We start from the raw sequence: 55,254 nt of genomic DNA, 5'->3' as shown, positions 1-55,254 counted from the left end.
GCGCGTTCGGCCTGCAGCACGGACAGGCCGACCAGCGCCAGCGCGCTGCCCTGCTCGAGACGGGCCTGGCCAAGCGGCGCCTGCAGCTCGGCGGCGCTGGCCGGGCGGGTCGGGGTCAACTGCTTCTCTTCGACGGACATGATCGTCTCGCTCATCCTGCCAGCCGCGTCAGCGTGCAGGCGGCCATGGATCCCTCGATGCCCAGGCCCAGCTTGACCAGCTTGTCGCTGTTCAGCGCCAGGGGTTCGGCATCGGCATGCAGGTGCACTCCGGCGACATCCAGCGGCGCCAGGGCCTTGAACGCCAGCAGGCGGCGCTGCTGCAGGGCGTCGGCGGCGATGGCCAGGTCGGTCAGGCCGCTGGCCGCCACCTGATAGCCCAGCTGCGCCTTGTAGGAAACCGTGGGCACCGTGTTGTCGCCCCACAGCTTGCGCACCGCCAGCAGCTCTGCCTGGTCGCTGCCGCGAATGCCGTTGCCGTGCATGAACACGCAGCCGACATCGGCGGCGGCGATGCCGGCCTGTTCCAGCGACTCTTCCACGGTGCGTGCCAGGGTGCGGAAGTCCGGGGCGAAGGACTGCCCGCCGCGCCCCGAACCGCCGCCTTGGCAGGTGGCGAAGCCATCGATGCGCAGCAGGCCGCGGCCTTTCCGGGCGCGCAGGTGCGCCTCGCTCTCGAGGATCGCCAGGGCCGCGCCGCCACCCAGCATCACGCCCTCGGTCGCCGCCGAGAACGGCTGCGCCACCGAGCGGGCCAGGGCGTTGACCCCGCCCATGAACATCAGGTTGTACTGCGACACCTGCTGCCAGGACGCCACCACCACCAGGTCCGCGCGGCCACTCTCGATCACCCGACTGGCGAGGAACAGCGCCGACATGCTGGAGCAGCTGGCGGTGGACAGGGCCAGCGGCGGCAGCGCCAAGCCGACGCGCTGCATGAGCAGGCGGCCGAGGCGTTCCTCGGCGTAGCTGTCGCTGTGCATCTTGCGGATGCCGGGGTTGAAGAACAGGTCCTCGGCGTCATTGCGTTGCAGGTAGGCGGTGAACTTCATTATTTCCGGCTGCACGCCCTGACCACCGATATAGAACTGCACCCGCCGCCCGGCCAGATCGGCGCGGCGCAGCCCGGCCTGGGCCAGGGCCTCGTCCAGCACCTTCTCGATCAGCGCGCAGGCGGTCTCGGCGTCGCAGCCGGCCGGGTTGCGCTTGGTCTGCGGCAGTGCCGGCATGGCCACCTGCTGCGGGTTGAACGGTAGGCCGTTGCCCTGGGCCGCGCGCTCGCTGGCGAAGAAGCCGCTGCGCGGGCCCAGGCGTTGCTCGGCCAGGGCCGCGCAGAGCGCCGCCGTGTCGTGGCCGAGGGCGTTGAACACGCCCAGGCCGGAGATCAGCGCACGCCCGGCATCAGCCATCGATGGATTCCTTGCGGATCAGCAGGGCGTAGTTGTTGCCACCGTCCGAGGCGCCCAGCACCAGGGCGTGGCGCACCTCGCGGCGCAGCGGCTGGCGCACGAAGGCGATGTCGCTGGCGCAGAACTCGGCGGTGTGCGGGATCGGCGCGATCTCGCCGCTGCGCATGGCCTGCAGCACCTGCGACAGGTTGAGCAGGCCGGCCGCCGACTCGACGAAGCCGAAGTGGCCGTTGTAGTTGACCAGCGGCACCTCGGCCGCGAGCGCGCCGAACACCTGACGCACGGCATCCAGTTCCTTCTCGGCGCTTTCCGCGGTGCCCCAGCTGGTGCCGCAGATCAGGTCGACCTGCTCCAGGCCCAGGCCGGACTCGGCGAGCGCCTGGCGAATCGCCGCGACCATGGCGTTGCCGCTGGCCAGCGCCGGTTCGCCCGGGTAGCTGGCATCGCACGAGCGGCCATAGCCGATCACCTCGGCCAGCACCTCGGCACCGCGCGCACGGGCCGCGTCCAGGTCTTCGAGCATGGCCACCGCCGCGCCCTCGCCGATAGTGAAGCCGCTGGCGCTGGCGCCGTAGACCTGGAAGGCGTCCGCGGCATCGCTCCAGCTCAGGCGGTCGGCCGCCGCTGGCGACATCAGCACCGAGGAATAGGAGTTCTCTTCCGCGCCGCCGACCAGCGCCTGCACCTGCAGGCCCTGGCGGACGATCTCGTAGCCGTACAGCAGCGCGCCGAGGCCGGCGTTGTAGCCGGTGGACAGGGTGGTGTTGTAGCCCTTCATGCCCTTGCTGATGGCGCAGAAGGTGGCGATAGAGTTCATCAGCGCCGAGGGGAACTCGAAGGTGCGCGCACGCTTCGGGTCCGGATGCAGGCTCTGCGCGTAGCGGGCGATGGTGGCCTGGGGGCCCTTGGACATGCCCATGATCAGCGCCACGTCGGTGTCGCCGTGACGAATCTTGCGTCCGCCGCTCTGCAGCGCCTGCTCCAGGGCCAGCAGGCCGTGGGTGCCGATGCGGCTGGCCTTGCGCGGGTCGTAGTTCTTCAGGTGCTTGCGCGGCTCGATGCCGCGCACTTCGTGGGCGCGGAACTGCATGGCGCGCAGGTCGCCCTCGGTCATGCCGGCCAGGCGCTCGGCCAGGGCCGGGTTGGCCTCCAGCAGCTGGGCCAGGTCACGGCCCTCCTCGCCGAGGCCCAGCCAGTCGTTGGCGGAGACCAGCAGCGAACCGTCGACGCCGTTGCGGATGTTCTCGGCGATCTGCTCGGCGCCGTAGCCCAGCGAACTCAGCGCGCCGAAACCGGTGATCGCCACGCGCCGCGGACGGTATTCGGTCGGCGCCGCCGTCTCGGGCGCCACTGAGGCGACGATGCTGCAGTTGTTGCCGCCGAAGGCGTAGTTGTTCTTCATGAACAGCTCGACCTGGTGCTCCTGGAAATGATTGGGCACGTAGTTGAGGTCGCAGCCGGTGCGCGGCGTGGAGAAGTTCAGGGTCGGCAGCACCTTGCCGGACGGCAGGGTGGTCAGGCAGGCGATCATCTCGATGATGCCGGCCGAGCCGATGTTGTGGCCGAAGTAGGACTTGGTCGAACTCACCGGGATGCCGGCGATGTTGGGGAACACCTTCTTCATCGCCAGGGTTTCGGCGCGGTCGTTGGCCTCGGTGCCGGTGCCGTGGGCATTGATGTAGCCGATGGCCTCGGGGCCGACCCCGGCGTTGCTCAGCGCTGCGCGCATCACCAGGGTGGCGCCTTCGGCGCGCGGGTCCGGCGCGGTTTCATGGTGCGCGTCGGAGCTGGTGGCGTAGCCGACGATCTCGCCATAGATGGTGGCGCCACGCGCCTTGGCGTGTTCGTACTCTTCCAGCACCAGGGCGCCGGCACCCTCGCCGACGGACATGCCGGGCGTACCGGAGAATGGGCAGCAGGCCTCTTCGCGCATTGCCTTGAGCGCGTAGAAACCGGCGAAAGTGGGTAGGTAGACCGGGTCGGAACCGACGATCAGTGCTACCGGGTTCTTGTCGTTCTGGATCTGGTCGAAACCGATGCCGATGGCGTTGGTACTGGCCGTACAGGCCGTGGCCACCAGCTCGAAGCCACCCTTGAGGCCGAGCAGCGAAGTCACCACCGGGCAGATCGCCGAGAAGTTTCCGCAGATCGCCATCTTGCGCGGGCTGAACTCCTTGGGCCGGCCCTCGATCATCGGCATGATCGCCTCGGCGCTGGCCGAGGAAACACCGACCACCAGGCTGGTGCGCTCCAGCAGCGGATCGCCGAGCAGACCGGCGTGCTCCAAGGCATCGCGACCGACCTTGTAGCCCCACAGCGAGGTGCGGTCCAACTCGGGCAGGCGCTCGGCGGCGACACCGGGGTAGTCCACCTCCTGTAGCACTTCGGATGCCACGGCATCGTCGAAGTAATGGCGGAAATGCTGGCTCGGACCGATGGCCGCCTTCTCGGCGAACAGGCCCTCGCGGAACTCTTCCAGCGTATTGCCGAGCGCCGTCAGCACGCCCATCCCTGTGACCACTACCCGCTTGCGCTGAACCATTTGCATACTCCTTCGAGGCTGGCGACCTGATGAACGGACCGCCCGCCCCGGCGGCCCGCTCGGCTGTGGCTGATTACCGTGCTTACTGCGCCTGTTGCTCTAGCAGACTCTTCGGCCGCGACGGGTCGACGTAGCTGTGCTCGGCCGGATTGACCAGGAAGCTGAAGTTCTGCAGGAACGGAATCGCCGAGGTGGCGATGGCGATGCGCCCGGATGCGGCGTCGATGGCGTAGCCTTCCAGGCCGGCATAGGCGTACTCGCTGTCGAGCAGGGCCTGGCCGATATGGGCCTGCATGCCTTCCGACCAGCCGAGGGTGATCACCTTGCCGATCTGCGTGTCGCCGCTGAACACGGCGTCGCCGATGTTGGCTGCGGCACCGTCGCCCTTGACCTGGAAGCCCACCACGCGCTGCGCGGCGCCTTCCTCGAGCTTGGCCAGCAGGGCGTCCTTGCCGACGAACTCGTCCTTGTCGTAACGCACCGCCCACTGCAGCTGCAGCTCGATCGGGCAGCGGCTGAACTCGCCGGCCAGGGCCGGATCCCAGCACGGGTTTTCCAGGCGCGAGCGGTTCTGGAAGTCGATGCCGCCGGCCTTCAGGTCGAACTTGGCGCCGGCATCCAGGGCACGCTGCCACAGCTCGGCCAGGGCCTCCTTGGGCGCCAGCACCTTGTAGGAGAACTCGCCGTGCTTGCCGGCGCGCAGCAGGGTCACGCCGTCCACGTGCATGAACTCGAGGAACGGCAGGCCGAGCACATCGAAGCCGAACAGCTCGGACATCAGCTCCCAGCTGTAGGGACCTTCGAACAGCAGGGCGCCGAGCTCGTCCTTGGCGGCGATTTCGACTTCCTCCTCGCCGACCAGGGCCTGCAGGCTGGCGGCCAGCGCGTCGCCGCGCACCCACTCGGTGAGCAGCAGAAAGCGCTCGTCGTCGCACAGCACATAGAGGTCGGTGACGATCTGGCCCTGGTCGTCCAGCAGCACGGTGTACAGCGCCTGCTCGTCGCGGATCACCGAGAGGTCGCCGCCGACCACGCGGTTGAGGAAGTCGTAGGCCTCGTCGCCCTGGACTTCGACGATGCCGAAGTGCGAGTAGTCGGCCAGCAGGATGTTCTTGCGCGAGGCCTGGTGCTCGGCGGCAGGCGCGCCATAGTGCAGCGGGATGCGCACGCCATTGCGTTCGCCCAGGGTGGCGCCGGCGGCTTGGTGAACGGCTTCCATCGGATTCATCGTTGTGTCCCTCGAATAGTGTTCGGCAGAAGTCAGGCGGCTGCGGCCTGGCGTTGCAGGATGAAGCTGGCCAGCGAGTTGACGTTGCGCATGTAGGACGGATCGTCGCCCTCGGATACGCGCACGCCGAATTCCTCTTCGAGCATCACCACCAGTTCGGTGGCGTCCACCGAGTCCAGCTTCAGGCCGCTGCCGAACAGCGGGGTGTCGTCGTCGATCTGGTCCTGGCGCTGGTACAGGTTGAGGCGGTCGATCAGGCTGTCCTTGAGCTTGTCCAGTACGGCCCGGCGCTGGGCGATGGCTTCTTGCAGTTGCTTGTCCATGTGGTGGTCCTCGCGGATGGGGCTTAGCCCGGGTAGTTGAATGGCTTGCTCATGTCGAACCAGAAGTTGGCGAGCTTGCCGACGGTGGTGACCCGCCGACCGATGCGCGCCTCGACCTTGAAGTGGCTGAAGCCGGCCGGGTCTTTCATGATCAGTTCGCTGCGCATCTCCAGGGTGTCCCCCGGCAGTACCACGCTCTTGAACTTGAGGTCCTGGGAGGCCAGCACGCCGCCCCACTTCTTGCGGATGCCGGCGATGATCGCCATGCCTTCCTCGCTGTGCAGGGCCTTCTGCAGGTCGCGGCGGGCCGACAGGTCGCAGTCGAAACGCTGCTCGTACTCCTCGCAGAACGCGGTGAGCAGAGTCAGGTAGTCGCTGGTCTGGCCCATCGCCTCGGCGATCAGCACGCCAGGCATGATCGGGCTCTCCGGGAAGTGCCCGGTGAACTGCGGCTCGTTGAACGAGATGTTCTTCACTGCGGTGATGTAGCCACGCGAGCCGCGTTTGAACTCGCAGATCTTGTCGACCAGGAAGAACGGATAGCGCCAGGGGCCCATCTTCATGAGCATCGAGGGTGCGACGAGACTTTCTTCGGAATCGGCCATGGGGCCTCCTTAACGCATGATCAGGCCGCCATCGACCACCAGAGTCTGGCCGACGACGTAGCTCGAGGAGCTGGAGCAGAGGAAGGCGATGGCCTCAGCCACTTCGCGGGTTTCACCCATGCGCTGCAGGGGGATCACCGAGAGGGTCTGGCGGATCACGTTGCGCGGCACGCGCTTGGTCATCACCGACTCGATCAGGCCCGGGGCCACGGCGTTGACCCGCACGCCCTTGGAGCCCAGCTCGCCGGCCAGGGTGCGGGTGAAGCCGATCATCCCGGCCTTGGCCGCGCTGTAGTTGGTCTGGCCAAAGCTGTTGGTCAGGCCGGCGATCGACGAGACATTGACCACCGTCGCCTGCTTGGCCTTGCGCAGCATGCGCAGGGCCGCCTTGGTGGCCATGAAGGTGCCGTACAGGTTGGTCTTGACCACGTCGTCGAACTCGTCGAAGTCCATCATCGAGAACAGGTTGTCGCGGTACTTGCCGGCGTTGTTCACCAGCACGTCGAGCTTGCCCTCGGCCTCTTCGATCTGCGCCAGGGCCGCGTCCAGCTCGGCCTTGTTGGTGATGTCGCACTTGAGCGTCACCAGGCGCCCGGCGAACTCCTGGCGGTCGGCCAGCTCGCCGAGGCGTGCCGGGTTGTTGTTGTAGGTGGCGTACACCTTGCTGCCGTCTTCCAGCAGCTTCTCGCACACCGCCAGGCCGATATCGCCGCTGGCCCCGGTCACCAAGGCGACCTTCCCCTGTAAATCCGTAAATGTTGCCATTGCCCTAGCCCTGTCTTCTGGTGGTCACCCGAGCACAACCGCCGCCACTGCGTGGGTGCCGCAGTGGGATATGCTCAAACTCGCCGCGGTCAGCCCGGACCGCTGCATTTCTTCTCGGAAGCGCCCGGCGAATACCAGGTACGGCCTGCCCGCTGGCTCGTGCTCGATGCACAGATCGTGGAACTGGATGCCGTCGCGAAAACCACTGCCCAGTGCCTTGACCGCTGCCTCCTTGGCCGCCCAGATGCCTGCCGCGCGCTCCGCGTTGGCCTCGGCGTCGCCGATGTAGTCGCGCTCCTGCGCCGTGTAGACCCGCGTCATGAAATCCTCGCCGCTGCGCTGGCTGGCGGTGCGGATGCGCTCGATCTCCACGATGTCGATGCCGATGTGCATGCCCCCTCCCCTATGGCCGCTGCGGCATGCCGGCCGCCACCGGCTGCACGCCCAGCTCGCGGATGAACAGGCCGGCCTGCTCGGCATCGCGACGCAGGGTCAGCCCGCGCTCGCGCCAGAAGGCCCAGCCCGGGGCCGCCAGCAGCAGCGCGCAGAACAGCGGGAACGGCAGCGGCTGCGGCAGTTGCGCCAGCAGGCCGCACAGCACCAGGGCCCACAGGCCCACGGCGGCGTAGTACAGGGCCATGCGCGGCAGCAACCGGCTGGCGAGCGGTTCGGTATCGCCGGGCACGTTGCGCAGCAGGGCGGACAGACGCTCGCCCACCGCCGAATAGAGCCGCGAACGACGGGCGCCGAGGAGCATGAAAAACGTGACTATCCAGCCCAGCAGCAGCGCCGCCACGGCGAACTCCGGCTTGCCGTAGCCGCCTTGCAGGTCGAAGTCCGCGCGGCTCTGCAGCGGCCAGATCAGGCACAGGCTGATCAGCAGGCTGATGGCCAGGTCCTCCGCACGATAACGGCCGGTGTTGCGCAGGCGTTTCATGTGCGGCAGCAGGGTGTTCTCGCCCTGGTCGCTGGCCAGCACCATGAAGTACGGCGCGCTGCCGCTCAGCAATAGGGCCAGCAACAGCGGGAACAGCAGGCCCAGCACCGCCAGCGCCACCAGTGCCGGATAGGCCGGCGCCAGGGTCAGCCCGCCCCACAGCAGCAGGGTGGTCAGGCTGGCGAGCAGCAGCGGCAGGACAAACGGCTGCTGCAGCGGATTGAGCAGGCTGATCAGAGGGCTGACGCGCAACTGCTGCAGCTGCGTCAGCTCGGCCGGCAGGACCATGAACTTGAGTGAGCGCGCCGCGTAGATCCAGTAGCCCGGCGCATCGCGCGACGCCCCCAGGGTGACACCGAAGGCAATGGCGAAGCCGGCCGGCAGCAGCTCCAGCAGTCCGATAGCCTGGCTGTTGCGCACCAGGGCGAAGACCAGCAGCAGACACAGGAAGCTGACGCCCAGGCACAGGCCGAAGCCATAGCGGCCGGCGTGCTGGCGGAAAGTCGGCAACATGCTCAGCGCCTCAGTCGGCCAGCGCCGCTTGCGGCGCCAGGTAGTCGGAGACATGACCCACCGCCGGCAGCGGCTGCAGCTCGGTGAAATCGAGCAACAGGCGACCCAGCACCTTCTTCGGACCGACTTCGAGGAAGCCGCCAACACCGCTGGCCGCCAGGGCCAGCATGGTTTCGCGCCAGCGCACGGTGGAATACAGATTGACCACCAGATCACGGCGGATCTGCGCGATATCGACGACGGGGGCCGCCGCCTGGTTGGTGAACAGCGGCAGCTGCGGTGCGGCGAACTCGAGATCGTCGATCACCGCCTGGAAGTCCTCGCGGCCAGCCAGCATCAGCGAGCTGTGCCAGGCGCCGTTGACCGGCAGCTTGACCTGTTCGAAGCCGGCCCGCAGCAGTGCCGGCAGCAGCTCCTTGAGCGCCGATTTGCTACCGGAAATCACCTGCTGGCGGGGCGAATTGTCGTTGGCCACGGTGATGCCGTCGGCCAGTTCGTGGGCGGCGATCAGTTCGGCGATGGCATCACGGCCCACACCCTTGATGGCGTACATGGCGCCGTCGGTCTGTTCGGCCAGGGCCTGCATGATGCGGCCACGGGCAGCCACGGCGCGGAACACGTCCTCCATGCCCAGCACGCCGGCGGCGAACAGCGCGGAGAACTCGCCAACGCTGTGCCCTGCCACGGCAGCCACCTGCGGCTCGCCACGCTCGCGCAGCGCCACCAGGCTGGCGACGTTCACGCAGGTGACCGCCACCTGCTGGTACTGGGTCTTGTCCAGCTTGGGCATCGGCCCCTTTCTGCATAGACGGCGCAGGTCGAAGCCGGCGATGTCGCTGGCGCAGTCCCAGACTCGCGCGGTGGCGGCAGACTGGTCGCAGACCTCCTCGCCCATGCCGATATGCTGGGTACCCTGCCCCGGGAACAGCAGGGCCACACCCTTGTCACCAGATTGCTCGAACACCTGCATAACCCACCCCGCTGTTTCCCAATCGACCGAATTCACTGTTATCCGGACCGTCCAGATAACCGCCACCGACATACACTTCGAATGTTCTCGTCAACTGCGACGAGAAGTGCAGATTGAGGGCGAAGCTGCGATCTTCCAGGTTGTAGATCGTCGAACTTTCCCATGACAGCCTGCGCATCTCGGCTTCATTACTATCCAGATGCGCCATCAGGTAATTACGCCCCGGCAACAGGTCGCGCCGGGCCATGTTGTCCGCCTCCTGGACGAACAACAGCTGATAGTTTCTGAATAGATCCGCGGCAGTCGCCTGATAAGCTCCTTCGAGCAGATCGAGCGTTTCGAAATAGTTATCCCAGTCTTTCTGTTGCCATCCCTGATCCTGAAACAGGTACTCCAACGAGATGGCCGTATTGTTATCCGTGGTGTATCTCAGCCCGGCGCCGAACTGGTAGAAGTGATCTTTATCCTGCTCTTTGAAGAAATCGTCTTCTGCTGGCAAACGATACGACTGCAAAGTATCCAGCGCCGTCTTGTCGAACTCGTTTACCTGACTCTGTTCATTGACGGAAAGCTCGATATTGAGAATCCAGTCCTCGGTCAGAAAACCACTGGTACCGATACCAAACGCATAACTCTCACCACCGACCATGACCAGACGGGGATTGAAGTCCTCGAACATGGCCGTGGTGTACGACAGGTAATACCTCTCTGCCGAATTGGTCCGCTGCAATGTCGTCCATTCCGCCACCCGCTCCTTGTGCGACGGATTGGCCAGTTGCGGAAGTACCGCCAACTCCAGAGTGCCCGCCTGGCTGAACCAGGACATCTGCGCCACCATCGCGCCTTCGCGATAAGTGTCGCGCCAGGACACACCTAACGCATTTACCGCACCCCGCGACGAGTAGTTGCTCGGGCTCTGCAGGAAATCCAACGGACTGACAAAGAAGAACTGCCCGTTGCGTATATCTTTCTTGCCGATATCGATAAACACCGACTCATGCGGCGTCAGCGATATATAGGCCTCGCGCACGAAGCCGCGGTTGTCGTAACCGTCGTTCTCCTGGGCGACACCGTTATCGCCGAAGGTTTCCAGACGCTCACCGAACACGTTGAAATGCAGCTTCGCCGCCGCACCCGCACAATCTCCGTTCAACTCGCCGTAGGTCGCCGCCGAACCCATGGCCCGGGTGAAATCCTCGTCCGGGTTCAGCCACGCATCCCGCACCGCAGAGCGTCCCGCCTCCGCCCCGGCGAAGCCGGACAGGCTGCACGGCTGCTCGGCAAACACCGGCACGGCCGCCAGCGCCAGGCAAACGCCGGCCAACAGAAATTCGTTCCGCCACATCGGAATACCCACCCTTCCCTGTCAGATATTCAACGCAGACGCAGCAGATACTCTTTCTGGAAATAGGCTTCCGGCACGGCTTCCAGGCGCACGTCGGAATACAACATGCGCGTGTACTGTTCTTTCTTCAGGCTGTCTTCGATATAGATTTCATGCGGCCGCTCAACACCCAGCGCCGGTTTGTAATCCTTGTACCAGGCACGCTTTATCAACTTGTCGTTGGTGGCGAGAAACTCTGCCTTGTAGGGTCGATAGTTCTCCGCATCGACCCAGTAGATGATCTTCGGATAAGTCACATACGGCCAACGCCGCTGCAATTCCAGGCGATAGCATTTGCGCCCCTCGCAATCCTCGGTGGCCACCAATTTGGATATATAGGAAAGATCGAAGTCGGTAGCGACCACATCGCCATTGGACACCTGTCCGACCAGGCGCTGTTGTCGTGAAATCGGAATGGGACGACGCAACTTTGGCTCGTAGTACCAGAGTTTGTCGAAGATGGATAACAGCGACTTGCCACGCTCGGTGGGCGGATCGACGAAACGCACCAGTGCGCGCGCGTCGCCCTCTTGCCCCGACTCGGGCTTATAGAAACGCATGGCAACATCGAAACTTTGCCGAGTGACTTCACTATCGCCCTTCATCTCCGCCAGAGTCAGGGTATAGCGGAAGGGCTCGGCCGGGGCACGAATACGGTCGGCGCGACGGATAATATCCACGGCGCGCGCATCTTCGGAAACTTGATCCGCTGTATTTTCAGAAGAGTTTGCAGATTGCTGAGCAGCGGCCGGCGCCATGGACGCGAAAAACGCCCAGCCCAGAATTAGAAATAAAGAAACTACGCCGTGCCGCATCCCTTCATCCCCCGCAACGCCAATAGACAAAGCCTGGACACTGCAGAACTTATTATTGTTATGGCGAAGAACTTCCTGAGCATCGCCTATGGTTCAGCTTCAAAGCTGGCCGAATCCTATTTTTAGGAGAGCATTAATGTCAACACGGCATTCCGCGAACTATTTCTGCAATGAATGGCCTATCGCCATGTTTGCCACAGGCAATATCAACTTAAATCGGCGGCACGTTTAATTAGAAAGAGAGTTCTAAATTCATTAATAGTCCACCCTGCAACATGACCATCCAGTCACGACAACTGCGCAGAATACTGCCACCCATGACATTAGATTCGTTGCAGGTACGATCGCTCCACAACGGCGCAGCTAATTTGGTGCACCTATAGGCAGTAGCGCCGGAAGAACTCCCGAGACTGGCCTCAGGCGCTGACGGAGGAATGTCGAGCAGAGTGCTGCGACGAAAAGCAGAGAAAAAAGGATGACTGGCCGGTTTCCGGTCGCCATCTGCGCAGACTTCGGCGAGACGCCCAGAGCGCCGACAGCCTCAGATACGTGTACTGAACCAGGACAGCAGCAGAGCGGCGCCCAGAGTGGCGGTACCAAAACCGTAGAAGAAGCGGTTGATGCGCTGGGTCGGCTCGTCCAGCAACGAGGTTTCCTCGTCGATCTCGTCCAGTTCGCTGTCGGCGGCCAGGTGGGCAACCGCGCGCTGCTCGCGCAGGCGTGTGGCCAGCAGCAGCCAACTGCCGGCGACGGCAAAGAACAGTGCCAGGCCGTTGAGCACTTGCCCGGGATAGGTCGAAAACAGGGTCCAGAGGTACTGCAGGGACACGCGAATCACCTCAACAGGAGATAGATGCGCCATCGACAGGAGGCGCTGGCACCAGAAGCGGGCAAGGAGGCTCGCCAGGCTCTGCCCTGCCCCTCTTGGCCACTCGTCGGAGCACCAGAAACAGGCAGCGCCCCGCCGGAAAAGGCCGCAGGGCCCGTGTTTGGCGGGCGGCAGTCTACTGGAACCCGCCTGATTATGAGCTGCGTTCCGACGAACGTTGGTGCTTATCACCAAATTGTCTGAAAACGGTCATCCAACTGGCCTAGGGTTTGTTACTCCATCCGTGACTATCCAGTCACTGTGGTGACGGAGCGAATTCCATAACAGCGGAGGACCCGCCATGCTAAACCCGCAACCTGTTGACCGCGACTATCTCATCGACTCGCTGGACGAAGTGGAAGCCGTGGTAGATGAACTCTCCTTCAACGTGCAGGACTACCACTGGCTGGTGTATTGCGCCCTCGGTGGCCACGAGCACTACGATCTGCCGGATATCGACGAACGCACCGGCTTCAGCCTGCCGGAGCTGTATGCCGAAGCGGCCTGACCAGGCGGCCTGGCCGAACATGAAAAAGCCCGGCGATGCCGGGCTTTTTCGTTGCGCAGAACGCCTTACTGCTGGCCGAGCATCTGGCCGATGGTTGGGTCCTTGAAGGTCCGGGTCAGGGCGTCGCTGAGTACGTCGCTGATCAGCTTGGTGTTGGTCTCCTGGTTCGGCGCCATGCCGAAGCGCTGGTTCAGCGAGGCGCCGTAGCGGCCGCTGTAGCGACGGGCACTGTTCTGCACATCGGCGCGGAAGGTGGCGCTGATATCGGCCTCGGTGACGTACATGCCTTCCTTCGGCGACTGGTACTTCAGCTCGGCCAGGGTCAGGGTCAGCTGCGGCGCGTTGTAGGCGTTCTGGCTCGGCGTGAAGCCGAGCAGGCGGACGGCCGCCTCGGCCTCGGCCTGCAGGCGCGGCAGGATGTCCTGGCCTTGCACGCTGATGGCGCTGGTTTCCGGATACAGGCCGCCGCGAGTGCCGAGTACCGGCGACGGGCGACCGTCGGCAACGCGTACCACGACCGGCTGGCCCTGGCCCACGGCCACCAGCGCGGCGTTGAGCTTGGGCTGCGGGCGCAGCTGCTGCGGGCTGTGGGCGCAGCCGACGAGGGCGACGCCGAGAGCGCCTAGCAGACCGAACAACAGGTGTTTCTTCATGAGCGATCTCCAGAAGGTGGCTGCGGAAAATGGCCGGCAGTATACCCACCGCTCCGCTGGGCCGACAGCTGTGTTTCAGACCGTCGCCGAGGCCCTGCGGTTCCTGTCATAGCCCTGTCACCGCCGCATGCGATAAGACTCCGGCAACCGAAGGAGAATCGCTCGATGATAAGTCTATGGTCCCTGCTTACCCCGCGCGCCAGGATGCGCCGGTTCGCCCTGCTGGATGCCACGGGCACCTGCCGCGCCCTGCGCGAGGCACGCGAACTGCCAGCCGAGGACGGCTGGGTGGAAGTGCGCGAGCTGCGCAACCAGTGGCTGGGCCAGGCACTACCGCTGGAGGCGATGATCGCGCCACAACACCTCGGCATGCGCCCGCGCCCTGCCCTCGCCGTCTGAATCCCAGGCATGAAAAAAGCCGCCCGAAGGCGGCTTTTTCGTTGGTGCTAGGGCATCAGACGAGCTGCAGGGCCTTGTCGCTCTGCTCGCTGACCGAGCGGTACAGCGCGGCGTCTTCTTCCAGCACCTTCTCGCGAGCCGGGAAAATTTCCTTGAGCTTGGCAGCCCAGGCAGCGCTTCCGGCTTGCGCGGCGAAGCAGCGCTCGATCAGGTTGAGCATGATCGATACGGTGACCGAGGCACCTGGCGAGGCACCCAGCAGGGCGGCGATGGTGCCGTCCTCGGCCGCCACCAGCTCGGTACCGAACTGCAGGATGCCGCCCTTCTTGGCGTCCTTCTTGATGATCTGCACGCGCTGGCCGGCGATCTCCAGGCGCCAGTCGGCCGGGTTCAGGTTCGGGTAGAACTTGCGCAGGGAGTCCAGGCGCTGTTCAGGCGACTGCAGCACTTCCTTGATCAGGTAGCGAGTCAGGTCGAAGTTGTCGCGGGCCACGGCCAGCATCGGGCCGATGTTGCTTGGACGTACCGACAGCGGCAGGTCGAGGAACGAGCCGTACTTGAGGAACTTGGTGGTGAAGCCGGCGTAGGGGCCGAACAGCAGCGAGGTCTTGCCGTCCACCACGCGGGTGTCCAGATGCGGCACGGACATGGGCGGTGCGCCCACTTCGGCCTGGCTGTAGACCTTGGCCTGGTGCTGCTTGACCACTTCCGGATTGTCGCAACGCAGCCACTGGCCGCTCACCGGGAAGCCGCCGAAGCCCTTGCCTTCCTCGATGCCGGACATCTGCAGCAGCGGCAGTGCGCCGCCACCGGCGCCGAGGAACACGAACTTGGCCTTGATCTCGCGCTGCTCGCCGCTCTTGGTGTTCTTCACCTCGGCGCTCCAGCCGTCGGCGGTGCGCTTGAGGCCGGTGACCTTCTGGCTGTAGCTGACGGTGGTGCCACCCTGCTGGGCGAGGTACTGCAGCAGCTGATTGGTCAGGGCGCCGAAGTTGACGTCGGTGCCGTTCAGCGCGCGGGTCGCGGCGATGCGCTCGTTGGCATCGCGGCCCTGCATCATCAGCGGCATCCACTCGGCCATGGCGGCCCTGTCTTCAGTGTACTCCATGCCGGCGAAGGCATGGTGCTGGGTCAGCGCGGCATGGCGGGTCTTGAGGAAGCCGATATCCTTCTCGCCACGCACGAAGCTCAGGTGCGGCACCGGATTGATGAAGTTCTTCGGCGAACCGAAGGCGCTCTTGCCGCACAGGTACGACCAGAACTGCTTGGAAACCTCGAACTGGGTGTTGATCTGCACCGCCTTCTTGATGTCCACCGAACCATCCGCCGCCTGCGGCGTGTAGTTCAGCTCGCAGAGGCCCGCATGGCCGGTACCCGCGTTGTTCCACGGGTTGGAGCTTTCGATGGCGCCGGAGGAACGCAGTTCGGCGATCTCCAGCTTGAGGTTGGGGTCCAGCTCCTTGAGCAGCACCGCCAGGGTGGCGCTCATGATGCCGGCCCCGACCAGCAGCACATCCACAGTTTCGTGATTGACTTGCGTCATTAACGCTTCTCCAAGATCTGCAGTACCAAGCCGCTGACATCGGCCTTTTGAGCCGCGCACCGACGTCTAATCACTGGCAGCCAGACGGGTGTCTGGAGCTTCGGAGGGCTCGCACCGTGGCCGATGACTTGGCCTGACCGATCCCGAGCAACCTCGTCCGGCGCGCACCGCCTGTGGGCGGCCCGCACGTTCAATTCTTCACTTCCCGACAGAGCTCGAAACGCTCTGCAATGACCCTGCAGCGGGGCACGCAAGACGCGCGCCAGACCAGCTGCCGCGCCGGCTCGGGAGTTTTACGGCGCGCACAATACCACTATTGCCGCGGGCTCAGTCGCAAAAAATGCACGAACCCCGGCGGACGGTCATTTTTTCTACGGCTCTCAGGCTTTTGCCGCTTTAACGGCTTCCACGTAGGGCTCGGCCAGGCGCTGATCCTGGATCAGGGCGATGAAATCCTGGCCTTTGGCATCCCGCGCGTTCAGGTCGTAGCCGGCCTGCTTGAAGAAGGTCAGGAACTTCTCGAAGTCGTCGATGCGCAGGCCGCGGTAGGCCTTGACCAGCTTGTGCAGGGACGGCGGGGTGTCATCCGCCGGCTCGACGTCGAGGAACAGCTTGATCGAGTCGTCGCTGATCTCTTCGCCAATCACCTGTTTCTTGTCTTTACGCATCACGCACTCCAGCTAGCGGGCATCACGGGGGCCGGCAGTTTACCCTTGCCCCGTGCGCCGCTCAACGCGACTAAAGGCTGCAGCCGGGAGTCCCGCGGACCGCGACTAGACCGGCGAGTCGCCGAGCGGCCGGAACTGCGCGCGCATCCAGGCCAGGTAATCGGCCACCGCCGGCTCGCCCTCGCGCGGCGCCCAGGCGGCCTGCTCGGCCTCGACCAGCGGGCGATAGGGGCCGGCCTTGCATTCGAAGAGGATGCTGTCGGCCGTCAGTACCACCAGGGCGTGGAACTGGCCGGGGGTGAGATCGACGCCCTGGCAGTCGCCGCCGGCCTCGAGCAGGCGGGCCTGCTGCAGGCTGCCGTCCTCGGCGAACAGCAGCAGGCCGATGCGCCCCTGCAGCACCAGCAGGGTCTCGGCCTTGTCATCGGACAGGTGGCGATGGGGAGGAATATAAGTGTCGGGCTGCAGCCCCACCGCCAGGCGGTGGCAGGGCTCGCTCATGTCGTGCAGGTTGTGATGGGCGCGCCGACGTGGGCTGTCCGCGGCCTTGTCCGCCAGCTCGGCGAACAGGGCGCGGTCGAGAAACACCGGCGCGCGCACCTACAGGCCTTTTACCGCATAGATGCCGGCGGCGTTGCGCCAGTAGCCCTTGTAGTCCATGCCGTAACCGAAGATGAAACGGTCCTCGCAGGGCAGACCGACGTAGTCGGCCTTGAGGTCCGGGCGGGCCTTGCGGTCATGGGTCTTGTCGATCAGTACGGCGGTGTGCACGGCGCTGGCGCCGGCGTGCTTGCAGAACTCGATGATGGCGGACAGGGTGTGCCCCTCGTCGAGGATGTCGTCGATGATCAGCACTTCGCGGTCGATGAAGGAGATTTCCGGCTTGGCCTTCCAGAACAGCTCGCCGCCGGTGGTCTCGCTGCGGTAGCGAGTGGCGTGCAGGTAGGACAGCTCCAGCGGGAAGCCCAGCTTGGGCAGCAGCTTGCCGGCGAAGATCAGGCCGCCATTCATCACGCAGAACACCACCGGGTTGCGCTCAGCCAGCTCACCGTTGATGGCCGCGGCCACCTGGTCGATGGCGGCCTCCACCTGGGCCTCGTTGAACAGGCAATCGGCTTCGGCCATGACTTGGCGGATGTGGGCGAGATCGGCGGACATGGCGTGCTCCGGAAGGTAAAAGTGGGCTGGTTAAAAAATGGCCGGCAAAGGTACTCAGATGGGCGCCAGAGGGCAAGTCCGGCAGCATATTTTCTGACCAATCGAACAGCTAAACCGTTAAACTGCGCGGCTTCTAGACGGCATTACCAGTGCTTTACTCTAGCCAGAATTTCCTTCCCGCCCCGGAGAACTCCGCATGCCCATCCGTGAGATCCGCCATCCGCTGATCCGCCACAAGATCGGTCTGATGCGCCGCGCCGACATCAGTACCAAGAACTTCCGCGAACTGGCCCAGGAAGTGGGCGCCCTGCTGACCTACGAGGCGACCAACGACCTGCCGCTGGAGCACTACGAGATTCAGGGCTGGGCCGGACCGGTGCAGGTGGAGAAGATCGCCGGCAAGAAGATCACCGTGGTGCCGATCCTGCGTGCCGGCATCGGCATGCTCGACGGCGTGCTCAGCCTGGTGCCGGGCGCCAAGGTCAGCGCCGTGGGCATCGCGCGCAACGAGGAGACCCTGCAGGCACACACCTACCTGGAGAAGCTGGCGCCGGAGATCGACGAGCGCCTGGCGCTGATCGTCGACCCGATGCTGGCCACCGGCGGCTCCATGGTCGCCACCATCGACCTGCTGAAGAAGGCTGGCTGCAAGGAAATCCGCGCCATGGTCCTGGTCGCCGCCCCCGAGGGCATCAAGAAGGTCGAGGACGCCCACCCGGACGTGACCATCTTCACCGCCTCGATCGACCAGCGCCTCAACGAACACGGCTACATCATTCCCGGCCTGGGTGACGCCGGCGACAAGATCTTCGGCACCAAGCAGAAGGACGCCTGAGCATGAGCGAGTACAACGACCCGCTTCCGCGGCAGATCCTCTCCGGCGCGCAGATGCTGTTCGTCGCCTTCGGCGCCTTGGTGCTGATGCCGCTGATCACCGGCATGGACCCGAACGTGGCGCTGTTCACCGCCGGCGTCGGCACCCTGCTATTCCAGCTGGCCACCGGGCGTCAGGTGCCGGTGTTCCTGGCGTCGAGCTTCGCCTTCATCGCGCCGATCATCGCCGCCAAGGGCGAGTTCGGCCTGCCGGCGGTGCTCGGCGGCGTGGTCGCCGCCGGCTTCGTCTACACCTTCCTCGGCCTGGCCGTGAAGCTCAAGGGCCCCGGCTTCATCGACCGCATCCTGCCGCCGGTGGTGATCGGCCCGGTGATCATAGCCATCGGCCTGGCCCTGTCGCCGGTCGCGGTGAACATGGCCATGGGCAAGACCGGCGATGGCGCCGCCGAACTGGTGCCCTACCAGACCGCCATGTTCATCTCCATGCCCGCGCTGGTCACCACCCTGCTGGTGGCCGTGCTCGGTCGCGGCCTGTTCCGCCTGGTGCCGATCCTCGCCGGCATCGCCGTGGGCTGCAGCCTGGCCGCCTTCTTCGGGGTGATCGACACCGCTGGCATCGTCGCCGCGCCCTGGCTGGCCATGCCCAACTTCGTCGCCCCCGAGTTCCACCTGGGCGCCATCCTTTACATGGTGCCGGTCGCCCTGGCGCCGGCCATCGAGCACATCGGCGGAGTGATCGCGGTCGGCACCGTCACCGGCAAGGACTTCGTGCGCAAGCCCGGCCTGCACCGCACCCTGCTCGGCGACGGCCTGGCCACCTCGGCCGCCGGCCTGTTCGGCGGCCCACCCAATACCACCTACGCCGAAGTCACCGGCGCGGTGATGCTGACCAAGAGCTTCAACCCCAAGGTGATGACCTGGGCGGCCGTGTTCGCGATTCTGCTGGCCTTTATCGGCAAGTTCGGCGCGGCGCTGCAGGCCATTCCGGTACCGGTGATGGGCGGCATCCTCTGCCTGCTGTTCGGCTCCATCGCGGTGGTCGGCCTGAACACCCTGATCCGTCACCAGGTCGACCTGTCCGAGGCGCGCAACCTGATCATCGTCTCGGTGACTCTGGTGTTCGGCATCGGCGGCATGGTCATCGGCGGCAAGGAGTTCGCCCTCTCCGGCATCTCCCTGTGCGCCATCAGCGCCCTGGCGCTGAACCTGCTGCTACCGGGCGGCAGCGCCTGGCACAAGCATCCACCGATCGACCCGGAGATCTGAATAGAAAAGCCCCGCTCTCGCGGGGCTTTTTTCAGAAGCAACGTTACGATCTCGCGAGCTAGCCAGGCTAGGCCTCGGCGGCCCCGCGTAAAGGGCCGAGGGCGCGGAGTTTACAGGTAGTAAATGAGCACCCGAGGCCCTTTTCCAACGACGCATGGCCGACGCGCAGCAGATCGTAAAGGCCCTCAGAACGGCTCGGCGATGTACTTGAAGGGGTAGTTGGCCGCCTTGTACTTGCCGATCTTGCGCTTGGGCAACTTGACCTTGGGCTGCTCCACCGGCTGGTAGGGGATCTGCCCCAGCAGGTGGCTGATCAGGTTCAGCCGCACGCGCTTTTTGTCTTCCGAACGCGCCACGTACCAGGGCGCCCACGGCGTGTCGGTGGACTCGAACATCTCGTCGCGGGCCTGGGTGTAGTCGTCCCAGCGGTTGAACGACTTGATGTCCATCGCGGTCAGCTTCCAGGTCTTGCGCCCGTCGTCGATGCGCGCGTGCAGGCGCCGTTCCTGTTCCTCCGGGCTGACCTCCAGCCAGTACTTGAGCAGGATGATCCCCGACTCGACCATGGTCCGTTCGAACATGGGCGTCAGGGCGAGGAACTTCTTCACCTGCGCATCGCTGCAGAAGCCCATCACCCGCTCCACCCCGGCGCGGTTGTACCAGCTGCGGTCGAAGATCACGATCTCACCCGCCGCCGGCATCTGCGTCAGGTAGCGCTGCACATACATCTGACTTTTCTCCCGCTCGGTGGGCGCCGGCAGCGCCACCACGCGAAACACCCGCGGGCTGACCCGTTCGGTCAGCGCCTTGATGGTGCCGCCCTTGCCGGCGCCATCACGCCCCTCGAAGACGATCACCACCTTGGCGCCGCTGGCCACCACCCATTGCTGCAGCTTGACCAGCTCGACGTGCAGCTTGCGCAGCTGCTCCTCGTAGTCCTTTCGCGAGAGTTTTGCGTCCGCTGCCTTGGCGGAGACCTCGGCCCTTCCCTGTGCTTCCTTCTTCTGTTTGCTCATGGCGAACCCGTCATTGGTGACTACCTCCGACGAGCCTAGATCGCCGCACGCTGGCTTGCCACGTACCGGGCAAACACCACGGCCGCTGGCAGTGCATGGCAGCGCGCGCTATGGTCTGCAGCCACTCAAAGCCGCCAGCGGATGACAGCCATGCTCGACACACTTTCCCGCGTCTTCGGCTTCTCCCAGCTGCGCCCCGGCCAGGAGCGCGTGGTCGAGGCCGTGCTCGGCGGGCGTTCGGCGGCGGCGATCTTCCCCACCGGCTCGGGCAAGTCGCTGTGCTACCAGCTGCCGGCGCTGCACCTGCCGCACCTGACCCTGGTGGTGTCGCCGCTGCTGGCGCTGATGCAGGACCAGCTGGCCTTCCTGCATGCCCGCGGCATCAGCGCGGCCAGCATCGATTCGGCGCAGAGCCGCGAGCAGACGGCGGAGACCATGGCCCGCGCCAAGAGCGGCGAACTGAAGATCCTGATGATCTCGGTCGAGCGCCTGAAGAACGAGCGCTTCCGCCACTTCATCGGCCAGGTGCCGATCTCCCTGCTGGTGGTCGACGAGGCGCACTGCATCTCCGAGTGGGGCCACAACTTCCGCCCGGACTACCTCAAGCTGCCCGACTACCAGCGCCAATTCGGCATTCCCCAGGTGCTGCTGCTCACCGCCACGGCGACACCGCCGGTAATCGCCGACATGCAAAAGAAGTTCGCCATCGCCACGGACGATGTGGTCACCACCGGCTTCTACCGGGCCAACCTCAACCTGCTGGTGGAGCCGGTTGCCGGGCGCGACAAGCAGCGCCGCCTGGTCGAGTGGCTGGGCGCCAAGGCCGGCCAGCCGAGCATCGTCTACGTCACCCAGCAGAAGACCGCCGAACAGGTGGCCGAGCAGCTCGGCCAGCGCGGCATCGCCGCCAGCGCCTACCACGCCGGCATGCCCCATGAGGCGCGCGAGGCGATCCAGCGCCAGTTCATGGACGGGCGGATCAACTGCATCGTCGCCACCATCGCCTTCGGCATGGGCATCGACAAGAGCGACATCCGCAACGTGGTGCACTTCGACCTGCCCAAGTCGATCGAGAACTACAGCCAGGAGATCGGCCGCGCCGGGCGCGACGGCCAGCCGTCCGACTGCCTGGTGCTGGCCAACCGCGACAGCCTCAACGTGCTGGAGAACTTCGTCTACGGCGACACGCCGGAACTCGGCGGCATCCGCCGCGTGCTCGACGAGCTGCTGGCCAGCGCGCCGGACGGCCAGTGGGAACTGATGCTCAACCAGCTGTCCGAGCACAGCAATATCCGCCAGCTGCCGCTGAAGACCCTGCTGGTGCAGTTGGAACTGCGCGGCATCATCGCCCCGCGCTACGCCTACTTCGCCGAGTACCGCTTCAAGTACCTGGTCGAGCCGGAGGTGCTGCTGGGTAAGTTCGAGGGCGAGCGTCGCCAGTTCGTCGAGGCCATAGTCGCCAGCTCCAGCCGCGCGCGCACCTGGTGCACGGTGGACTTCGACGCTCTCTACAGCCAGCACCAGGCCGAGCGCGGCCGCGTGGTCAAGGCCCTGGACTTCTTCCAGGAGCGCGGCTGGATCGAGCTGGAAAGCAAGCAGATGACCGAGGTCTACGCCCTGCTCGATCCGCGCTTCGACCCGCAGCAGCTGAGCGCCGAACTGCACGCCTACTTCAAGCAGCAGGAGGCCAGCGAAATCCGCCGAATCCACGCCATGCTCGAGCTGTTCGCCACCGACCAGTGCCTGAGCCAGCGCCTGGCCGCCTACTTCGGTGACGCCAACGCGCCGCAGCGCTGCGGCCATTGCTCGGTGTGCCACGGCCAGGTCGCCCGCCTGCCCGCAGCACCGACGTTGCGCCCGCTGGCCGAGCAGGACCTGCACGCCCTGTGCGCCGGCTTCGGCCAGCGCCATCGGGAATACAGCGGCGAAGCGCCGAGCAGCGAATGCCTGACGCGCTTTCTCTGCGGCATCAGCGTGCCGCTGTTCACCAAGCTCAAGGCGCGGCAGATCGCCGGTTTCGCCGCGCTGGAGGACTACCCCTACGCCGAGGTGCGCGACTGGGTGGAGCACCAGGCCTAGCGCGACAGGCTGACCCGATAGGCCCCATCCGCATCGATCTCCCCTACTCCGCCGGGCGTGCCAAGCAGCAGCTCATCGCCCACCTGCACCACGCTGCTGAAGCTGGGCAGCGCGCTGCCCGGCGAGGCCTTTAGGCTCTCCAGCACTCTGCCCTCGCCGTCGAAGCGGAACACATGCGGATAACGGCTGGGCCGCGCCAGCAGTGCCGGCGGCAGGCGCGAGGCGATCTTGCGCAGGAACGGCCAGGGCCCCAGGGCATCGAGCACGGCCTTGCGCGGCGAGAAGAACGAGCACCAGTAACTGCCATCCGGGGCGACGGACAGGTCGCCGGGGAAGCCCGGCAGGTTGTCCACCAGCACCTCGCGCTGGCCGCTGCGCGGGCCCCGTATCCACAGACGCGTGATGCGATAGGCACCGGTCTCGGCGACCAGCAGGTAGGACTCGTCCGGACTCAGCACCACGCCGTTGGCGAACTGCAGGCCATCCATCACCCGCTCGATGCGCCCGTCCGGGTCACGCACGAACACGCCACCGTCGCCACCGTGCTCCAGCAGCGCGCGCTTGTTGTCGGCCAGGCCCCAGCGGCTGGAGGCCTCGGTAAAGAACAGGCGGCCGTCGCGAGCCACGAACACGTCGTTGAGAAAGGTGAAGCGCTGCCGGGCATCGCTCTGCACCAGCACCTGCGCCTGGCCGCCGGGCGTGATGCGCCAGACCTTGGCATTGGCTTCGTCGGCCGCGTACAGGCTGCCGTCCGGGCCGAAGTTCATGCCCACCGGACGCCCGGCCAGGCTGACGAAGGTCTGCGCCGCTTGCCCCGCCTGCCAGCGCAGGATGCGCCCATCGCCGATACCGCTGTAGCGCCGACCCTGGCCGTCCACCACCACGGTGTCCGGACCGGCCAGGCCGGACTGCTCCAACACGGCGCCATCCAGCCGCCCGTTCGGCGCCCATACGCCTGCGGCCTTGGGGAGCGGACCAGGCTGCCAAGCCCGCGGCTGCATGGGCGCAGGCCAGAACAGCAGGTAGGAGACACCCGCCAGCACGAGAAACAGCAGCGCTCTACGCATGAGGAAGTCCTGTTGATCTTGTTTGCCGCAGCCTACCTTCGCACGCCGCGAGACAGCCTTGCCCCCAGGGCCAAAGCACTGGCCTTGCAGCCACGTCAGAAATTGAAGGCGAGATCGGTGCCGAGGTACCAGTTGCGCCCCGGCGCCGGCTCGTAATAGCGGCCGTTGCCCTCGGCCACGATGACCGAGCCGATGTAGTCGCGGTCCAGCAGGTTATCCAGGCGCAGGGTCTGTCCGAAGGTCCATTGCTGCAGGTTCTGCTCATGGCGCAGGCGCCAATTGAACACCGCATAGCCCGGTGCCGGGCGTTGCTGATTGCTGTCCTCGACATACACCTTGCTGCGGTAAAGGCCGTCGATGGCCACGGAGAGCGTCTCGCTGGGGCGCCAGAGCAGCTCGCCATACAGGGTCGTGGTCGGCACGCCGGGCAGCCGATTGCCCGCCTCGATCTGCCGCCCGGCGCTGCTGAAGTCCTGGTCGTAGGTCGCCTGCAGATAGGTGTAGGCCAGGCTGGCCTGCCACTGCTCGCCCCACTGCTGCTCCAGGCTCAGCTCGACGCCGCGGCGCAGGGTCTGCGCGGCATTCTGGTAGGTGCTGCGCCCGGAGGATGAGCCGGCCACGACCAGCTCGTCGTCGGTCTCGATCTGGAACAGGGCGGCGTTCAGCCGCGTTCCTTCGCCGAACAGGGCCTTGAGGCCCAGCTCGTACTGCAGGCTGGTCGCCGCATCGAGCTGCAGGTTGAAGCCGCCGGCATCGGGCGAATAGGCCAGCTCGCTCAGGGTCGGCGTCTCGAAGCCCTGGCCGACGCTGAAATAGCCGTGCAGCGCGGGGGTGAAGGCATAGAGCACACCGAAGGCAGGCGTATTCTGCCGGTAGGTGCGGCTGCCACTGTCGGCGCCGTTGCTGCGGTAGTGGTCATCGACCTCCACCTCGACGCGGTTGTGCCGCAGGCCCGCCTGCAGGGTCCAGTCGCCCAGGCGCCAGTTGGCCTGCAGGTAGGGGTCGAGGCTGGTGACCCGGTCGAGCTCGTCGCGGCGCAACTGCCCCTTCACACCCAGCTGGCTGCCGACGAAATTCTCGTAGCCCTGGCGATCGTCCTCGCTATGGTCGTAATCGAGCCCAAGCACCCACTCGAACTCGCCGGGCAGGGTCGTCACCGGCTGCAGCCAGCGCAGGCTGCAGCCGTGGAACTCGCGGGTGAAGTCGATAACCCCGCCGGCGTGCTTCGGGTTGCCCTGCACGGCGACGGGAATCGACTGGTACTGCACCACCCGCCGCGTTCCCGCATACAGCGTGCTCTGCAGGCTGGCTGCGCCGAACTGGCGCTCGAAGTTCAGGCCCAGCTGCTGCTGATCGATGCTCTTGCGCGTGTCGAACAGCTCGGCCACCACCGGCTCCGCGCGCGGGTCGGCCTGATAGGCATCCCAGGTCAGCCCCAGCGGGTCATCGCTCTGCTGGTTGAAGTCGCTGAAGCTCAGGGCCAGGCGGCTGTCGTCATCCGGATACAGGTTGAGCTTGGCGAAGGTCTGCTCACGCAGGGCCGCGCTGTGGTCGCGGTAACCATCGGTATCCAGCCGCGAGCTGTCGACCAGGAAGCCGCCCCACTCATTACCTCCCTCGGCGCTCAGCCGCTGCCGGCTCAGTTGGTCGCTGCCCCAGGCCGTGCCGGCGAACACCTGCGGCGGCCCCTCGCCATCGCGGGAGAACAGCTGGATCACGCCGCCCGCGTTGCTGCCATACATGGTCGCCATCGGCCCGCGCAGCACCTCGATGCGCTCGGCACTGTCGAGATCGAAGGTGGCCAACTGGCCCTGGCCATCCGGCGTGCTGGCCGGGATACCGTCGGCGATCAGCTTGATGCCGCGCACCCCGAAGGTGGCGCGAGAGCCGAAACCGCGCGACGACACCTGCAGGTCCTGGGCGTAGTTCTGCCGGTTCTGCACCACCAGCCCCGGAACCCGCTGCAGCACCTCGGAGGCATTGATGCCCGGCTGCCCTTCGCTGATGGTGCGCCGATCCAGACTATCGACCGAAAACGGCAGGTCGAAGCTGCGCTCGGCGCTGCGCGAACCGCTGATCACCGCGGGGTCGAGCTGTACGGCCTCGCCGGCCAACAGCGGGCCGGGCAGTAGCAGCGCGAACAGGGCGGGCAGGCGCCGCGACACCCGCCTACTCACTCGCCTTGGCGCTGACGCGCCAGATCAGGTTGCCGACATCGTCCGCTACCAGCAGCGCGCCCTGTTTGTCGACTACCACGCCCACCGGGCGGCCCATGGCCTGCTCCTCGCCATCGAGGAAGCCGCTCAGCACATCCTGCGGCATGCCACTGGGCTTGCCGTCCTTGAATGGAACGAAGATCACCTTGTAGCCGCTGTGCGGCTTGCGGTTCCACGAGCCGTGCTGGCCGATGAACATGCCCTCCTTGAAGGACGGCAGCTGCGCCTGGTCGGCGAAGGCGATGCCCAACGAGGCGGTGTGTGCGCCGAGGGCGTAGTCGGGGACGATGGCCTTGGCCACCAACTCGGGCTGCTGCGGTTGTACCCGCGCATCGACATGCTGGCCGAAGTAGCTGTAGGGCCAGCCATAGAAGCCGCCGTCCTGCACCGAGGTGATGTAGTCCGGCACCAGGTCATCGCCGATCTCATCGCGCTCGTTGACCGAGGTCCACAACTTGCCGCTGACCGGCTCCCAGGCCAGGCCGTTGGGATTGCGCAGGCCGCTGGCGAAGAGGCGCTTGGCGCCGCTGGCCGGATCGACTTCCCAGATCGCCGCGCGCCCCTCCTCGATGTCCATGCCGTTCTCGCCGACATTGCTGTTGGAACCGACGGTGACATACAGCTTGCTGCCATCGCGGCTGGCAATGACGTTCTTGGTCCAGTGGTGGTTGATCCCGGCCGGCAAGTCGGTGACCTTGTCGCCGGCGGCCTCTATATGGGTCTGGCCCGTCTGGTAAGGAAAACGCACCAGGGCGTCGGCATTGGCCACATACAGCTGGTCGCCGACCAGCGCCATGCCGAACGGCGAGTGCAGTTGCTCGAGGAACACCGTGCGCAGCTCGGCGACACCATCGTGGTCGGCATCGCGCAGCAGGCTGATGCGATCCGCGCTGGGCACCCCGGCGCCGGCCTTCTCCATCACCTTGCCGGCGATCCAGCCTTTCAGCCCGCCACCTTCGCGCGCCGGCGCATTGCTCTCGGCCACTAGCACATCGCCGTTGGGCAGCACGTACAGCCAGCGCGGGTGATCCAGGCCGGAGGCGAAGGCATTCACTTGGGTGCCGGCGGCGGCCACCGGCTTGCCACCGTCGGGCCAGCCCACGGCCGGGGCGATATTGACGGTGGGCAACAGTCCTTCGCTCGGCTTCGGCAATTGCGGCTGCGGTCCGTAGCCCTGCTCGATTGCCTGGCTCGAACCATCGCTGCAACCGGCGAGCGCAATCGCCACCAGCAGACCGGGCAAAAGTGAACGTGCGTGCATGGCGTCCTTCCTTTGTTGTTGTGCTCAGGCGTTGACCACCGCCAGCTGCGGGGATTCCGCTCCTCGTTTCGGCACAACACTACCAGCACACAGCCGCCACCGGCCGCCAAATCACAACAGATCGTGTCTCAGCGGCCCGTGCGGCGCAAAGTCAGGCAATCAGGTCACGGGTCTCCTGATAGGTGGTGATCGCCTCGATGGCGGTCCGCGTGGTCACCGTCTGCGGCGGACCGAAGGTCAGCTGGTTGGCCTCCGCCCGCGGCTGGGTCAGGTTCTGCGGCGCCAGAGGATCGTTCTGCTCGGCAGACTGCTGCAGCTGATCGGCCCGCTGGGCCTCCAGCACCCGCTCCACCTGCTGCTGACGCAGCCGATCCTGCAGGCTGCTGGTGGCTTCATCCGCCGCCTGCCGCGCCTGTTCGGCCAACTCTTCGCGCAGCAGCTCGCGGCGTTCCTCGGCGAGTTCCTGCTGCCGGGCGGAACGCTCGGCAGCCCGTTCACGAGTCAGCTGCAGACGATCCTGCAACCGCTCGGCGCTGGTGGGGTTGAGCGGCGTGTCGAAGCGGTTACGCACCTCCAGCGAGGTGTTGTCATCGAGCGGACGCAGGGCGCGCGGCTCGTAGAGAGTGTTGCCAATCGGACTGATGGCGATAGCCATGGGGTTCTCCCTGGATTTCGGCCTGGGAGCCTCATTCTATGGCCTTGCCAACGCTTTATTTAGGCGGATGGGGCATAAGGCCCGGACGCAGATGTTCTAGCACTTTTTCCTGCCTTTCCGGTCGCACCGCTGACGGAAAAACCGCTGCATAAGCCGCCAGCGCCCATGGCAGAGGCGCTGCCGCACGATGCACCGCTGCGCCTGGGCCAGGCCCGGCACAGAGCCTTCGCGCTGCGCTGGCGCGGCCAGGCGCAACGGCGAAAGGCGACGAATGGCAGCAAGTGAATGGCCAGCACAGGCCGGAGCCAGGCCCGCTCAGGCGCGCAAGCGCTACACCAGCCATTTCCTCGCTGAACTCAGCCCTCGCCCAGCACGCGGATCTGCTCGATCAGCCACTGCAGGGCCACATCGCGGCGGCGCAGATCGAGGCTGACGATCTGCAGGTGGAAGGCGCCCAGGTCGAAGGGCAGGTCGAACAGGTCCAGCGGCAGCAGTTCGGCGAAGTAGCGAGCCAGGCGCGCCGGCAGCACCGCCACCAGATCGCCGCTGGCGGCGATGTGCGCGGCCTGCAGGTAGTTGGGCGTGGTGTAGACGATATCCCGGCTCAGGCCCTGCTCGCCCAGCCACTGCTCGACCAAGCCGCGGGTCTGGCCACCGTGCACCCACAAGTGGCGCAGACGCAGAAAGCCGTCCAGGTCGAGGCCGTGGCGCAGCTGCGGATGGTCGCGACGCGCCACCAGCTGCAGGGTCTCGCTCATCCAGCGGCTGCCGGCGAAGCGTGGTGGCAGCGCCTCGAAACGACCGACCGCCAGGTCCAGCTCGCCCTTCTCCAGCGCCTCGGCCGGCAGGCGCGGGCTCAGGTGGCGCACGTCGATGCGGATGCCCGGCGCCTGCTCGGCCAGGCGCGCCAGTAGTCGCGGCATCAGCAGCATCTCGGCGTAGTCGGTGAGGGCGATGGTGAAGCGCTGGCGGCTGCGCGCCGGATCGAAGTGGCTGCCCTCGCCCAAGCTCTCCTCGATCTGCCGCAGCGCGGCGCGAATCGGCGCCTCCAGTTCCAGCGCACGCGGCGTCGGCTGCATGGCGCGGCCGACGCGCACCAGCAGCGGGTCGTCGAGCAGCGCGCGCAGGCGGTTCAGCGCGTTGCTCACCGCCGGCTGGCTCAGCGCCAGACGCTCGGCCGCCCGCGACACGTTGCGCTCGCGCAGCAGGGCATCGAGCACGCGCAGGAGGTTGAGGTCGAAGGTCAATATATTCACAAGAGGAATTCAACTTATCACAAGTCAAAATTTCCCAAATAGTAGCGCCGTACTTAAGGTTCGTCAGTTGTGTTTTGGCAGGTCGCCACGGCGGCCGACATGAAGTGACCGAGGTAGGGCTATGAGTAACAACTACAAGATCGAACAGGCAGCCGTGATCGGCGCCGGCACCATGGGCCGCGGCATCGTCATCAGCCTGGCCAACGCCGGCATCCCGGTGCTGTGGCTGGACAACAACCCGCAGATGGTCGAGGCCGGTCTCAAGATGGCCGAGGACACCTGGGCGCAGAACGTCGCCAAGGGCCGCATCAGCACCGGCGAGGCCAGCCTGCGCCTGTCGCGCATCGAGGCGGTGAACGACTACGCCGACCTGGCCGAGGTCGATCTGGTGATCGAGGCGGTCTACGAGAACCTCGAACTCAAGCAGGAAATCTTCCGTACCCTCGACCGCATCGTGAAGCCCGGCGCGATCCTCGCCAGTAACACCTCGGCGCTGGACATCGACGCCATCGCCGCGGTCACCGCCCGCCCGCAGGACGTGCTGGGTCTGCACTTCTTCAGCCCGGCGCACATCATGAAGCTGCTGGAGATCGTGCGCGGCGCGCAGACCGCGCCGGCCGTGCTGGACGCCGCCGTGGCCCTCGGCCAGCGCATCGGCAAGATCAGCGTCGTGGCCGGCAACTGCGACGGCTTCATCGGCAACCGCATGCTGCACACCTACGTGTTCGAGGCGCGCAGCATGCTGCTGGAAGGCGCCTACCCGCACCAGGTGGACAGCGCCCTGCAGGGCTTCGGCTTCGCCATGGGCCCGTTCCGCATGTACGACGTGGTCGGCATCGACCTGGAATGGCGCGCCCGCGAGCTGGCCGGCAAGGGCCAGGACGTGGCCCAGGTGCAGGTGGACAACCGCCTGTGCGAACTCGGCCGCTTCGGCCAGAAGGCCGGCAAGGGCTACTACGTCTACGCGCCGGGCAGCCGCCAGGCCGAGCACGACCCGGAGGTGGATGCCCTGGTGCAGCGCGAAGCCGAGCGCCTCGGCTATCAGCGCCGCGATGTCGGCCCCGAGGAAATCCTCGAGCGCTGCCTGCTGGCCCTGGTCAACGAGGGCGCGAAGATTCTCGAGGAGAACATCGCCGCCAACGCCCATGACATCGACCTGGTGTATCTGAACGGCTACGGCTTCCCCGCCGACAAGGGCGGGCCGATGGCCTGGGCCGACGCCCAGGGCGTGGCCGCGATCCGCGAGCGCCTGCTGCAGCTGACCGAACGCTTCGGCGCGCACTGGCAGCCGGCCGGCCTGATCGACCGCCTGGTGGCCGATGGCAAGCAATTCGCCGACGTACAGGAGGGCCGCGCATGAGCTATCAAGCCCCCCTGCGCGACATGCGCTTCGTCCTGCACGAATTGTTCGACGTCGCCGGCCACTGCGAGCGCCTGGGCAACGGCCTCGACCGCGAACTGATCGACGGCGTGCTGGAGGAGGCCGCGGCCTTCACCGGCAACGAGATCGCCCCGCTCAACCGCAACAGCGACGAGGAAGGCTGCCGCCTGGAAGACGGCAAGGTCACCACGCCCAAGGGCTTCCGCGCCGCCTACCAGCAGTACGTGGACAACGGCTGGGCGAGCATGACCGGGCCGACCGACTTCGGTGGCCAGGGCTTCCCGCAACTGGTGGCCTTCGCCTTTCACGAGATGCTGATGGGCGCCTCGCTGTCCTTCCGCATCTATTCCGGCCTCACCGAGGGCGCGGTGCTGGCGCTGGACAAGCACGGCAGCGCCGAGCTCAAGCGTGCCTACCTGGGCAAGATGGTCAGCGGCCAGTGGACCGGCACCATGTGCCTGACCGAGCCCCAGGCCGGCACCGACCTGGCCCTGCTGCGCACCCGCGCCGAGCCCCAGGCCGATGGCAGCTACAAGGTCACCGGCAACAAGATCTTCATCAGCGGCGGCGAGCAGGATTTCTCCGAGAACATCGTGCACCTGGTGCTGGCGCGCCTGCCGGACGCCCCGGCCGGGGTGAAGGGCATCAGCCTGCTGCTGGTGCCCAAATTCATCGCCAATGCCGATGGCACGCCGGGCGCGAAGAACGCACTGAGCTGCGGTGCCATCGAGCACAAGATGGGCATCAAGGGCGCCTCCACCTGCGTGATGAACTTCGACGGCGCCACCGGCTGGCTGGTCGGCGAGGCCAACCAGGGCCTGGCGTGCATGTTCACCATGATGAACGACGCGCGCTTCCAGGTCGGCCTGCAGGGCCTGGGCATCGGCGAGGCGGCCTTCCAGGGTGCCCTGCGCTATGCCCGCGAGCGCCTGCAGTCGCGTGGCCTGACCGGTGCCGTGGCGCCCGAGAAGGCGGCCGACCCGATCATCGTGCACCCGGATGTGCGCCGCATGCTGCTGACCCAGAAGACCCTGGTCGAAGGCTGCCGCATGCTCGCCGCCTACACCGCGCGCCAACTCGACCTGGAACACGGCGCCGAGGAACCCGCCGCGCGCAAGGCCGCCGGCAAGCGCGCCGCGCTACTGATCCCGATCGTCAAGGCCTTCTTCACCGATATGGGCCAGGAAGTCGCCAGCCATGCGGTGCAGGTCTACGGCGGCCATGGCTTCATCCGCGAGTGGGGCATGGAGCAGTTGATGCGCGACAGCCGCATCACCCAGCTGTATGAAGGCACCAACGGCATCCAGGCCCTCGACCTGATCCGCCGCAAGCTGCTGGGCGACGGCGGTGCCGAGCTGGGCGCGCTGATCGACGAGCTGGCCGCCCACGCCCGCGACGCCGCCGCGCAGCCGGCCCTGGCCGAGTCTGCGCGCCTGGTCGAACAACGCCTGCAGCAATGGCGCGAGCTGGCCGCCCAGGTGATCGCCAACAGCCAGGCAGATGCCCAGGAAATCGGCGCGGCCTCGGTGGACTTCCTGCAGTACTCGGCCTATGTGTTGCTGGCCGGCTTGTGGCTGCAGGCCGCCGCCACCGCCCAGCAGGCACTGGACGCGGGCACTGGCGAGGCGGCCTTCTACCAGGCCAAGCTGCACAGCGCCGAGTTCTACCTGCGCCGCGTGCTGCCACGCGCCAGCAGCCACCGCGAGGCCCTGCTGGGCGGTGCGGACTGCCTGATGGCGATGGCCGAAGAGAGCTTCGCGTTCTGATGCCGCTGTGAAATTGGCGTTGCGCGCGGCGATGCCCTGCAGGTTTCTGCATGGGCATCCCCGCGTGCAACCCTCGACTCCACCCTGAGGCACCCATGAGAAAAACAACAAGAGTGCTGACCCTGCTTCTACCGCTGGCCCTGTTGCTGGGCGGGCTGTACCTGTACTTCCTGCATACGCCGGCGCCGTCCACCGCCGCGCCGAGCGCCGAACTGCAGCGCGGCCGCATCCAGGTCGGCGAGCTGCAGCGCGACTATGCCTTCCATGTCCCGGCCGGATTGCCGGCCAAGGCGCCGCTGCTGTTCGTGCTGCATGGCTCGCTGCAGAGCATCGACGACATCCGCACCTACAGCGCCTACCAGTTCGAGCACCTGGCCGACGAGCACGGCTTCATCGTGGTCTACCCCCAGGGTTTCAAGGACAACTGGAACGACTGCCGCCGCGCCGCCGACTACCCGGCGCGCACCCGCAACATCGATGATCTCGGCCTGCTCGCCGCCCTGGTGCAGCGCTTCGCCGCCGAGCACGGCGCCGATCCCCGGCGCGCCTTCCTGGTCGGCTACTCCAACGGTGGCCAACTGGGCCTGCGCGCGGCGCTGGAGCGCCCGCAACTGCTGGCCGGCGTCGCCGCCGTGGCGGCCAACCTGCCGACCGATGCCAACCTGGACTGCGCACCCTCCGGCCAGGCCGTGCCGGTGCTGCTGATGAACGGCACCCGCGACCCGATCAACCCCTACAACGGCGGCCCAGTCAGCCTGTTCGGCTTCGGCGACCGCGGCAACGTGCGCTCGGCCTACGAGTCGGCGCTGTACTTCGCCAATCTCGCCGGCTACCCGCGCGAGGCCGTGCGCAGCAGCACGGCCTGGCGCGATCCGGCGGACCCGGCGCAGCACGTCAGCCTCGACCAGTGGCAGGCCGAGGGCCGCGCCGAGGTGGCCCTGTACGGGGTGATCGGCGGCGGCCACCTGCTGCCCCAGGCCGGCTTCCGCGCGCCGCGCCTGCTCGGCCCCACCCTTTCCGGTTTCGACGGCCCACAGGCCATCTGGGACTTCTTCGCCCGCCAGCAGCCCGTGCCGGCGCAGCCCTGACCTTCGGAGGACTTGTCATGCAACCCTTCAGCTTCGCCACCACCGCGCAGATCCTCTGCGAATCCGGCGCCGCCGCGCGCCTCGCCAGCCTGTGCCAGGAGCGCGGCGCCCAGCGCGTGATGCTGGTCACCGACCCCGGCATCACCCGCTTCGGCCTGCTCGACGGCGTGCTGCCCGGCTTCGCCCAGGCCGGCGTGGCCGTGGAGGTGTTCGACCAGGTGATCGCCGACCCGCCCGAAGCGATCGTGCTCAACGCCGTGGAGCGCGCCCGTGCGCTGGGCGCCGACCTGGTGGTCGGCTTCGGCGGCGGCAGCTCGATGGACGTGGCCAAGCTGGTCGCCCTGCTCGCCCACCCCAACTGCCAGCAGGCACTCAAGGACATCTACGGCGTGGGCAATGCGCGCGGCCAGCGCCTGCCGCTGATCCAGATGCCGACCACCGCCGGCACCGGCTCGGAAGTGACGCCGATCTCCATCGTCACCACCGGCGAAACCACCAAGATGGGCGTGGTCTCGCCGCTGCTGCTGCCGGACCTGGCCCTGCTCGACGCCGAGCTGACCCTCGGCCTGCCGCCGGCGGTGACCGCCGCCACCGGCATCGACGCCATGGTCCACGCCATCGAGGCCTACACCACCAAGCTGAAGAAGAACCCGCTGTCCGACCTGCTGGCCCGCGAGGCCCTGCGCCTGCTGGCCGCCAATCTGGATGAGGCGGTGCACAACGGACAAAACCGCGAGGCGCGTCAGGCCATGCTGCTGGGCGCCTGCCTGGCCGGCCAGGCCTTCGCCAACGCGCCGGTGGCGGCGGTGCACGCCCTGGCCTATCCGCTGGGCGGGCACTTCCATATTCCGCATGGTCTGAGTAACGCCCTGGTGCTGCCGCATGTGCTGCGCTTCAACGCGCCGGCGGCCACCCCGCTGTATGCCGAACTGGCGCCGCTGCTGCTCGGCGAGCGCTTCAAGGGTGACAGCGCGGAGCAGTGCGCCGCCGAGTTCATCAACGAACTGGCCGCGCTGAACCAGCGCTGCGGGCTGCCCAGCCGCCTGCGCGACGCCGGCGTGCCGGAAGCCATGCTGCCGACCCTGGCCAGCGATGCGATGCTGCAGCAGCGTCTGCTGGTGAACAATCCGCGCGAGGTCAGCGAGGCCGATGCGCTGGCCATCTACCGGGCGGCGTATTGAATAGCTCCCTCTCCCTCTGGGAGAGGGCTAGGGTGAGGGTGACGCAGGCAACTCGGAGTAGCGTGTAAATCCCTCACCCCCGCCCCTCTCCCAAACGGAGAGGGGTGACCAATGCTGACCAATAGCCCGCAATACAGCCCACGAATCAAAGTATCCCGCGCACCACCCAGGCCTTAGGGTGATGCGCAAGCACGAGGACCGAGCATGAACCCACCGCAGCACCTGCGCGGCGACTACGCCCACTTCCAGCCGATCACCACGCGCTGGCACGACAACGACGTCTACGGCCACGTCAACAACGTCGTCTATTACGGGTTCTTCGACAGCGCGGTGAACACCTACCTGATCGAGGTCGGCGGCCTGGATATCCACGAGGGCGAGGTGATCGGCTTCGTGGTCAGCTCGTCGTGCGACTACTTCGCCTCCATCGCCTTCCCCGAGCGCATCGAGGTCGGCCTACGCGTCGGCAAGCTGGGCAACAGCTCGGTGCAGTACGAACTGGCCATCTTCAAGGCCGGCGAAGACGAAGCCTGCGCCGCCGGGCGCTTCGTCCACGTGTTCGTCGACCGTGCCAGCAACCGGCCGGTGCCGATTCCCGAAAACCTGCGCCAGGCGCTCGCCCGCCTGCTGCGCGACTGATACGAAGACCACAACAGAGGATTCCGCCATGCAAGACGCCGTCATCGTCTCCACCGCCCGCACGCCGATCGCCAAGGCCTTCCGCGGCGCCTTCAACGACCTCAAGTCGCCGTCCATGGCCGCCGTCGCCCTGCGCGCCGCCGTCGAGCGCGCCGGCATCGAGCCGGGCGAGATCGAGGACGTGGTGATGGGCACCGCCATGCAGGGTGGCACCGCCGCGATCAACCTGGCGCGCCTGTCCAGCCTGGCCGCCGGCCTGCCGCTGTCGGTCAGCGGCCAGACCATCGACCGCCAGTGCGCTTCCGGCCTGATGGCCATCTCCATCGCCGCCAAGCAGATCATGGTCGACGGCATGGCCGTCACCGTCGGCGCCGGCCAGGAGCAGATCAGCCTGGTGCAGAACACCCACATGAAATGGTCCGGTGCCGACTACGACCCGGCCGTGGTGAAGATGGCCGAGCATGCCTACATGCCGATGCTGCAGACCGCCGAGATCGTCGCCAAGCGCTACAACATCAGCCGCGAGGCCCAGGACGAATACGGCTTCCTGTCCCAGCAGCGCACCGCCGCCGCCCAGGCCGCCGGCCTGTTCGCCGATGAGATCGTCCCGGTCACCGCCCGCAAGAAGCTGGTGGACAAGGAAACCGACGCGATCAGCTTCGAAGACGTCACCCTGAGCCTGGACGAGGGCAACCGCCCGCAGACCGTGCTGGACGACCTGACCAAGCTCAAGCCGGTCATCGAAGGTGGCTGCATCACCGCCGGCAACGCCAGCCAGCTGTCCGACGGCGCCAGCGCCAGCGTGCTGATGAGCGGCGCCCTGGCCGCCCAGCGCGGCATCCAGCCGCTGGGCCTGTACCGCGGCATCGCCGTGGCCGGCCTGGCCCCGGAAGAGATGGGCATCGGCCCGGTATTCGCCGTACCCAAGCTGCTCAAGCAGCACGGCCTCACCGTCGACGACATCGGCCTGTGGGAGCTCAACGAGGCCTTCGCCTGCCAGGTGCTGTACAGCGCCCAGAAGCTCGGCATCGACCCGGCCAAGCTGAACGTCAACGGCGGCGCCATCTCCATCGGCCACCCCTACGGCATGAGCGGCGCGCGCATGGTCGGCCACGCCCTGCTGGAAGGTAAGCGTCGCGGCGTAAAGTACGTGGTGATCACCATGTGCGTCGGCGGCGGCATGGGCGCTGCCGGGCTGTTCGAGGTGCTGTAAGCGCCTGATCGCTGGCAGGTTGAAAACGGAGGCCTCGGCCTCCGTTTTTCTTTGCCGGCCTCAGATCAGCCCAAGAGTGAACGCCTTCAGCGTCGCCGCCGCGCGGGTGGTGCACTGCAGTTTGCGGAACACGCTCTCGACATGGGTGCGCACCGTGCTCGGGCTGATGCCGAGCTGGCGGGCCACCTCCTTGTTGCTGCCGCCGAGGCTGATGCACCTGAGGATCTGCGTCTCTCGTTCGCTCAGCAGGCCGTTGCCGCTCCGGCATGGCGCCAGGGCACCGTCGCCACGCGCCGCCGCGATCACCGCCTGACAGGCCTGCGGATCGAAACGCCCACGCCCGGCCTCGTCGAGCAGCACGCGCTGCGCCTCGCCCGCGTCGAAGGCTGGCCGCCAGGGCCGCTCGCTGCCCAGCGCCTGCCAGGCGAGCGCCGCCGCCAGCAGACGCTGCGCGGATGGCAGCGCCTCGCCGCCCAGTTCACGGAAATAGCCGCTGCCGTCCAGTCGCTCGTAGGCGCTGGAGGCGAGCTTTCCGGGCGCCGCCAGGGCGGGGATGCGGCTGCAGGCGCGGGCCGTCCAGTAGGGCACCAGGCGAATCTGCTCGAAGTCCCCGGCAAGCGGTGCACCCGGGGCGTTCCAGATACGGTTGGGCACCGCCGCGCGGCCGATGCCATGGATCAGCGCGGCCTGGGCCGCCTGCTCGACCACGGCTTCGTCCAGGCTCCATAGCCGGCCGGCCTGGCGCACCAGCTCGGCGGCGCGCCGCGAGTAGCCGGCCAGCCAGGGCAGCTTCAGGTCGATCACGTCCGCCACCAGGGTCAGCGGCACCTGCGCCCCGCTCGCATCGAGTTCCTCCTCGGGCGCATCGGCGATCTCCAGCCAGTCCGCGGCATGCCGCGCCAGCTCCGCGGCGAGTACCGCCGGATAGCGCCGGTCGGCCTGGGCGGCGATCCACGCCAGCGCGGCTTCCAACCCGTGCACGCGCGCGAGGATCTCCAGATCGCCCGCCAGCATCACCTGATACACCACCTCCGGCACCTGGGGGTGGCGCAGGCCGAAGGGTCTGCCCTGGCCATCGAACTGCTCGAACACGTTACGCAGGCCCTGCTCGACCGCCGCGCCCAGGCCCAGGGTATGGGCGACCTCGCCGGCCACCTCGCAATGCACCACGGCCAACGGCGTGGTGCGGCGCATGGCGCGCCGGCCGGCGCTGTCCAGCGTCTGGCTGAGCATGGCGCTGCGCCCGCCCACGTCGTCGCCGAGCAGGCGGGCGAAGCCCTCGGCATTGGCGGTGCAGCCCGACCAGCGCAGCAGGGACACCTGGCGGGCGACCTCTGCGTGCTCGCCAGCGCCGTGGCAGGCCTGGGCGAGCAACCGCGCCAGGCGCGCGCTGCGCCGCGACTGGCCGAGCGGCTGGCCCATGCTGAGGTCGCCGACCATGGACAGGGCGAGGACCGCCGCCTGCAACTCGATGCCATCACTCGCCATGCCGCTTCTCCACTCCTGCCCAGCAAGCAGGCCTCGGATAAACGACCGATACCCGGATGCCGGAGGCTCCTCGACACTGCACATCAACCCCCACAGGAGACTCCACCATGTTCAAACCCAAGACTCTCGCCCTCGCCCTCGCCATGAGTGCATCGCTGTTCACCATGGGCAGCCAGGCGGCCACCCAGGAACCCTCGGTCGTGATCGTCCACGGCGCCTTCGCCGACGGCTCCGACTGGGCAAAGGTAGTGCCGCTGCTGCAGTCCGAAGGCATCAAGGTCACCGTGGTGCAGAACCCGTTGACCTCCCTGACCGACGACGTGGCTGCCACCCAGCGCGTACTGAACAACCAGGAAGGTGACGTGGTGCTGGTCGGTCACTCCTGGGGCGGCACGGTGATCAGCCAGGCCGGTGCCGATCAGAAGGTGCGCAGCCTGGTGTATGTGGCCGCCTTCGCCCCCGATGCGGGCCAGGCCACCAAGGAACTGGGCAAAGATTACCCCGCGCCGTCCGGTGTGAGCGAGATCGTGCCGGACAAGAACGGCTTCCTCTACCTGACGCCCAAGGGCATGGCCGACGACTTCGCCCAGGACCTGCCGGCCGAGCAGACCAGCGTCATGCTCGCGACCCAGGGCCCGATCCGCGCCGCGGCCTTCGAGGACAGGACCAGCGTGGCGGCCTGGAAGACCAAGCCGAGCTGGTTCGTCGTCGCCAACGAGGACCGCATGATCCAGCCGGATCTGCAACGCGCCTTCGCCAAGAAGATCGGTGCCCGCACCACCGAGCTGAAGGCCAGCCACGTGCCGCAGCAGTCGCGCCCGGCTGAAGTGGCCAAGGTCATCATCGAGGCGGTGCACCAGACTCACGAAAATCGCTAGTACGGCAAGCGGACCGGGACGCGCCGCCATGGCGCGTCCCGCCTGCGGTTCGTTGCCCAATCCGACTGCCAAAGCAGCGACCTCACACGAAAAACGGGGCCGCAGCCCCGTCTCGTTCACAGCCCTTGCGGCGCCCTCTCGCACAGCACCTTCAAGGCCTCCACCCATTGCGGGTGATCGTTCAGGCAGGGCACCAGCACCAGCTGTTCGCCACCGGCCTCCTGGAACTGCTCGCGGCCGCGATCGCCGATCTCCTCCAGGGTCTCGATGCAATCGGCGACGAAGGCCGGGCACATCACCAGCAGCTTCTTCACGCCGGCCTTGGCCAGTTCGTCCAGACGCGTCTCGGTATAGGGCTCGATCCACTTGGCGCGGCCCAGGCGCGACTGGAACGACACCGACCACTTGCCCGCCGGCAGCCCGGCGCGCTCGGCGAACAGCTCGGCGCTGCGCAGGCACTGGGCGCGATAGCAGTGGGCGAGCACCTGGGGCGAAGCGGTACGGCAGCAGTCGGCGCCCTTCAGGCAGTGGCCGCTCGGGTCGAGCTTGTGCAGATGGCGCTCGGGCAGGCCGTGGAAGCTCAGCAGCAGATGGTCGAAGTCCTGCTCCAGATGCGGCCTGGCGCTGGCCACCAGGGCGTCCAGGTATTCCGGCTCGGCGTAGAACGGCGGCAGCTCGGCGAACTGCAGCGTCAGGTTCTGCTCGCGCACCACCCGGCGCACTTCCTCCAGCGCCGTGGTGGTGGTGCTGTCGGCAAACTGCGGGTAGAGCGGCGCCAGGGTCACCTTGCGCACACCCTGGGCCACCAGGCGGTTGAGCACCGTCTCGATGCACGGCTCGCCGTAGCGCATGGCCAGCTCCACCGGGCCGTGCGGCCAGTGCGGCTGCATGGCCTGCTGCAGGCGGCGACTGAGCACGATCAGCGGCGAGCCGCCTTCCCACCAGATCGATGAGTAGGCATGCGCCGATTGCTCCGGCCGCTTGATCAGGATCAGCGACACCAGCAGCCGGCGCAGCGGCCAGGGCAGGTCGACCACGTAGGGGTCCATGAGGAACTGGTTGAGGTAGCGACGCACGTCAGCCACCGAGGTGGAGGCCGGCGAACCCAGGTTGATCAACAGCAGGGCATGATCGGTCATGCGGTGTCCTTGAACAGGTCGGCCAGGGCCGAGTCGAGATCGGTGAAACGGAATTCGTAGCCGGCGGCCAGGGCGCGCTGGGGCAGCGCCTTCTGCCCGCCGAGCAGCAGCCCGGACATCTCGCCCAGGCCGAGCCGGAGCAGCGGCCCGGGCAACGGCAGTATCGCCGGGCGGCCCAGCGCACGGCCGAGGGCGCGGGCGAAGGCCTTGTTCCTGGCCGGCTGCGGCGCGCAGGCATTATAGGGACCGCGGGCATCTTCCCGCTGCAAGAGAAAATCGATCAGGCCGATTTCATCCTGCAGATGGATCCACGGCATCCACTGCCGGCCATTGCCGATCGGCCCGCCCAGGCCCAGACGGAACGGCGGCAGCATGCGCTTGAGGAAGCCACCGTCGCCGGCCAGGACCAGCCCGGTGCGCAGCAGCACCACGCGGATGCCCTGCTCCTCGGCGCGCTGCGCCGTCTCCTCCCAGGCGCCGCACAGCTGCGCGGCGAAGTCCTCGACCACCGGCGGGCTGTCCTCGTGCAGCTCGCGCTCGCCGCCGTCGCCATACCAGCCCACGGCGGAGCCGGAGATCAGCAGCCGTGGCTTGTGCTCGCGGCTCTCCAGCCAGGCCAGCAACTGTTCGGTCAGCGTGACGCGGCTGGCCCACAGCAGCGCCTTGCGCCTGTGCGTCCAGGGCCGGTCGGCGATGGGCGCGCCGGCCAGGTTGATCACCGCATCCAGTGGGCCGTCACCGTAATCCTGCAGCCGGCCGATGCCTCGTACGGCAGCGCCGCACAGGGCGGGAACCCGGTCCGGCGTGCGGCTCCACACGGTCAGCTGGTGTCCCTGCTGCAACCACTGGCGACACAGGGCACGTCCGATCAGACCTGTACCGCCGGTCAGCAATATGTGCATGGCATCCTCCTCGCATGGCGTTAACCACCTGTCACGCCCTAGTCTGAATCATGACGGCGCAACGTGCCTTTTTTCACCGAGGCCGCCGTCCCAGTTTCAGCAGGCTCACGCAGCGGATGGTGTGAGACGGGTACAACCAATGTTTGTTCACCCGTGTCCAACATGTAGCCGGCAGTAACATCGCTCCGAGAAGCGACCGGCTAGGAAACGAGGCTCACAATGAACGCACCCATCGCAATTATCGGTACCGGCCTGGCGGGCCTCTCCGCCGCCCAGGCCCTGCATGCGGCAGGGCTGGAGGTCGAGCTGTTCGACAAGAGCCGCGGCAGCGGCGGACGCATGGCCAGCAAGCGCAGCGACGTCGGCTCGCTGGACCTTGGCGCCCAGTACTTCACCGCCCGCGACCGCCGCTTCGTCGAAGTGGTCCAGCAGTGGCAGGCCCGTGGCTGGGTCGCCGAGTGGGACCCGCAGCTCTACCACTACAACGAGAACGGCCTGCTGCCCTCGCCCGACGAGCAGGTGCGCTGGGTCGGCACACCGCGCATGAGTGCCATCAGCCGCGCGCTGCTCGGCGCCCTGCCGGTGCACTTCGCCTGCCGCATCACCGAGGTGTTCCGCGGCGAACAGCACTGGAGCCTGCAGGACGCCGAGGGCAACAGCCACGGCCCCTACAGCAGCGTGATCATCGCCACCCCGGCGCCACAGGCCACCAACCTGCTGGCTGCCGCACCCAAACTGGCCGGTGCCGCTGCCAGCGTGATCATGGAGCCGACCTGGGCCGTGGCCCTGGGCTTCGCCACGTCGCTGGAAACTCGCGTCGAAGCCTGCTTCGTCCAGGGCAGCGCGCTGGACTGGCTGGCCCGCAGCCGCAGCAAGCCGGGCCGCGACGGCAGCGTCGACACCTGGGTGCTGCACGCCACCAGCACCTGGAGCAAGCAGCACTTGGACCTGCCCAAGGAGGCGGTGATCGAGCAACTGCACGGTGCCTTCGCCGAGCTGATCGGCTGCGCCCTGCCCGCCCCGACCGTCTCCCTGGCCCATCGCTGGCTCTACGCGCGCCCGGCCAGCGCCCACGAGTGGGGCGCCCTGGCCGACGCCGACCTGGGCCTGTATGCCTGCGGCGACTGGTGCCTGTCCGGCCGGGTGGAAGGCGCCTGGCTCAGCGGCCAGGAGGTGGCGCGGCGCCTGCTGGAACATCGCCAGTGACACCGACGCGGATCAACCCGCGCAAGCTGCTGCTGTCGAAGTGGACGGCGCGCGCCCCGCAGAACCGCGAGCGCCACTTCCTGGTGACCGAGCTGCATCACGATGACGACGGCAGGCTGCTGACGGTGGACCTGCAGGCCGTACTCACCGGCCGCAGCGAGCGCCTCGACTGGCGCCGGCTGCAGGACCCGCAGCGCTGGCAGATGGGCTGGAAGTAGCGGCTGTGGGACAATGCGCGCCCCGCCCGCCGAACCGCCCGTCATGCGCCAGAAAGCTCAGCCGCCCCGCCAACCCAAAGCCGTCGTCAAAGGCCAGTTGCACCCGCGCAACCGTCACCAGGGTCGCTACGACTTTCCCAAGCTGATCGAGGCCAGCCCGGAGCTGGGCCGCTTCGTCATCCTCAACCCCTACGGCAAGCAGAGCATCGACTTCGCCGATCCCGAGGCGGTGAAGGTGTTCAACCGCGCGCTGATGCGCCAGCTGTACGGCATCGCCCACTGGGACATTCCACCGGGCTACCTGTGCCCGCCGATTCCCGGCCGCGCCGACTACCTGCACGGCCTGGCCGACCTGCTGGCCGAGAGCAACGATGGCGCCATTCCGCGCGGCAAGGCGGTTCGCGCACTGGACATCGGCACCGGCGCCAACTGCATCTACCCGCTGCTCGGCCATAGCGACTACGGCTGGCGCTTCCTCGGCTCCGACATCGACCCGGTGGCCCTGGCCGCCGCCCGCGTGATCGTACAGGCCAACGGTCTGGCCGACGCCATCGAGCTGCGCCAGCAGAGCGAGCCGCAGCACATCTTCCAGGGCCTGCTGGCCAGCGACGAACGCTTCACCCTGACCCTGTGCAACCCGCCCTTCCACGCCTCCGCCGCCGAGGCGGTGAGCGGCAGCACGCGCAAGTGGAAGAACCTCGGCAAGCTCGACCCCAAGCGCAAGCTGCCGGTGCTGAACTTCGGCGGACAGAGCAACGAGCTGTGGTGCGAGGGTGGCGAGGCCGCCTTCCTGCGGCGCATGGCGGGCGAGAGCGCGGCGGTGGCCGGCCAGGTGCTGTGGTTCAGCAGCCTGGTGTCCAAGGCCAGCAACCTGCCCGGCCTGGAAGCCGCGCTGAAGAAGGCCGGCGCGCTGGAGGTGCGCCAGCTGAACATGGCCCAGGGCAACAAGCAGAGCCGCTTCGTCGCCTGGACCTTCCACGAGGTCGCCGCGCGGCGCGCCTGGCTGAACGGTAGCATCGCCGCCGGCGCGAACTGACTATGCTGTCGGGGTGACAGCCTCCGGGAGCCCGGGAGTCCCCATGCGCTGGAAAACCCTGCTGACGATCTGCTGCCTGTCTTGGTGCCTGGCCACCCAGGCGGAACCGCGCGAGCTGCAGATCAGCGTTGGCGACTGGCCGCCCTACCTGTCCCAGGAATTGCGCCACAGCGGCGTGATCGCCCACATCATCAGCGACCTGTTCGCCGAGGAAGGCTACAAGGTCAGCTTCCGCTTCCTGCCCTGGCCGCGTGCCTACTCGGCGGCCGCCGCCGGCAAGTTCGACGCCACCGGCGTGTGGATGCACAAGGGCGAGCGCGAGGCGGACTTCCTGTTCAGCGCGCCGCTGCTGGATGAGCGCTTCGTGTTCTTCCACCTCAAGTCGCAGCCCTTCGATTGGCACAGTTTCGACGACCTGGCCGGCATGACCCTGGGCGGCGGCCTGGAATACAGCTACGGCCCCGACTTCGATGCCTTCCTGGCCAAGGGCAAGGTGCACATGGAGCGGGTCTCCAGCGACCAGCAGAACTTCGAGAAACTGCTCAAGGAACGGGTGGTGCTCTACCCGCAGGAGATCAACGTCGGCTACGCCGCGCTGAGCCGCCACTTCACCCCGGCCGAACGCGCCCGGGTCACCCACCACCCCAGGCCACTGCTGATCAACCGCAGCTACCTGATGCTGCCCAGAAGCCTGGAAGACAGCGAGGACCTGCTGCTGCGCTTCAACCAGCGCCTGCAGGTGTTCCGCGACAGCGGCCGCTACGACCGCTACTTCCAGGACCTGCAGGCGGGCAAGTACATGCTCACCGAGGAAGAGGCGACCCAGGCATCGGCCGAATAGGCCACCGCCTCGCGCCCTACATCGCCCACTCGTTGACCACCATGTGCGTCTTCACCCGCTGCATGCCGGGGAAGCTCTCGATCACCCCGCGAATCTCGGCCAGGCGCGCCATGCTCGCCGCCTCGACCTGCACCAGCATGTCGGTCTCGCCGCTGATGCCACAGCACTGGCGGATCTCCGGGTAGGCGCGCATGCGCTCGACATAGTCCTGGCAGCGGCCGTCCTTGTAGAACAGCTCGAGGAAGGCCTTCACCCCGCCAGCGCCGGCCTCCGCCACCCGGGCGTGGTAGCCGCGGATCACCCCGCTCTGCTCCAGCTGGCGGATGCGCTCGCCGACCGCCGAACGGGACAGGCTGATTTCGCGGGCGATCTGGCTGACGGAGGTACGCGCATCCTGGCGCAGCAGGGCGATGATCTGGCGATCGAACTTGTCCACGGTGGTTCTCGGCAGCAGGCAGTTTGACGGTGGATTCCGCCAGTTTGCCGGTAAACGGCGGCGACCTGCCCGAGGCGGCGCGCTTAACATGGCGGGATCGAAAGGAAGGAGCGAGCATACATCATGAGCCGGCTGAACAAGGAACTGGGCCTGCTGCAGGGCATCGCGCTGCTCAGTACCTCGCTGCTGGGCACCGGCATCTTCGTGGTGCCGGCACTGGCCGCCACCGCCGCCGGCAGCGCCTCGCTCTGGGCCTGGCTGATCCTGATCGCCCTGGTGCTGCCGGTGGCCTTCACCTTCGCCCAGCTGGGCAAGCGCTTCCCCCACGCCGGCGGCGCGCCGCACCTGATCGGCCGCGCCTTCGGCCCGCGCATGGAAAGGCTGATCGCCTTCCTGTTCCTCGCCGTGCTGCCGGTCGGCCTGCCCGCCGCGCTGAACATCGCCACCGGTTTCTGGCAGGCGGTGCTGCCGATCGGCAGAGGCGAGGCGCTGTTGATCCAGTTCGTCACTCTCGGCGCCATGCTCCTGCTCGGCCAGCGCCCGGCCCGGGCCAGCGGCGTTGTACAGGGGCTGATCGCCCTGGCGATTCTCGGCACGGTCGGCCTGGTCTGGTGGGTCGGCGATTTGCCGCTGGCCAGCCAGCCGCTGCTGCCGGAGATCGGCGACTCCTGGCAGCTGATTCCCACCGCCCTGGGCGTGATGTTCTGGTGCTTCGTCGGCATCGAGGCCTTCACCCATCTGGGCGAGGAGTTCAAGCATCCGCAGCGCGACTTCCCCCTGGCCCTGCTGCTCGGCGTGCTGCTGGCGGGTCTGGTGTACTGGGGCTTCTCAGTGGCGGTGCTGAGTTTCGGCGTGCACGGCGACGTGCACAGCGACGCCGCCTCGCTGCCGCGGCTGATGCACATGCTGCTCGGCGACGAGGCGCGCTGGCTGGTGGCGGCGGTGGGCTACCTGGCCTGCTTCGCCTCGATGAACGTCTATGTGCAGGGCTTCGCGCGGCTGATCTGGAGCCTGGCCGACGAAGGCAAGCTGCCCTCCTCGCTCGCTCCGCTCAACCGCCACGGCGTACCGGCCCGCGCCCTGCTGGTGGTGGTACTGATCTGCTGCCTGTGCGCCACCCTGGCCGCGGTGATGCAGCTGTCGGTGGACGACCTGATCCGCTACGCCAACGGCAACTTCATCGTCGTCTACCTGCTCAGCATGGCCGCCGGCTGGGTGCTGCTGCGCGGCCTCTGGCGCTGGATCGCAGGCTTCAGCACCCTGCTCTGCTGCCTGGTGCTGGTGGCCCTGGGCGTGGAGGCGCTGTATGCCCTCGGCTTGCTGGTGCTGCTGGCAGCGGTGGGTTACTGGCACGATCGACGCGGAGCGGTTCTCGCCTCGCGCGGCTGAACGGTGAGCGAGTGGCCCGGGCCGGCTATCCTCTGCCAGGGATAGCCACAAGGACCGACCATGCGCCGCATTCTCCGCGACCTGAAAATCCTCATCCTCGCCAACCTGTGGATAGTGCCGGTGCTGGCCGGCCTGGTGGGCGCGCTGTTCTACTTCGTCGCCCCGCCGCCGCCCATGCATGCACGCATGGCCACTGGCGCCGTGGGCGGCGGCTACCACGCCTTCGCCGAACGCCTGCGGGCCGAGCTGGAGCAGCAGGGCTTCGAGCTGGAGCTGGTACAGAGCCAGGGCTCGCGCGACAACCTGGCCAAGCTGGGTGACGGCTCCGTGGAGCTGGCCCTGATCCAGAGCGGCCAGGAGCTGACCCTGGACGACGAGGCGCGCGGCAAGCTGGCCGGCCTCGGCGTGATGTACCGCGAACCGCTGTGGCTGTTCACCACACGCAAGGTGAAGTTCGAGCGCCTGGCCGACCTGATGAAGCTGCGCCTGGCCATCGGCTCGGAAGACAGTGGCACCCAGGCGGTGACCGCCGCCCTGTTCGCCGCCAACCGTATCGAGCCGGGCGCCTATCCCAAACAGTGGCAGCCATTGGGCGGCAGTCGCGCCGCCGATGCGCTGGTGAAGGGCGAGCTGGACGCCGCCTTCTTCGTCGGCCCGGCGGAGAACCCGCTGATCCAGCGCCTGGCCGCCGAGCCCAAGCTGCGCCTGGTCAGCCTGCGCCGCACCGAGGCCTACCTGGCGCGTCTGCCCTACCTGAGTCGTCTGGAAGTGGGCGAAGGCATGCTGGACATGGCGCGCAACACCCCCGAGCGCGACATCGTCACCCTCGGTCCGGTGGCCACCCTGGTAGCCGGCGAGAGCTTCCATCCGTCGCTGACCCCGCTGATCCTGGAGGCGGCCAAGACCGTGCTGAAGAACGGCAGCCTGCTCGACCCCGCCGGCAGCTATCCGACGCGTCCGCCGCTGTCGCTGCAGACCCTGAGCGAGGCCGACTATTACTACGACAAGGGCCTGCCGATCCTGCAGCGCTACCTGCCGTTCCGCATCGCCTCGCTGGCCGACCGCTACATCATCCTGGCCATCCCGCTGCTGGTGCTGCTGTTCCCGCTGTTCAAGGCCATCGGGCCGATCTACCAGTGGCGCATCCGCGCGCGCATCTACCGCTGGTACAAGCACCTGCGCGAGATCGACCAGCAGCTGTACAAGGGCAAGCTCAATGGCGATATCGGCGCCGAGATCGAGCGCCTGGAGAAGCTGGAGGATGAGCTGGCACGGGTCGAGGTGCCGCTGTCCTACTCCAGCGAGCTGTACGAGCTGCACATGCACCTGCGCTACATGATCGAGCGCCTGCACGCGGTGCAGCGGCGCCAGGCGTCTGTGCCGGCGCCATGAAAAAGCCCCGCCACGGCGAACCGTGGCGGGGCTTTTTGTCAGCAGGCGCGGATCACTTGATCCAGTGCTTGCCCCAGTGCGTGATGTCATAGGCCTGGGCGGCGCGCTTCAGGCTCGGGCCCGCTGCCTTGCCGGCCTCGATCTCGTCATCGATCGCCTTTGTGGAATGCGACAGCCAGCTGGTGACGAACGCCATGGCGTCGCCGTTGATCTCCAGCGCACGCATGTCGATGTTGCCCAGGTTGTCGCAAGCCGCGTGGTAGCACGGATCGAGGGCGACGCCGGCAGTGCCGCCATAACGCGCGGCCTGCTCCTCGGTCTTCAGCTCCTCGGCGCCGGTGAACAGGCCGCCGAAGGCGATGCCGTCGGTGAAGAACTGCGCGTAGTCGGAGCGGAAGGTGATCTCGTCACCCTCGAACGGCAGGCCGCGCAGCTTGTAGTACTCCTCGAACAGCTTCTCGATGGCCGCGGAACCGGGTGGGCCTTCCAGGCCGAAGGCGGAACCGTCGCCGTCATAGATGAAGTAGCCGAAGTTCGGCGAAGCGATCATGTCGAAGTTCAGGTAGGCCTTGATCTTCGCCTTCTCCTCCGGCGGCAGCTGGGTCACGTAGTAGGTCGAACCCACCAGCCCCGACTCCTCGGCGCCCCACCAGGCGAAGCGCAGCTTGTTGGTCGGCCGCACCTTGCGCAGCTGCACGGCCAGCTCCAGCAGCGCGGCGCTGCCCGAACCGTTGTCGTTGATGCCCGCGCCCTCGAATACCGAGTCCAGGTGCGCACCGGCCATCACCACGTTGTTCGGGTTGCCATGCTTGGATTCGGCCACCAGGTTCTGGGTCTGGGTGCGTTCGCGCACCACGTCGGTGACCATGCGTACCTGCAGGTCGGCCGTCTGTGCCAGGCCCACACCCACGTCGTAGGTGGTGAACAGCACCGGAATGCCACCGGCATAGGCGTCGCCCAGGGTGGCGTTGATCAGGCCCTTGCGGTCCTCGGTGTCGCCCTGGTTGAACACCACCACGCCGACCGCGCCGGCATTGGCGGCGTTCTCGGCCTTGATCTGGAAGTTGCAGCTGCCGCGTTGCAGCAGGGCGATGGAGCCGGCCGGGAAGCCGGTGAAATCGGCTTCCTCGCAGCCGCTGCTGGAGGTGTTGCCGGCGCCGAGGGCGATATCCACCGGCACCACGCTGCTGGTGATGTCACCGGCATCGGTCTGCGACAGGTAGGTGAAGTCCACCTCCCACTCGAAGGTCTCCGGGCTCGGCGCCAGGGCCTGCAGCGTGCCCGGGCCTTGCGGGTAGAAGGCGCTGAACGGGAAGGACTGCAGCGTGACCCGGTAACCGGCGCGCTCCAGGGTTTCCTTCACGTAGTTCAGCGAGCCGTCGTAACCCGGCAGACCGGCGGCACGGTTGCCACCGTTGGCCTGGGCCACGTCGTACAGCATCTGCAGATGCTGGTTGGTGTTCTCCGCCTGCATGCAGCGCGGCAACAACAGCGGCGAGCTATTGAGCAGGCCGCTGCGGCACTCCAGCGGGCCGAGGCGAGTCGGGCTCCAGAGTTTTTCGAAGACTTGCGAGAGGTCCTGAGGTCCGGCGGCGAGCGCCGGGGCGGCCGCGGAGGCCAGAAGAGAAGCAAACAGCAGCTTTTTTTTGTAATGCATGGGTCTTTCTCCAATCCGTGTTTGGAGCAAATGGATGCGGCGGCGCTTGTGGCGCCGCCGCGGGCCGTCCCTTTACTGCGTCGTGTGGACGAAAAAACAGTAGACGCACATTTCCCGGGAAGCGAAGCGGGTAGCGACTTTTATCCGAAATATTGCGGTGGATCACCGAAGATAGCGGCACTAAGCCATCACCCGACCGGGCAGAGACCCGCCACGGGCCGTTGTCGGGTAGACTCCTCGCCCTGTTCCGAACCACCGAAGACCGATACCCATGCCGATCCGCCACTGCATCGTCCACCTGATCGACAAGAAGCCCGACGGCTCGCCGGCCGTGCTGCACGCACGCGACTCCGAGCTCGCCGCGTCGCAGGCCATGGAGAATCTGCTGGCCGATCTCAACGAGAGCTACAACGCCAAGCAGGGCAAGGCCTGGGGCCTGTTCCACGAGGAATCCGGCGCCTACCCGTTCAGCGGCTGGCTGAAGGCCTACCTGGATGGCGAGCAGGACTTCACCGCCTTCAGCCGCCAGGCCGTGGAGCAGCTGCAGAAGCTGATGGAGGAATCCAACCTGTCCACCGGCGGCCACGTACTGCTGGCCCACTACCAGCAGGGCATGACCGACTACCTGGCCATCGCCCTGCTGCATCACAGCGAAGGCGTGACAGTGACCGAGGCGCTGGACGTGGCGCCGGCCAAGCATCTGGACCTCAGCCAGCTGCACCTGGCGGCGCGCATCAACATCTCCGAGTGGCGCAACAACGCCAACTCCAAGCAGTACATCTCGTTCATCAAGGGCAAGAACGGCAAGAAGGTCTCGGACTACTTCCGCGACTTCATCGGCTGCCAGGAAGGCGTGGATGCGCCGAGCGAGACCCGCACCCTGCTCAAGGCCTTCAGCGACTTCGTCGAGAGCGAGGACATGGCCGAGGAGCAGGCCCGCGCCAAGACCGAGGCACTGGTCGACTACGCCACCAGTCAGGCCAAGATCGGCGAGCCGATCACCCTCGACGAGCTCTCCGGCCTCATCGACGAGGACCGCCCGCGCGCCTTCTTCGAACACATCCGCAACAAGGATTACGGCATGGCCCCGGAATTCCCGGCGGACAAGCGCACCCTCAACCAGTTCCGCCGCTTCACCGGCCGCGCCGAGGGCCTGTCGATCAGCTTCGAGGCTCATCTGCTGGGCTCAAAGATCGAGTACGACGAGGCGCGCGACATGCTGATCATTCGCCAGGTGCCGACGCAGCTGAAGGATCAACTGAAGCGCCGCAAGGACTGATCGGGGCCCATAAAAAAAGCCCGGCCAATGCCGGGCGCATTCTCCCCTCTCCTCCCGGGAGAGGGGCCGGGGGGTGAGGGCCCAACTGGCAACTCAGCCCCTCACCCCAACCCTCTCCCACAGGGAGAGGGGGCAACAGCTACAACGCTTCGATCCGGAAGCCCAGGCGCGGGAAGTGCACATGCACGACGCCCGCGCGCTCGTCCTCGCGGCGCAGGATCAGTTCCTCGGCACCAGCGAACACAAGCTCACCCTCCACCGGATCGACGCCATAGTCGGTCGCGGCGATCTTCACCCGTTGGCCGGCCTGGAAGCCGTTGGGCTCGGCGAATTGTTCATCCGGCAAGGCAGCCGGGGTCGCCGCGCGAGCGATCTCGATGGCTTCGGCGGAACTCAGCTCGCTGGCCGCGCCATGGCCGAAGCCCAGAACGCGGCCGAGCCAGGCGCTGACATTGGGGTAGGCGTCGACCAGCGGCGCGGTGACCGGGGTGCCCTTGAGGAACCATAGGCAGTGAGCCAGGGAGAAGTCGGCCACCGATGGCTCGCCGAACAGGAAGTCGCCCTGCTCACGCGCCAGCTGCTGCTCGACGCGGGCCATGATGCTTGGCCAGTTGTGCTTGGCCACGTCGGCCGGAATGCGCGTCGCAGTGCCGCCACTGAACAGTCCAGCGCGGTCGGCGATAAAGGCCTTGACCGCCTCCGGCGGCAGCTTAGCGAAGCGCAGTGCCACCGATTCCGGCTGGAACACCAGGCTCACCGCGTGCTGGAACACTACCGAGTCGACCCACTGGGCAAAGCTGGCGACGACGAACTCCTGGCCTTCCGGGTACAGCGCCGGAACACTCTTCTCGGCCTCCAGGCGGCGCGCGATCAGCGCGGTGTCGCAATAGATGTCGGCACCGATCTGCAGCACCGGGGTCTTGCGGTAGCCGCCGGTCAGCGCGGTCAGATCGGGCTTGGGCATCACCGGCGGGATCATCACCGAGCGCCAGGACAACTGCTTGAAGCCCAGCAGCAGGCGCGCCTTCTCGGCGAACGGCGAGGTCGGGTAGTGGTGCAGGATCAACTCGTGCATGACGGGCTCCGTGTCAGTGTGATGGGCCAGCTTAACTCCGCGGCAGGCAGCGGCCTACCCACTCAGACTGATAGGGCGCTATCAGCTTCTTCCATGATGAAGCTGGCGACCAGGCGCTCCTTGGCGGCCTTGGCCAGCGCCTTGATCGCCCGCTCGCGGCGCAGCGCGGCGCTCTTGTCCGTGCAGCTCTCGATATACACCAGCGCCTGCGCCGGGCTGGAGTGGAAGAAGCGTGCGCCCTTGCCGCTGCGATGCTGCGCGAAGCGCCGCTGCGGATCGTCGCTGATGCCGCAGTACAGCGCGCCGTTCTCGGCACGCACCAGGTAGACGAACCAGGGCTTGGCAGGAGGTGTATCGGTCATGGCTCGGCAGCGTGATGCGGGGCCGCCGAGCTTACGCCAGTCAGCGCCCGGCCTGCCAGGCGCGCAGCCCGCCCATGGCCTGCTTGCGGATGGCGTTTTGCACCGGCGCCAGCCAGCCGAGCAGCAAGCCCTTGGCGCCCAGGGCCTGGCGGGACCAGCGCCACAGGTCGAAGCGGTCGCGGTGCTCAACTATCTTGCCGTCCTCGAAGCGGAAGCTGGCCTCGATATGGTTCTCCACCATGCGCCCGGTCTGGCTGAACAGGTAGGTCGCCACCCAGCGGGCGCGGCCCTGCAGGTCATCCGCCTCCAGCACTTCGTAGGTCAGGGAGAACCGCTTGGCGCGGGCGCAGAGCATGCGCCACATGTCACCGGCGTCCGTGCCCTCGAGGTCGCGGAATACCGGATCGGAGAACTCCACGTTGTCGGCGTAGCAGGCGGCCATGGTCTCGGCATCCTGGCGCTGGAAGGCCTGGTAGAAACGGTCGATCAGTTCGGCATTGGGGTGAGCCATGGCAACGCTGCTCCGGGTTGTGATGGGCAGAGTATGGTCGTGCAGGTGACGGTCGGCGATTGGCGATAAAGACAACTTTGTGTCAATAATCGCCACATGATCCGTATCGCCCTCTACACCTGCCCACAAACCGTGCTCTCCAGCCTAAGCATGGCCGATGACGCCTTCCGCCTGGCCAACCAGCTGGCCGGCGAGCCACTGTTCGGGCTGCAACGGGTCAGCGCCGACGGCCAGCCGGTGCAGCTGGGCTATGCGCAGCTGCGGGTGGATGGCGACCTGAGCCTGGCCGATCAGGCCGACCTGCTGCTGATCCCCGCCACCGGCAGCGCCTTGGAGCGCACCCTGGAGCACAACACCGCCCTGCTTGCCTGGCTGGCCACGCGACCACAGCACCAGCAACTCGCCAGCCTGTGCAGCAGCGCCTGCCTGCTGGCCGCCGCAGGCCAGCTGGACGGTCGCCGTGCCACCACCCACTGGGCCCTGGCGGACAACTTCAGCCAGCGCTTCCCGAAAGTACGCCTGCAGATCGACCAGCTGTTCACCGAGGACGACAACCGCTTCTGCTCCGGCGGCGCCCAGGCCGGCCTCGACCTGTGCCTGCACCTGATCGCCGTGCATGGTGGCGACTGGCTGGCCCAGCGCGTGGCCGGCGCCCTGGTGGTGGAGCGTGAGCGCGGCGGCCAGAGCCGCTTCGCCCCGCTGCTGCCGATGGCCGGGCAGGACGACCCGCTGATCGCCCCACTACTGCGCTGGCTGCAGCAGCACCACGCCCAGGCCATCGACCTGCCGCTGCTGGCCGAGCGCGCCAACTGCTCCACCCGCACCCTGCTGCGCCGCTTCAAGGCGGCCACCGGCCTGACGCCCAACGACTACCTGCAGCGCCTGCGCATCAGCGCCGCACAGAGCGCCCTGCGCAACCCGGCACGCTCGCTGGAACAGGTCGCCGCACAAGTGGGCTACGCCGACCGCGCCACCTTCGCCAAGCTGTTCAAGCAGCTATGTGGCGAGACTCCGGGGGCCTTCCGCAAGCGCCTGCGCCAGCCGCTCGCCGAATAGCGGGCAAAGAAAAAAGGAGCCCGAGGGCTCCTTCTTTTTGCCGCAGTGCAGATCAATGGAGGATCTGGCCGAGGAACAATTTGGTCCGCTCGTTCTGCGGGTTGTCGAAGAACGCATTGGGTTCGTTCTGTTCGACGATCTCGCCGCGGTCCATGAAGATCACCCGATCAGCCACGGTGCGGGCGAAGCCCATCTCGTGGGTCACGCAGAGCATGGTCATGCCGTCCTGGGCCAGGCCAACCATGGTATCCAGCACCTCCTTGACCATTTCCGGGTCGAGGGCCGAGGTCGGCTCGTCGAACAGCATGATCTTCGGCTTCATGCACAGGGCACGGGCGATGGCCACGCGCTGCTGCTGGCCGCCGGAGAGCTGGCCCGGGTACTTGTGCGCCTGCTCGGGGATGCGCACGCGCTCGAGGAAGTGCATGGCGATCTCTTCGGCCTTGCGCTTGGGCATCTTGCGTACCCACATCGGCGCCAGGGTGCAGTTCTGCAGCACGGTCAGGTGCGGGAACAGGTTGAAGTGCTGGAACACCATGCCCACTTCGCTGCGGATCGCCTCGATGTGCTTGAGGTCGCTGGTCAGCTCGGTGCCATCGACGACGATGCGGCCCTGCTGGTGCTCCTCCAGGCGATTGATGCAGCGGATGGTGGTGGACTTGCCGGAACCCGACGGGCCGCAGAGCACGATGCGCTCGCCCTGCTGCACGTTGAGGTTGATGTCCTTGAGCACGTGGAACTGGCCGTACCACTTGTTCACGCCCTGCAGCTGAATGATCGGCTCGGCAGCGGCTTCTTTCTTAACTTCGGTCATGGTCTATGACTCCTAACGCTTATGGCCGGTGTCCAGCTTGCGCTCCAGGCGCATGGAATAGCGGGACATGCCGAAACAGAAAATCCAGAACACCAGGGCAGCGAACACGTAGCCCTCGGTAGCCATGCCCAGCCAGGCCGGATCGGTGGTCGCCTGCTTGATGCTGTTGAGCAGGTCGAACAGGCCGATGATGATCACCAGGCTGGTGTCCTTGAACAGGGCGATGAAGGTGTTGACGATGCCCGGGATCACCAGCTTGAGCGCCTGCGGCAGGATCACCAAACCCATCATCCGCCAGTAGCCCAGGCCCATGGCCGCGGCCGCCTCGTACTGGCCCTTGGGAATGGCCTGCAGACCGCCCCGCACCACTTCGGCGATGTAGGCGGACTGGAACAGGATCACCCCGATCAGGGCTCGCAGCAGCTTGTCGAAGGACAGGCCCTCCGGCAGGAACAGCGGCAGCATCACCGAGGACATGAACAGCACGGTGATCAGCGGCACGCCGCGCCAGAACTCGATGAAGGTCACGCAGATCACGCGGATCGCCGGCATCTTCGAGCGCCGGCCAAGGGCCAGCAGGATGCCCAGCGGCAGCGCGCCGGCGATGCCGACGGCGGCGATCACCAGTGTCAGCATCAGGCCGCCCCACTGGCTGGTTTCCACCTCGGTCAGACCGAGGAAGCCACCGTGCAGCAGCCAGAAGGCCAGCAGCGGATACACGATCAGGAACAGCAGCCCGTAGCTGGCCTTGCGTGGCATCGCCGGGATGAACAACGGCGCCGCGCCGATCACCGCCAGCCACACGGTCAGGTCGACGCGCCAGCGCAACTCTTCCGGGTAGAAGCCGTACATGAACTGGCTGAAGCGCTCCTTGATGAACACCCAGCAGGCACCCTCGCTGGTGCAGTCGGCGCGGGTGGTACCGGTCCAGTCGGCCTGCAGCACCGCCCACTTCAGCAGCGGCGGCACGATCAGCCAGACCAGGTAGATGGCCAGCAGGGTCAACAGGGTGTTGAACCAGCTGGAGAACAGGTTGGACCGCAGCCAGCCGACCACACCCACGCTCATGCGGGGCGGCGGCAGACTCGGACGGAATTGATGGACTTCCATGCGCTTCTCCTTACCGCTCGATCAGCGCGATGCGCTTGTTGTACCAGTTCATCAGGATCGAGATGCTGATGCTGATGGCCAGGTACACGCTCATGGTGATGGCGATGACCTCGATGGCCTGCCCGGTTTGGTTCAGGGTGGTACCGGCGAACAGCGAGACCATGTCCGGATAGCCGATACCGGCCGCCAGCGACGAGTTCTTCACGATGTTCAAGTACTGGCTGGTCAGCGGCGGAATGATCACCCGCAGGGCCTGGGGA

The 55,254-nt window shown here is 66.8% G+C and carries 55 protein-coding genes (2 of these 55 only partly in view); 20 read left to right on the top strand and 35 right to left on the bottom strand.

The window, feature by feature from the left end; genetic code table 11:
• The 13 genes from OH686_RS17640 to OH686_RS17580 form a co-directional block, all read right to left on the bottom strand.
• Positions 1-140 carry the 5' portion of a hypothetical protein gene (locus OH686_RS17640; RefSeq protein WP_289534197.1) on the bottom strand. It extends 979 nt beyond the left edge of the window, so 140 of the gene's 1,119 nt are visible here — the first part of the coding sequence; its start codon is at positions 138-140; its stop codon lies off the left edge, out of view.
• Positions 141-151: 11 nt separating this feature from the next.
• The gene (locus tag OH686_RS17635; protein ID WP_289534196.1) at positions 152-1,408 is read right to left on the bottom strand and encodes a beta-ketoacyl synthase N-terminal-like domain-containing protein; all 1,257 of its coding nucleotides are present in this window, start codon (positions 1,406-1,408) and stop codon (positions 152-154) included.
• Positions 1,401-3,950, bottom strand: a complete 2,550-nt coding sequence (locus OH686_RS17630) for a beta-ketoacyl-[acyl-carrier-protein] synthase family protein (RefSeq protein ID WP_289534195.1) — start codon at positions 3,948-3,950, stop codon at positions 1,401-1,403. Before OH686_RS17630 ends, OH686_RS17635 begins: the two co-directional genes overlap by 8 nt.
• An 82-nt stretch (positions 3,951-4,032) precedes the next feature.
• Entirely contained in the window at positions 4,033-5,169 is a 1,137-nt protein-coding gene (locus tag OH686_RS17625) for an aminomethyl transferase family protein (protein WP_171016251.1), read from the bottom strand.
• 41 nt (positions 5,170-5,210) lie between these two features.
• A complete protein-coding gene (locus tag OH686_RS17620) occupies positions 5,211-5,501 on the bottom strand; it encodes an acyl carrier protein (protein ID WP_289534194.1) in 291 nt (96 codons plus the stop codon).
• 23 nt (positions 5,502-5,524) lie between these two features.
• Positions 5,525-6,106 carry a 3-hydroxyacyl-ACP dehydratase FabZ family protein gene (locus tag OH686_RS17615; protein WP_289534193.1) on the bottom strand — a complete coding sequence of 194 codons (582 nt, stop codon included), beginning with the start codon at positions 6,104-6,106 and terminating at the stop codon, positions 5,525-5,527.
• A gap of 9 nt (positions 6,107-6,115) precedes the next feature.
• Complete coding sequence (gene fabG / locus OH686_RS17610) at positions 6,116-6,871, bottom strand: 3-oxoacyl-ACP reductase FabG (protein WP_137971207.1); 756 nt, start codon at positions 6,869-6,871, stop codon at positions 6,116-6,118.
• A 24-nt stretch (positions 6,872-6,895) separates the two neighbouring features.
• Entirely contained in the window at positions 6,896-7,264 is a 369-nt protein-coding gene (gene acpS / locus OH686_RS17605; RefSeq protein WP_289534192.1) for a holo-ACP synthase, read from the bottom strand.
• A gap of 10 nt (positions 7,265-7,274) precedes the next feature.
• A complete protein-coding gene (locus OH686_RS17600) occupies positions 7,275-8,375 on the bottom strand; it encodes a YcdU family protein (RefSeq protein WP_289534191.1) in 1,101 nt (366 codons plus the stop codon).
• Positions 8,332-9,291, bottom strand: coding sequence for an ACP S-malonyltransferase (locus tag OH686_RS17595; RefSeq protein WP_289534190.1), 960 nt, complete (start codon positions 9,289-9,291; stop codon positions 8,332-8,334). Before OH686_RS17595 ends, OH686_RS17600 begins: the two co-directional genes overlap by 44 nt.
• A complete protein-coding gene (locus OH686_RS17590) occupies positions 9,266-10,636 on the bottom strand; it encodes a hypothetical protein (protein WP_289534189.1) in 1,371 nt (456 codons plus the stop codon). The genes OH686_RS17595 and OH686_RS17590 overlap by 26 nt, the downstream gene beginning before the upstream one ends.
• Positions 10,637-10,665: 29 nt before the next feature.
• Positions 10,666-11,490 (bottom strand): outer membrane lipoprotein-sorting protein, encoded by an 825-nt coding sequence (locus tag OH686_RS17585; RefSeq protein WP_289534188.1) that lies wholly within the window; start codon positions 11,488-11,490, stop codon positions 10,666-10,668.
• A gap of 541 nt (positions 11,491-12,031) precedes the next feature.
• Positions 12,032-12,319, bottom strand: coding sequence for a hypothetical protein (locus tag OH686_RS17580; protein ID WP_289534187.1), 288 nt, complete (start codon positions 12,317-12,319; stop codon positions 12,032-12,034).
• Between the two features lie 340 nt (positions 12,320-12,659).
• Between OH686_RS17580 and OH686_RS17575 the strand changes: the two genes are divergently transcribed.
• Positions 12,660-12,866, top strand: coding sequence for a hypothetical protein (locus OH686_RS17575; protein ID WP_137971201.1), 207 nt, complete (start codon positions 12,660-12,662; stop codon positions 12,864-12,866).
• Between the two features lie 65 nt (positions 12,867-12,931).
• Here the strand turns inward: OH686_RS17575 and OH686_RS17570 are convergent, their stop codons facing one another.
• Positions 12,932-13,519 (bottom strand): YajG family lipoprotein, encoded by a 588-nt coding sequence (locus OH686_RS17570; protein WP_137971200.1) that lies wholly within the window; start codon positions 13,517-13,519, stop codon positions 12,932-12,934.
• A 165-nt stretch (positions 13,520-13,684) separates the two neighbouring features.
• Between OH686_RS17570 and OH686_RS17565 the strand changes: the two genes are divergently transcribed.
• A complete protein-coding gene (locus OH686_RS17565) occupies positions 13,685-13,918 on the top strand; it encodes a hypothetical protein (protein WP_289534186.1) in 234 nt (77 codons plus the stop codon).
• 55 nt (positions 13,919-13,973) lie between these two features.
• On the opposite strand, the gene mqo is transcribed toward OH686_RS17565, so the two are convergent.
• From mqo to OH686_RS17545, 4 genes are all read right to left on the bottom strand, one after another.
• On the bottom strand, positions 13,974-15,461 hold the full coding sequence (gene mqo, locus OH686_RS17560; RefSeq protein ID WP_289534185.1) for a malate dehydrogenase (quinone): 1,488 nt from the start codon (positions 15,459-15,461) through the stop codon (positions 13,974-13,976).
• 380 nt (positions 15,462-15,841) lie between these two features.
• Positions 15,842-16,129, bottom strand: a complete 288-nt coding sequence (locus OH686_RS17555) for a PA4642 family protein (protein ID WP_137971197.1) — start codon at positions 16,127-16,129, stop codon at positions 15,842-15,844.
• A 105-nt stretch (positions 16,130-16,234) separates the two neighbouring features.
• Positions 16,235-16,729, bottom strand: coding sequence for a WbuC family cupin fold metalloprotein (locus tag OH686_RS17550; protein WP_289534184.1), 495 nt, complete (start codon positions 16,727-16,729; stop codon positions 16,235-16,237).
• Positions 16,730-17,287, bottom strand: a complete 558-nt coding sequence (locus OH686_RS17545) for a hypoxanthine-guanine phosphoribosyltransferase (protein ID WP_192397899.1) — start codon at positions 17,285-17,287, stop codon at positions 16,730-16,732.
• 196 nt (positions 17,288-17,483) lie between these two features.
• Between OH686_RS17545 and upp the strand changes: the two genes are divergently transcribed.
• Positions 17,484-18,122 carry a uracil phosphoribosyltransferase gene (gene upp, locus OH686_RS17540; protein WP_289534183.1) on the top strand — a complete coding sequence of 213 codons (639 nt, stop codon included), beginning with the start codon at positions 17,484-17,486 and terminating at the stop codon, positions 18,120-18,122.
• 2 nt (positions 18,123-18,124) lie between these two features.
• Positions 18,125-19,387, top strand: coding sequence for a uracil-xanthine permease family protein (locus OH686_RS17535; protein WP_289534182.1), 1,263 nt, complete (start codon positions 18,125-18,127; stop codon positions 19,385-19,387).
• Between the two features lie 185 nt (positions 19,388-19,572).
• On the opposite strand, the gene ppk2 is transcribed toward OH686_RS17535, so the two are convergent.
• Positions 19,573-20,403: a polyphosphate kinase 2 gene (gene ppk2 / locus OH686_RS17530; protein WP_289534181.1), complete on the bottom strand. Its 831-nt coding sequence runs from the start codon at positions 20,401-20,403 to the stop codon at positions 19,573-19,575.
• Between the two features lie 150 nt (positions 20,404-20,553).
• Here ppk2 and OH686_RS17525 point away from each other — a divergent pair, with 150 nt between their 5' ends.
• Positions 20,554-22,482, top strand: a complete 1,929-nt coding sequence (locus OH686_RS17525) for a RecQ family ATP-dependent DNA helicase (RefSeq protein WP_289534180.1) — start codon at positions 20,554-20,556, stop codon at positions 22,480-22,482.
• On the opposite strand, the gene OH686_RS17520 is transcribed toward OH686_RS17525, so the two are convergent.
• From OH686_RS17520 to OH686_RS17500, 5 genes are all read right to left on the bottom strand, one after another.
• Positions 22,479-23,549 (bottom strand): SMP-30/gluconolactonase/LRE family protein, encoded by a 1,071-nt coding sequence (locus tag OH686_RS17520; protein ID WP_289534179.1) that lies wholly within the window; start codon positions 23,547-23,549, stop codon positions 22,479-22,481. The genes OH686_RS17525 and OH686_RS17520 overlap by 4 nt on opposite strands.
• A gap of 95 nt (positions 23,550-23,644) precedes the next feature.
• On the bottom strand, positions 23,645-25,714 hold the full coding sequence (locus OH686_RS17515; protein ID WP_289534178.1) for a TonB-dependent receptor family protein: 2,070 nt from the start codon (positions 25,712-25,714) through the stop codon (positions 23,645-23,647).
• A gap of 4 nt (positions 25,715-25,718) precedes the next feature.
• Positions 25,719-27,026, bottom strand: a complete 1,308-nt coding sequence (locus OH686_RS17510; protein ID WP_289534177.1) for a PQQ-dependent sugar dehydrogenase — start codon at positions 27,024-27,026, stop codon at positions 25,719-25,721.
• Positions 27,027-27,177: 151 nt separating this feature from the next.
• Entirely contained in the window at positions 27,178-27,681 is a 504-nt protein-coding gene (locus OH686_RS17505) for a hypothetical protein (RefSeq protein WP_289534176.1), read from the bottom strand.
• Between the two features lie 356 nt (positions 27,682-28,037).
• Complete coding sequence (locus tag OH686_RS17500) at positions 28,038-28,937, bottom strand: LysR family transcriptional regulator (protein ID WP_289534175.1); 900 nt, start codon at positions 28,935-28,937, stop codon at positions 28,038-28,040.
• Positions 28,938-29,058: 121 nt separating this feature from the next.
• On the opposite strand from OH686_RS17500, the gene OH686_RS17495 reads away from it, so the two are divergent.
• The 6 genes from OH686_RS17495 to OH686_RS17470 all read left to right on the top strand — a co-directional run bounded on the left by OH686_RS17495 (position 29,059) and on the right by OH686_RS17470 (position 36,205).
• Complete coding sequence (locus OH686_RS17495) at positions 29,059-30,297, top strand: 3-hydroxyacyl-CoA dehydrogenase (protein WP_289534174.1); 1,239 nt, start codon at positions 29,059-29,061, stop codon at positions 30,295-30,297.
• Complete coding sequence (locus OH686_RS17490) at positions 30,294-32,084, top strand: acyl-CoA dehydrogenase C-terminal domain-containing protein (RefSeq protein ID WP_289534173.1); 1,791 nt, start codon at positions 30,294-30,296, stop codon at positions 32,082-32,084. Before OH686_RS17495 ends, OH686_RS17490 begins: the two co-directional genes overlap by 4 nt.
• A 95-nt stretch (positions 32,085-32,179) precedes the next feature.
• Entirely contained in the window at positions 32,180-33,172 is a 993-nt protein-coding gene (locus OH686_RS17485) for a CE1 family esterase (RefSeq protein ID WP_289534172.1), read from the top strand.
• A gap of 17 nt (positions 33,173-33,189) precedes the next feature.
• Positions 33,190-34,353 (top strand): iron-containing alcohol dehydrogenase, encoded by a 1,164-nt coding sequence (locus tag OH686_RS17480; protein ID WP_289534171.1) that lies wholly within the window; start codon positions 33,190-33,192, stop codon positions 34,351-34,353.
• A 204-nt stretch (positions 34,354-34,557) separates the two neighbouring features.
• Positions 34,558-34,992: an acyl-CoA thioesterase gene (locus tag OH686_RS17475; protein WP_289534170.1), complete on the top strand. Its 435-nt coding sequence runs from the start codon at positions 34,558-34,560 to the stop codon at positions 34,990-34,992.
• Between the two features lie 28 nt (positions 34,993-35,020).
• A complete protein-coding gene (locus OH686_RS17470; RefSeq protein WP_289534169.1) occupies positions 35,021-36,205 on the top strand; it encodes an acetyl-CoA C-acyltransferase in 1,185 nt (394 codons plus the stop codon).
• Between the two features lie 60 nt (positions 36,206-36,265).
• On the opposite strand, the gene OH686_RS17465 is transcribed toward OH686_RS17470, so the two are convergent.
• Complete coding sequence (locus tag OH686_RS17465) at positions 36,266-37,693, bottom strand: HD domain-containing phosphohydrolase (RefSeq protein ID WP_289534168.1); 1,428 nt, start codon at positions 37,691-37,693, stop codon at positions 36,266-36,268.
• Positions 37,694-37,800: 107 nt separating this feature from the next.
• On the opposite strand from OH686_RS17465, the gene OH686_RS17460 reads away from it, so the two are divergent.
• Positions 37,801-38,571, top strand: coding sequence for an alpha/beta hydrolase (locus OH686_RS17460; RefSeq protein WP_289534167.1), 771 nt, complete (start codon positions 37,801-37,803; stop codon positions 38,569-38,571).
• A gap of 116 nt (positions 38,572-38,687) precedes the next feature.
• On the opposite strand, the gene hemH is transcribed toward OH686_RS17460, so the two are convergent.
• Both hemH and OH686_RS17450 read right to left on the bottom strand, forming a co-directional pair.
• Entirely contained in the window at positions 38,688-39,710 is a 1,023-nt protein-coding gene (gene hemH / locus OH686_RS17455; RefSeq protein WP_289534166.1) for a ferrochelatase, read from the bottom strand.
• Positions 39,707-40,612, bottom strand: a complete 906-nt coding sequence (locus OH686_RS17450) for a TIGR01777 family oxidoreductase (RefSeq protein WP_289534165.1) — start codon at positions 40,610-40,612, stop codon at positions 39,707-39,709. Before OH686_RS17450 ends, hemH begins: the two co-directional genes overlap by 4 nt.
• Before the next feature lie 219 nt (positions 40,613-40,831).
• On the opposite strand from OH686_RS17450, the gene OH686_RS17445 reads away from it, so the two are divergent.
• Genes OH686_RS17445 through OH686_RS17430 form a run of 4 tightly spaced genes read left to right on the top strand, consistent with a single transcriptional unit; the run spans position 40,832 to position 43,913 of the window.
• A complete protein-coding gene (locus OH686_RS17445) occupies positions 40,832-41,818 on the top strand; it encodes an NAD(P)/FAD-dependent oxidoreductase (protein WP_289534164.1) in 987 nt (328 codons plus the stop codon).
• Positions 41,815-42,036 (top strand): TIGR02450 family Trp-rich protein, encoded by a 222-nt coding sequence (locus OH686_RS17440; RefSeq protein WP_289534163.1) that lies wholly within the window; start codon positions 41,815-41,817, stop codon positions 42,034-42,036. The genes OH686_RS17445 and OH686_RS17440 overlap by 4 nt, the downstream gene beginning before the upstream one ends.
• A 43-nt stretch (positions 42,037-42,079) precedes the next feature.
• Positions 42,080-43,072: a 23S rRNA (adenine(1618)-N(6))-methyltransferase RlmF gene (gene rlmF / locus OH686_RS17435; RefSeq protein WP_289534162.1), complete on the top strand. Its 993-nt coding sequence runs from the start codon at positions 42,080-42,082 to the stop codon at positions 43,070-43,072.
• A gap of 43 nt (positions 43,073-43,115) precedes the next feature.
• Entirely contained in the window at positions 43,116-43,913 is a 798-nt protein-coding gene (locus OH686_RS17430) for a substrate-binding periplasmic protein (RefSeq protein WP_289534161.1), read from the top strand.
• Between the two features lie 16 nt (positions 43,914-43,929).
• On the opposite strand, the gene OH686_RS17425 is transcribed toward OH686_RS17430, so the two are convergent.
• Positions 43,930-44,349, bottom strand: a complete 420-nt coding sequence (locus tag OH686_RS17425) for an Lrp/AsnC family transcriptional regulator (protein ID WP_137971171.1) — start codon at positions 44,347-44,349, stop codon at positions 43,930-43,932.
• A gap of 123 nt (positions 44,350-44,472) precedes the next feature.
• Between OH686_RS17425 and yjeH the strand changes: the two genes are divergently transcribed.
• Together yjeH and OH686_RS17415 are read left to right on the top strand one after the other, a co-directional pair.
• Complete coding sequence (gene yjeH, locus OH686_RS17420) at positions 44,473-45,738, top strand: L-methionine/branched-chain amino acid transporter (RefSeq protein WP_289534160.1); 1,266 nt, start codon at positions 44,473-44,475, stop codon at positions 45,736-45,738.
• Between the two features lie 60 nt (positions 45,739-45,798).
• The gene (locus OH686_RS17415) at positions 45,799-47,130 is read left to right on the top strand and encodes a TAXI family TRAP transporter solute-binding subunit (RefSeq protein ID WP_289534159.1); all 1,332 of its coding nucleotides are present in this window, start codon (positions 45,799-45,801) and stop codon (positions 47,128-47,130) included.
• A gap of 52 nt (positions 47,131-47,182) precedes the next feature.
• Here the strand turns inward: OH686_RS17415 and OH686_RS17410 are convergent, their stop codons facing one another.
• Positions 47,183-48,787: a M28 family metallopeptidase gene (locus tag OH686_RS17410; RefSeq protein WP_289534158.1), complete on the bottom strand. Its 1,605-nt coding sequence runs from the start codon at positions 48,785-48,787 to the stop codon at positions 47,183-47,185.
• Between the two features lie 271 nt (positions 48,788-49,058).
• On the opposite strand from OH686_RS17410, the gene yejK reads away from it, so the two are divergent.
• Positions 49,059-50,066 (top strand): nucleoid-associated protein YejK, encoded by a 1,008-nt coding sequence (gene yejK / locus OH686_RS17405; RefSeq protein ID WP_289534157.1) that lies wholly within the window; start codon positions 49,059-49,061, stop codon positions 50,064-50,066.
• A gap of 139 nt (positions 50,067-50,205) precedes the next feature.
• On the opposite strand, the gene OH686_RS17400 is transcribed toward yejK, so the two are convergent.
• The 3 genes from OH686_RS17400 to OH686_RS17390 form a co-directional block, all read right to left on the bottom strand.
• Positions 50,206-51,141, bottom strand: coding sequence for a glutathione S-transferase family protein (locus OH686_RS17400; RefSeq protein WP_289534156.1), 936 nt, complete (start codon positions 51,139-51,141; stop codon positions 50,206-50,208).
• Positions 51,142-51,203: 62 nt separating this feature from the next.
• Positions 51,204-51,503: a GIY-YIG nuclease family protein gene (locus OH686_RS17395; RefSeq protein ID WP_289534155.1), complete on the bottom strand. Its 300-nt coding sequence runs from the start codon at positions 51,501-51,503 to the stop codon at positions 51,204-51,206.
• A gap of 40 nt (positions 51,504-51,543) precedes the next feature.
• Positions 51,544-52,014, bottom strand: a complete 471-nt coding sequence (locus tag OH686_RS17390) for a nuclear transport factor 2 family protein (RefSeq protein ID WP_289534154.1) — start codon at positions 52,012-52,014, stop codon at positions 51,544-51,546.
• A 96-nt stretch (positions 52,015-52,110) separates the two neighbouring features.
• On the opposite strand from OH686_RS17390, the gene OH686_RS17385 reads away from it, so the two are divergent.
• Positions 52,111-53,070: a GlxA family transcriptional regulator gene (locus OH686_RS17385; RefSeq protein ID WP_289534153.1), complete on the top strand. Its 960-nt coding sequence runs from the start codon at positions 52,111-52,113 to the stop codon at positions 53,068-53,070.
• A gap of 52 nt (positions 53,071-53,122) precedes the next feature.
• On the opposite strand, the gene OH686_RS17380 is transcribed toward OH686_RS17385, so the two are convergent.
• The 3 genes in view from OH686_RS17380 to OH686_RS17370 are tightly spaced (at most 12 nt apart) and all read right to left on the bottom strand, a layout consistent with a single transcriptional unit that may run on beyond the window.
• Positions 53,123-53,884, bottom strand: coding sequence for an amino acid ABC transporter ATP-binding protein (locus OH686_RS17380; RefSeq protein ID WP_137971161.1), 762 nt, complete (start codon positions 53,882-53,884; stop codon positions 53,123-53,125).
• 12 nt (positions 53,885-53,896) lie between these two features.
• Entirely contained in the window at positions 53,897-54,994 is a 1,098-nt protein-coding gene (locus tag OH686_RS17375) for an amino acid ABC transporter permease (RefSeq protein WP_289534152.1), read from the bottom strand.
• Between the two features lie 10 nt (positions 54,995-55,004).
• A protein-coding gene (locus tag OH686_RS17370) for an amino acid ABC transporter permease (RefSeq protein WP_289534151.1) crosses the window boundary here: on the bottom strand, positions 55,005-55,254 show its 3' end. The gene runs 935 nt beyond the window's last position; the window shows 250 of its 1,185 coding nt (coding positions 936-1,185); its start codon lies beyond the right edge, outside the window; the stop codon is at positions 55,005-55,007.

This window comes from Pseudomonas sp. SO81 (genome assembly GCF_030374125.1).
GTDB lineage: Bacteria > Pseudomonadota > Gammaproteobacteria > Pseudomonadales > Pseudomonadaceae > Aquipseudomonas.
This window is presented reverse-complemented; position numbering and strand designations above follow the sequence as displayed.

Coding starts and splice junctions, on each gene's coding strand:
- OH686_RS17635 (WP_289534196.1), bottom strand. CDS start 1,408: ATGGCTGATGCCGGGCGTGCGCTGATCTCCGGCCTGGGCGTGTTCAAC.
- OH686_RS17630 (WP_289534195.1), bottom strand. CDS start 3,950: ATGGTTCAGCGCAAGCGGGTAGTGGTCACAGGGATGGGCGTGCTGACG.
- OH686_RS17625 (WP_171016251.1), bottom strand. CDS start 5,169: ATGGAAGCCGTTCACCAAGCCGCCGGCGCCACCCTGGGCGAACGCAAT.
- OH686_RS17620 (WP_289534194.1), bottom strand. CDS start 5,501: ATGGACAAGCAACTGCAAGAAGCCATCGCCCAGCGCCGGGCCGTACTG.
- OH686_RS17615 (WP_289534193.1), bottom strand. CDS start 6,106: ATGGCCGATTCCGAAGAAAGTCTCGTCGCACCCTCGATGCTCATGAAG.
- fabG (WP_137971207.1), bottom strand. CDS start 6,871: ATGGCAACATTTACGGATTTACAGGGGAAGGTCGCCTTGGTGACCGGG.
- acpS (WP_289534192.1), bottom strand. CDS start 7,264: ATGCACATCGGCATCGACATCGTGGAGATCGAGCGCATCCGCACCGCC.
- OH686_RS17600 (WP_289534191.1), bottom strand. CDS start 8,375: ATGTCTCCGACTACCTGGCGCCGCAAGCGGCGCTGGCCGACTGAGGCG.
- OH686_RS17595 (WP_289534190.1), bottom strand. CDS start 9,291: ATGCAGGTGTTCGAGCAATCTGGTGACAAGGGTGTGGCCCTGCTGTTC.
- OH686_RS17590 (WP_289534189.1), bottom strand. CDS start 10,636: ATGTGGCGGAACGAATTTCTGTTGGCCGGCGTTTGCCTGGCGCTGGCG.
- OH686_RS17585 (WP_289534188.1), bottom strand. CDS start 11,490: ATGCGGCACGGCGTAGTTTCTTTATTTCTAATTCTGGGCTGGGCGTTT.
- OH686_RS17575 (WP_137971201.1), top strand. CDS start 12,660: ATGCTAAACCCGCAACCTGTTGACCGCGACTATCTCATCGACTCGCTG.
- OH686_RS17570 (WP_137971200.1), bottom strand. CDS start 13,519: ATGAAGAAACACCTGTTGTTCGGTCTGCTAGGCGCTCTCGGCGTCGCC.
- OH686_RS17565 (WP_289534186.1), top strand. CDS start 13,685: ATGATAAGTCTATGGTCCCTGCTTACCCCGCGCGCCAGGATGCGCCGG.
- mqo (WP_289534185.1), bottom strand. CDS start 15,461: ATGACGCAAGTCAATCACGAAACTGTGGATGTGCTGCTGGTCGGGGCC.
- OH686_RS17555 (WP_137971197.1), bottom strand. CDS start 16,129: ATGCGTAAAGACAAGAAACAGGTGATTGGCGAAGAGATCAGCGACGAC.
- OH686_RS17545 (WP_192397899.1), bottom strand. CDS start 17,287: ATGTCCGCCGATCTCGCCCACATCCGCCAAGTCATGGCCGAAGCCGAT.
- upp (WP_289534183.1), top strand. CDS start 17,484: ATGCCCATCCGTGAGATCCGCCATCCGCTGATCCGCCACAAGATCGGT.
- OH686_RS17535 (WP_289534182.1), top strand. CDS start 18,125: ATGAGCGAGTACAACGACCCGCTTCCGCGGCAGATCCTCTCCGGCGCG.
- ppk2 (WP_289534181.1), bottom strand. CDS start 20,403: ATGAGCAAACAGAAGAAGGAAGCACAGGGAAGGGCCGAGGTCTCCGCC.
- OH686_RS17525 (WP_289534180.1), top strand. CDS start 20,554: ATGCTCGACACACTTTCCCGCGTCTTCGGCTTCTCCCAGCTGCGCCCC.
- OH686_RS17520 (WP_289534179.1), bottom strand. CDS start 23,549: ATGCGTAGAGCGCTGCTGTTTCTCGTGCTGGCGGGTGTCTCCTACCTG.
- OH686_RS17510 (WP_289534177.1), bottom strand. CDS start 27,026: ATGCACGCACGTTCACTTTTGCCCGGTCTGCTGGTGGCGATTGCGCTC.
- OH686_RS17505 (WP_289534176.1), bottom strand. CDS start 27,681: ATGGCTATCGCCATCAGTCCGATTGGCAACACTCTCTACGAGCCGCGC.
- OH686_RS17495 (WP_289534174.1), top strand. CDS start 29,059: ATGAGTAACAACTACAAGATCGAACAGGCAGCCGTGATCGGCGCCGGC.
- OH686_RS17490 (WP_289534173.1), top strand. CDS start 30,294: ATGAGCTATCAAGCCCCCCTGCGCGACATGCGCTTCGTCCTGCACGAA.
- OH686_RS17485 (WP_289534172.1), top strand. CDS start 32,180: ATGAGAAAAACAACAAGAGTGCTGACCCTGCTTCTACCGCTGGCCCTG.
- OH686_RS17480 (WP_289534171.1), top strand. CDS start 33,190: ATGCAACCCTTCAGCTTCGCCACCACCGCGCAGATCCTCTGCGAATCC.
- OH686_RS17475 (WP_289534170.1), top strand. CDS start 34,558: ATGAACCCACCGCAGCACCTGCGCGGCGACTACGCCCACTTCCAGCCG.
- OH686_RS17470 (WP_289534169.1), top strand. CDS start 35,021: ATGCAAGACGCCGTCATCGTCTCCACCGCCCGCACGCCGATCGCCAAG.
- OH686_RS17465 (WP_289534168.1), bottom strand. CDS start 37,693: ATGGCGAGTGATGGCATCGAGTTGCAGGCGGCGGTCCTCGCCCTGTCC.
- OH686_RS17460 (WP_289534167.1), top strand. CDS start 37,801: ATGTTCAAACCCAAGACTCTCGCCCTCGCCCTCGCCATGAGTGCATCG.
- hemH (WP_289534166.1), bottom strand. CDS start 39,710: ATGACCGATCATGCCCTGCTGTTGATCAACCTGGGTTCGCCGGCCTCC.
- OH686_RS17450 (WP_289534165.1), bottom strand. CDS start 40,612: ATGCACATATTGCTGACCGGCGGTACAGGTCTGATCGGACGTGCCCTG.
- OH686_RS17445 (WP_289534164.1), top strand. CDS start 40,832: ATGAACGCACCCATCGCAATTATCGGTACCGGCCTGGCGGGCCTCTCC.
- rlmF (WP_289534162.1), top strand. CDS start 42,080: ATGCGCCAGAAAGCTCAGCCGCCCCGCCAACCCAAAGCCGTCGTCAAA.
- OH686_RS17430 (WP_289534161.1), top strand. CDS start 43,116: ATGCGCTGGAAAACCCTGCTGACGATCTGCTGCCTGTCTTGGTGCCTG.
- yjeH (WP_289534160.1), top strand. CDS start 44,473: ATGAGCCGGCTGAACAAGGAACTGGGCCTGCTGCAGGGCATCGCGCTG.
- OH686_RS17415 (WP_289534159.1), top strand. CDS start 45,799: ATGCGCCGCATTCTCCGCGACCTGAAAATCCTCATCCTCGCCAACCTG.
- OH686_RS17410 (WP_289534158.1), bottom strand. CDS start 48,787: ATGCATTACAAAAAAAAGCTGCTGTTTGCTTCTCTTCTGGCCTCCGCG.
- yejK (WP_289534157.1), top strand. CDS start 49,059: ATGCCGATCCGCCACTGCATCGTCCACCTGATCGACAAGAAGCCCGAC.
- OH686_RS17400 (WP_289534156.1), bottom strand. CDS start 51,141: ATGCACGAGTTGATCCTGCACCACTACCCGACCTCGCCGTTCGCCGAG.
- OH686_RS17395 (WP_289534155.1), bottom strand. CDS start 51,503: ATGACCGATACACCTCCTGCCAAGCCCTGGTTCGTCTACCTGGTGCGT.
- OH686_RS17390 (WP_289534154.1), bottom strand. CDS start 52,014: ATGGCTCACCCCAATGCCGAACTGATCGACCGTTTCTACCAGGCCTTC.
- OH686_RS17385 (WP_289534153.1), top strand. CDS start 52,111: ATGATCCGTATCGCCCTCTACACCTGCCCACAAACCGTGCTCTCCAGC.
- OH686_RS17380 (WP_137971161.1), bottom strand. CDS start 53,884: ATGACCGAAGTTAAGAAAGAAGCCGCTGCCGAGCCGATCATTCAGCTG.
- OH686_RS17375 (WP_289534152.1), bottom strand. CDS start 54,994: ATGGAAGTCCATCAATTCCGTCCGAGTCTGCCGCCGCCCCGCATGAGC.